At 38.9% G+C, this 57671-nt stretch carries 38 protein-coding genes and 1 tRNA gene (2 of these 39 cut by a window edge); 16 read left to right on the top strand and 23 right to left on the bottom strand.

Going from position 1 to position 57671, the window contains the following annotated elements; translation table 11 throughout:
• Together K2X50_03730 and K2X50_03725 are read left to right on the top strand one after the other, a co-directional pair.
• Positions 1 to 63 carry the 3' end of a helix-turn-helix transcriptional regulator gene (locus K2X50_03730; protein MBX9586347.1) on the top strand. It extends 666 nt beyond the left edge of the window, so the window shows 63 of its 729 coding nt (coding positions 667-729); its start codon lies beyond the left edge, outside the window; the stop codon is at positions 61 to 63.
• Positions 64 to 161: 98 nt separating this feature from the next.
• On the top strand, positions 162 to 2582 hold the full coding sequence (locus K2X50_03725; protein MBX9586346.1) for a hypothetical protein: 2421 nt from the start codon (positions 162 to 164) through the stop codon (positions 2580 to 2582).
• 86 nt (positions 2583 to 2668) lie between these two features.
• On the opposite strand, the gene K2X50_03720 is transcribed toward K2X50_03725, so the two are convergent.
• The 6 genes from K2X50_03720 to folA form a co-directional block, all read right to left on the bottom strand.
• Positions 2669 to 5353 carry an F-box protein gene (locus K2X50_03720; GenBank protein MBX9586345.1) on the bottom strand — a complete coding sequence of 895 codons (2685 nt, stop codon included), beginning with the start codon at positions 5351 to 5353 and terminating at the stop codon, positions 2669 to 2671.
• A 711-nt stretch (positions 5354 to 6064) separates the two neighbouring features.
• A complete protein-coding gene (locus K2X50_03715) occupies positions 6065 to 6313 on the bottom strand; it encodes an RMD1 family protein (GenBank protein MBX9586344.1) in 249 nt (82 codons plus the stop codon).
• Between the two features lies 1 nt (position 6314).
• A complete protein-coding gene (locus K2X50_03710; protein MBX9586343.1) occupies positions 6315 to 7100 on the bottom strand; it encodes an RMD1 family protein in 786 nt (261 codons plus the stop codon).
• Between the two features lie 2 nt (positions 7101 to 7102).
• On the bottom strand, positions 7103 to 8263 hold the full coding sequence (locus K2X50_03705; protein ID MBX9586342.1) for a cystathionine gamma-synthase: 1161 nt from the start codon (positions 8261 to 8263) through the stop codon (positions 7103 to 7105).
• A 10-nt stretch (positions 8264 to 8273) separates the two neighbouring features.
• Positions 8274 to 9224, bottom strand: a complete 951-nt coding sequence (locus K2X50_03700) for a pyridoxal-phosphate dependent enzyme (GenBank protein ID MBX9586341.1) — start codon at positions 9222 to 9224, stop codon at positions 8274 to 8276.
• A 30-nt stretch (positions 9225 to 9254) separates the two neighbouring features.
• Positions 9255 to 9743, bottom strand: coding sequence for a type 3 dihydrofolate reductase (gene folA, locus K2X50_03695; GenBank protein MBX9586340.1), 489 nt, complete (start codon positions 9741 to 9743; stop codon positions 9255 to 9257).
• Positions 9744 to 9863: 120 nt separating this feature from the next.
• Between folA and K2X50_03690 the strand changes: the two genes are divergently transcribed.
• The 4 genes from K2X50_03690 to K2X50_03675 all read left to right on the top strand — a co-directional run bounded on the left by K2X50_03690 (position 9864) and on the right by K2X50_03675 (position 16709).
• Positions 9864 to 10751, top strand: coding sequence for a tRNA-dihydrouridine synthase family protein (locus K2X50_03690; protein ID MBX9586339.1), 888 nt, complete (start codon positions 9864 to 9866; stop codon positions 10749 to 10751).
• An 11-nt stretch (positions 10752 to 10762) separates the two neighbouring features.
• Positions 10763 to 11221, top strand: coding sequence for a hotdog fold thioesterase (locus K2X50_03685; GenBank protein MBX9586338.1), 459 nt, complete (start codon positions 10763 to 10765; stop codon positions 11219 to 11221).
• Positions 11222 to 11380: 159 nt separating this feature from the next.
• Complete coding sequence (locus K2X50_03680; GenBank protein ID MBX9586337.1) at positions 11381 to 15463, top strand: hypothetical protein; 4083 nt, start codon at positions 11381 to 11383, stop codon at positions 15461 to 15463.
• Positions 15464 to 15617: 154 nt separating this feature from the next.
• The gene (locus K2X50_03675) at positions 15618 to 16709 is read left to right on the top strand and encodes a hypothetical protein (protein MBX9586336.1); all 1092 of its coding nucleotides are present in this window, start codon (positions 15618 to 15620) and stop codon (positions 16707 to 16709) included.
• Here the strand turns inward: K2X50_03675 and K2X50_03670 are convergent.
• The 5 genes from K2X50_03670 to K2X50_03650 all read right to left on the bottom strand — a co-directional run bounded on the left by K2X50_03670 (position 16706) and on the right by K2X50_03650 (position 22508).
• A complete protein-coding gene (locus K2X50_03670) occupies positions 16706 to 19036 on the bottom strand; it encodes a hypothetical protein (protein MBX9586335.1) in 2331 nt (776 codons plus the stop codon). The genes K2X50_03675 and K2X50_03670 overlap by 4 nt on opposite strands.
• A gap of 119 nt (positions 19037 to 19155) precedes the next feature.
• On the bottom strand, positions 19156 to 19734 hold the full coding sequence (locus K2X50_03665) for an NUDIX hydrolase (protein MBX9586334.1): 579 nt from the start codon (positions 19732 to 19734) through the stop codon (positions 19156 to 19158).
• Positions 19735 to 19783: 49 nt separating this feature from the next.
• Positions 19784 to 21571 (bottom strand): aspartate--tRNA ligase, encoded by a 1788-nt coding sequence (aspS, locus tag K2X50_03660; protein ID MBX9586333.1) that lies wholly within the window; start codon positions 21569 to 21571, stop codon positions 19784 to 19786.
• A gap of 20 nt (positions 21572 to 21591) precedes the next feature.
• Positions 21592 to 22128 (bottom strand): DUF502 domain-containing protein, encoded by a 537-nt coding sequence (locus tag K2X50_03655; GenBank protein MBX9586332.1) that lies wholly within the window; start codon positions 22126 to 22128, stop codon positions 21592 to 21594.
• 89 nt (positions 22129 to 22217) lie between these two features.
• On the bottom strand, positions 22218 to 22508 hold the full coding sequence (locus K2X50_03650) for a zinc ribbon domain-containing protein (protein ID MBX9586331.1): 291 nt from the start codon (positions 22506 to 22508) through the stop codon (positions 22218 to 22220).
• Between the two features lie 292 nt (positions 22509 to 22800).
• Between K2X50_03650 and K2X50_03645 the strand changes: the two genes are divergently transcribed.
• A complete protein-coding gene (locus K2X50_03645) occupies positions 22801 to 24972 on the top strand; it encodes a hypothetical protein (protein MBX9586330.1) in 2172 nt (723 codons plus the stop codon).
• A 152-nt stretch (positions 24973 to 25124) separates the two neighbouring features.
• On the opposite strand, the gene K2X50_03640 is transcribed toward K2X50_03645, so the two are convergent.
• Positions 25125 to 25634, bottom strand: coding sequence for a helix-turn-helix transcriptional regulator (locus K2X50_03640; GenBank protein ID MBX9586329.1), 510 nt, complete (start codon positions 25632 to 25634; stop codon positions 25125 to 25127).
• A gap of 310 nt (positions 25635 to 25944) precedes the next feature.
• Here K2X50_03640 and K2X50_03635 point away from each other — a divergent pair, with 310 nt between their 5' ends.
• Together K2X50_03635 and K2X50_03630 are read left to right on the top strand one after the other, a co-directional pair.
• The gene (locus tag K2X50_03635; GenBank protein MBX9586328.1) at positions 25945 to 27696 is read left to right on the top strand and encodes a DUF2235 domain-containing protein; all 1752 of its coding nucleotides are present in this window, start codon (positions 25945 to 25947) and stop codon (positions 27694 to 27696) included.
• 118 nt (positions 27697 to 27814) lie between these two features.
• Positions 27815 to 29530: a proline--tRNA ligase gene (locus K2X50_03630; protein ID MBX9586327.1), complete on the top strand. Its 1716-nt coding sequence runs from the start codon at positions 27815 to 27817 to the stop codon at positions 29528 to 29530.
• On the opposite strand, the gene K2X50_03625 is transcribed toward K2X50_03630, so the two are convergent.
• The 3 genes from K2X50_03625 to K2X50_03615 are packed head-to-tail and all read right to left on the bottom strand — an operon-like array spanning position 29509 to position 31826.
• Positions 29509 to 29982, bottom strand: a complete 474-nt coding sequence (locus K2X50_03625; GenBank protein MBX9586326.1) for a thioesterase family protein — start codon at positions 29980 to 29982, stop codon at positions 29509 to 29511. The two genes, K2X50_03630 and K2X50_03625, sit on opposite strands and share 22 nt — an antisense overlap.
• Positions 29975 to 30991 carry a L,D-transpeptidase family protein gene (locus tag K2X50_03620; protein ID MBX9586325.1) on the bottom strand — a complete coding sequence of 339 codons (1017 nt, stop codon included), beginning with the start codon at positions 30989 to 30991 and terminating at the stop codon, positions 29975 to 29977. Before K2X50_03620 ends, K2X50_03625 begins: the two co-directional genes overlap by 8 nt.
• A 1-nt stretch (position 30992) precedes the next feature.
• A complete protein-coding gene (locus tag K2X50_03615; protein MBX9586324.1) occupies positions 30993 to 31826 on the bottom strand; it encodes a YihY family inner membrane protein in 834 nt (277 codons plus the stop codon).
• A gap of 136 nt (positions 31827 to 31962) precedes the next feature.
• On the opposite strand from K2X50_03615, the gene wrbA reads away from it, so the two are divergent.
• Entirely contained in the window at positions 31963 to 32568 is a 606-nt protein-coding gene (wrbA, locus tag K2X50_03610; GenBank protein ID MBX9586323.1) for an NAD(P)H:quinone oxidoreductase, read from the top strand.
• Here the strand turns inward: wrbA and hemH are convergent.
• Positions 32534 to 33553 carry a ferrochelatase gene (hemH, locus tag K2X50_03605; GenBank protein ID MBX9586322.1) on the bottom strand — a complete coding sequence of 340 codons (1020 nt, stop codon included), beginning with the start codon at positions 33551 to 33553 and terminating at the stop codon, positions 32534 to 32536. The genes wrbA and hemH overlap by 35 nt on opposite strands.
• 298 nt (positions 33554 to 33851) lie before the next feature.
• On the opposite strand from hemH, the gene K2X50_03600 reads away from it, so the two are divergent.
• Positions 33852 to 35972 (top strand): hypothetical protein, encoded by a 2121-nt coding sequence (locus K2X50_03600; protein MBX9586321.1) that lies wholly within the window; start codon positions 33852 to 33854, stop codon positions 35970 to 35972.
• Positions 35973 to 36023: 51 nt separating this feature from the next.
• On the opposite strand, the gene K2X50_03595 is transcribed toward K2X50_03600, so the two are convergent.
• A tRNA-Thr gene (locus K2X50_03595) sits at positions 36024 to 36099 on the bottom strand.
• A gap of 167 nt (positions 36100 to 36266) precedes the next feature.
• Here K2X50_03595 and K2X50_03590 point away from each other — a divergent pair.
• A complete protein-coding gene (locus K2X50_03590; protein MBX9586320.1) occupies positions 36267 to 37346 on the top strand; it encodes an undecaprenyldiphospho-muramoylpentapeptide beta-N-acetylglucosaminyltransferase in 1080 nt (359 codons plus the stop codon).
• A gap of 69 nt (positions 37347 to 37415) precedes the next feature.
• On the opposite strand, the gene K2X50_03585 is transcribed toward K2X50_03590, so the two are convergent.
• From K2X50_03585 to K2X50_03575, 3 genes are all read right to left on the bottom strand, one after another.
• Entirely contained in the window at positions 37416 to 38969 is a 1554-nt protein-coding gene (locus K2X50_03585) for a PAS domain-containing protein (GenBank protein ID MBX9586319.1), read from the bottom strand.
• 13 nt (positions 38970 to 38982) lie between these two features.
• Positions 38983 to 39561 (bottom strand): DsbA family protein, encoded by a 579-nt coding sequence (locus tag K2X50_03580; protein ID MBX9586318.1) that lies wholly within the window; start codon positions 39559 to 39561, stop codon positions 38983 to 38985.
• A gap of 195 nt (positions 39562 to 39756) precedes the next feature.
• A complete protein-coding gene (locus K2X50_03575; protein ID MBX9586317.1) occupies positions 39757 to 41226 on the bottom strand; it encodes a glycosyltransferase family 39 protein in 1470 nt (489 codons plus the stop codon).
• Positions 41227 to 41370: 144 nt separating this feature from the next.
• Here K2X50_03575 and K2X50_03570 point away from each other — a divergent pair, with 144 nt between their 5' ends.
• From K2X50_03570 to K2X50_03555, 4 genes are all read left to right on the top strand, one after another.
• Entirely contained in the window at positions 41371 to 42882 is a 1512-nt protein-coding gene (locus tag K2X50_03570; GenBank protein ID MBX9586316.1) for an efflux transporter outer membrane subunit, read from the top strand.
• Positions 42879 to 44006, top strand: coding sequence for an efflux RND transporter periplasmic adaptor subunit (locus K2X50_03565; GenBank protein ID MBX9586315.1), 1128 nt, complete (start codon positions 42879 to 42881; stop codon positions 44004 to 44006). Before K2X50_03570 ends, K2X50_03565 begins: the two co-directional genes overlap by 4 nt.
• A 13-nt stretch (positions 44007 to 44019) precedes the next feature.
• Positions 44020 to 47079 carry an efflux RND transporter permease subunit gene (locus tag K2X50_03560; protein ID MBX9586314.1) on the top strand — a complete coding sequence of 1020 codons (3060 nt, stop codon included), beginning with the start codon at positions 44020 to 44022 and terminating at the stop codon, positions 47077 to 47079.
• A gap of 114 nt (positions 47080 to 47193) precedes the next feature.
• Complete coding sequence (locus K2X50_03555) at positions 47194 to 49056, top strand: hypothetical protein (protein ID MBX9586313.1); 1863 nt, start codon at positions 47194 to 47196, stop codon at positions 49054 to 49056.
• A gap of 3 nt (positions 49057 to 49059) precedes the next feature.
• Here the strand turns inward: K2X50_03555 and K2X50_03550 are convergent, their stop codons facing one another.
• From K2X50_03550 to K2X50_03540, 3 genes are all read right to left on the bottom strand, one after another.
• Positions 49060 to 54564, bottom strand: coding sequence for an ankyrin repeat domain-containing protein (locus K2X50_03550; protein MBX9586312.1), 5505 nt, complete (start codon positions 54562 to 54564; stop codon positions 49060 to 49062).
• A 120-nt stretch (positions 54565 to 54684) separates the two neighbouring features.
• Positions 54685 to 55764 (bottom strand): hypothetical protein, encoded by a 1080-nt coding sequence (locus K2X50_03545; protein MBX9586311.1) that lies wholly within the window; start codon positions 55762 to 55764, stop codon positions 54685 to 54687.
• A gap of 182 nt (positions 55765 to 55946) precedes the next feature.
• Positions 55947 to 57671 carry the 3' portion of a hypothetical protein gene (locus K2X50_03540; protein ID MBX9586310.1) on the bottom strand. The gene runs 42 nt beyond the window's last position, so only the last 1725 of its 1767 coding nucleotides appear in the window; its start codon lies beyond the right edge, outside the window; its stop codon occupies positions 55947 to 55949.

Genomic DNA, 57671 nt, shown 5'->3' with positions numbered 1-57671 from the left:
GGCATGGGAAAGATTCTTCCAAAACAGTTATTGCTCAGCTCCTCAGATAGAATGAGAGAATAGCCCATCTGTGGAGGAGCATAGGGTATTTAGTCCTCTATGAAAATTCACCCACGCTCATCTAATATCCTTCCATCCAATAGTTATGACGGAGCTAGACTATGTCAAATCAACGTGATGAAAATGCAATAAAGAAATCATTTGATGGTGCATTTTACGCCAAAGAGTATGACTTTTTCACTCCAACAAGTGATTTAGTGAGCTTAGAGGTCATACATACAAAAATTACTGCTTGGCAGATGCAAATGAAGCTGCCCCTTAAAATACACCCGCTCACCAAAAAACCATTTCTCAGTTTCATAATACCAATCTGTATGGATCGTATTAGTAAGTCAGATATCTTTTCGCCTGATAAGTTTATTAATCTTCTTCAGAATTTAGACAGAGCGTTCCCTGAAATGACTCTAGTAATCGATATTGTCCCTACGGGTGAACTGAGTGCTTGGAATATATTACGAGATGACATGTTAATGGACATGGAATCGGAAAATACTAATAATCTTTTAGGTAAAATCAAATCAGGAGAAAACGATGTTAAGATCGATTCAGCAAGAGCAAAAGGGAGAAAAATTGCCGAAGAGTGGGTAGAGAGCATTTCTAGTGAATTAGTTAGAATACGATCAAACGGGCACGTCGTTGAAATTATACATTGGGCTGAATTTATCAGACTTGATCATGTAGATAAAATAAAAAATTACTATCTCGGTCGTTACAGAAACAAAACGAGCTATCTGAAGGAATTTAAGTCCATTGTATTCGCTATAATGGTTAAAGTAAAATCACAATTAATTAAGTCGAAAACAGTATTGCCACCTAGGATCGCCAATCCATGCATTGTTCAATACATTACTGAAGAACTTGCCGTTCAATGTTACATTGTTAATTTTCTAAAGTGTAAATATGATTACCATCTCTACGAAAAAGACGACTATTCTCCACTCTTAACCAATGCTGCTTTGAGACATGCTAGACGTTGCTGCAGAGAGCTTGGGTATGAGTTTAATAGTGAATCAACACTACAATTTCTGGAGTTCAAAAGAATCACAGAGAAATTTGACCTTGAAGAAGAATATAATAATTCAATGATGTATCATTATTTTCGACTTAGGGGGGACACTCGCAAAGGTAAAAAACTTTCAGACTGTGAAAAAGAATTTCAAAAGTCTATGTCTGAGTGTGAGCGAGTCGCATCATTTCCAAAATTTCACGGAGCACGTACATTATTTAAAGCGATTGATGAAAAGCAATGGGCGATTTATCATTATAATCAGCAGCGTCATTCCGTGCTTGACTCTTTGAGATTTCCTGAGGTCATTACGGAAGATCAAAAGAATAAGATCAATGAATATTTGCTACCTAGATCTAGATCTTCCCGATTCTCGTTCTTTAGGCCAGAAGTAAATGTTGACATTCAGAAAATAAGAAAAAAAAATTCTATACCTTCGCGAGCTTTCTTACCAAGCAGTTTCAAAGAATTGCACTTTATTCTTCCGATTTGGATAGATAGAGCAATTGATATTGATTATTCATTGCTTCACTGGGTTGAAACTTTTCTTGAGTGTTTATGTGGGACTTATGAAGGTAAAGTACTCATACTAGATCTAGTATTGGTAAAAGAAATTTATACTTGGGACACCGTACGTGATATGCTGTTATCGAAAGCAAGGCGTAATAAAATGTCTGAAGTTGACGTGAAAAACTTCAAACATAACGAAAATTTATCATCAATTCCCGCTAGAGAGTTTGTTATGGATTACGTAGAAAAACAGTTTAAAAAGATACGAGTTGCAATCAGTCAAATAATTAATGGTTTAAATCAACTTGGACATAGAATTTCCATAAAATATTTCTCGGATATTGTTGATCAAGAAAAACTAATGATTATTAAAAATAATTTGCATAATCAATATCAAAGTAACAGAGAATATAGAAATAAATTTAAGACCGTTAGCCATAAAATGATCCTTAGAGTCAATTGGCAACTTCTTAAAAGGGGTAGAGTTCAACCAGAAATCGCAAATCACTATAATTATCATTATATAACAGAAAAACTGGCCACTATCATATACATGACAAAATATTGTACTGAGCAATATGACTACGGTCTGAGTGATGTTTTAGATCAAGATATATTGTTATTGCGCGCTTTCATTATGGAATATGAAAAGGATTTTTTTAGACAATTAACACCACTGGATAAAAATTTAGAATGGATAGAATGCAATTTGCCAGAAGATGAAACTATCTACAGGAATAAGGTGGCGGTAGAAGAATATAGACGTGTACCTGAGTGGTTAAATTTAGAATCAAATATAAAAATTCTGCGACTTGACGAGTCGGCCTGTGGTCAATATTTTTATGCCGGATTTTTGAGTGTGCTAATGCAAACTAGAATCGCCTTTTGGAATTTAGTCGAAGAGATGGCACAATTACACAATGAGGATTATTCCTCAGAAGATTTAGCAGATCCAGCTCCTGTGGAATTGATTAATGTAGGTATGGGACAGTACCCAACAGTATAATGAAGAATGATCTGGTGCAGCATTTGCTATAGGATCACAGTTAAAAGGAGAATTTGCAGGGCTCCTAGAACAGCTCCACTTCTCCGTTAATAGTTAAAAAACAGGGTGCACTCATCAGCTAGTTCCACTTTTGGCTTTTCTTTCTCAAAAAGCGCTTCGAGATCATTAATCAAAGAATCTTCTGACATCGGTTGATCATCATTTTCGTCTGATATAAGCATTAGGGGTTTTTCCTCTTCTAGTTCATTTTCAAATGAGTGACTCAATTCATCTTTATAAAAAATCAAACCCACCTCTAAATCTTTTTGTTCCGAAAGTTTATGTGATAGACTATCTATAACTAATTTACGAAGATAATTCCTACCCTCCATGAAAGAGATAAGTCTTTTAATTTTGTGTTTCCAATTAGGATTGTTTGGATCTAGTACTGTGCTATCAAGTAATTCGCCCGCATTAACATCATTACATATTGTTGCAACTAGATAAATGTCAAAGCAAGTGTCATTCAACTCCTTCGGAGCCTCGTGATAAAACTTAAATATTGAAGTTGATTGAGTTAAAAATGCGTGTAAATTCCTAGTTGGATTAGATGTAGCAGAGGGATTCTGCATTTCTTTAATTAACTTTGATTGTTTCGTGAATTGACATCTATTGCATCTTTCAAAAAGTGATATTGCTCTTTTAGCCCAAATTTGTATGGTCCTATTTAATTTTTGGTGATGTTTGGCTTTAATTATTGTCAAGGTCGGATCGATAATCTCATGTGAGACTGGAGTTACTTCATTATTCTCAATCATTCTAGGATCTATTTGACGGTGATTGGTGGAAATATCAGATCTCTTCACTTGTTTATTACGCTTCATCGCCTGTAGATATTCTTGAGAATGATAGAGAACAAAGTAGTTTAAAAACGGTTTTTTATAATGAACACGTTCACAGTAACCTAAAATTCGGCCGTCAGGTAACTGAATTACTATTTTATATGGTAAATTTTCTTTTGGAAAATCAATCACTTCACCATCGCGTGAAAAAGAACTCAGTTTGTTTGTTGGGTCAAAAATATTTACATGAATGCATTTTGTCTGACCATCATCCCATGTAATTCTTAGCTTCTTTATCTGTGCTAACCAACCAATAGTCAGCATATGATGATGTTTCGACTTAGTTTGTAGATATTTAAGGCCGCAAGGATCATCAAAAAAAAGGCAATCCGAATATTTTCTATGAACTTTACCATTGTATGAACTGGTAAAACCATAGACAATAAAACGATATCTTTTGTATTCTTCACTTCTTATCAGCTCAGAGACGATTAATATATCACTGTTAGGTAATATTATAGCATGGAGAAACTTTATGTTCTTTTTGGGTTTAATGAGATTTATTAAAAGATATGTCTTGGCTGACCATATGTAAAATTGATCATCATCAGCCCCGATAATGTCACCACTATTGCAAATCCCCAATGATTCCAATCTGAATTGTTGACACGAGTCGAAGCTTCTCCAGGTATGATGTGCACCTATACTCATGATGGTAATGGGTCGAAGCATTTTTCGATACATTAGCTCGTCACGGAATAAAAATAAGCTTTTACAAGTTAAGGTTAATCTTCGCAGATCCGTGTCAGACTGTGGATTATGCAGCGCACTAAAAATCTGCATCAATATATCATTACAAAGACCATCAAAAGCTGAGTTACTAGCTAAATTGGATAATTTTACTGGGCAGATGGGATTGCTCTGTTGAGCCGATCTTAAATCATCTAGAAAAGGATTTTTAACGACTGACCCTAAAAAATTATATCCATTTGATTTAAGAATCTTATTAATGTTCAAAAACAATTCTATATCATCGTATACTGTAATTGACCTCAATTCATGCGTTATAGACATTGATGTTAGGAGAGCTAGGTCTAATACAGATAATCCTGTTCGAGGATATTTTAATCGATAGTATACAGATTTAAATTCAACTCCTGGAACAGTAAATTTGTGAAAAACGCTGAGAAAAGCCTCACTCCATTTGTTGAAAATTAGTGTCACTCTTCGATGATAGTCCGATTGTTTGCCTAAATTTTCTTTGATCAGGTCAATTCCTGCTGCAAGAAAGTAGGAATCGCTCATTAAACAGCGAGTAAACAAATCGAGGTTTAAGCTAAGACGATGAGAGTCAACATCATCTTGAAGTTTCTGCAAATCATCTAGAAGATCATTATGATTATTATTAAATACTGTGCGCTCAAAATTCTCAAGAATCAAATTCACAGCGCTGTGCAAACTCACGTCATCATAAAATACTTCTAGCCCTTGATTTATGCTGAATGGGTCTAAATCGTTTGTTAAGATGTCAAGCGCCCAAGGACGATTTTTTCCATCTGAAAGGATCTTTTGATTCCATTGGTTAACGATATGTTCTACCTGTACTCGGTATGTGGATTTACTGTCGAGGAATTTTCCGTAGGTTCTTAAAAATTGCAGATAATAGTTACTCCATTCATCAACAGAAACTGACATCATAAGCAAGTGTATGAATCGGTGGGTATGACAGTTATGCTCTGAATGATGAAGGGATAGATTTAACTCTGAGGATATCAGTACATCCAAAATTTCTAGAGCCTCTAAGCCGTTGGCTAAAAGCGCTGGTACAAGATTATAAAATTCAACCAAATATCTGCTTCTATTTTTACTCGGTTGAACTTCCTCACGCATTGGTAACATTACCGCTTCCTGGCCTAAGAATGAGCTGTCATCATTTATCGATTTGAGCATTGCTTTAACCCCTCTGTAAAAAATAATTTTCAATCGTTACAGGAATGATACGTAAAAATTTTTACATGGATATCTGGACAAAATACCCGGGTACTTTTTCCTAAAATGAAAAGTTCTTTGATTACATTCGCTTTAGGGTGCGGGTAATACTGAAAGCGGTTAAAGGTCTGGAATAATTTTGCTTCTGCCCATATTAGAAAAGGCGATAGAAAAAATAGCTGGCTTAGAGTGCTAAGGGCCTAGGACGAGCTAAATATCAGTATTTCAGACAATATAGTAAATTCATGTGTCTTTTTTTCTAAACTGAAGGCTTTTCCTTTAATCATCGTCGCTGTGCCCGAATACCTCTCCAATGTATTCCGTCATAATCAGAATTTCTGTCAGTGTTAATTTTTCACCCGAAAATACCGGTCTGGCACAATAATGAGAAGGGGACGGCGCTAAAAGAATAGGGTTGTAAATTAGCACTCTGCACATCGGGTAACTTTACTGCGCCCTACGCGCCAAGCCCCAATTCGGATATTGCAAAAAAAAGTGTTGAGCCCCTAAAAACAATGGAAAAAATCTCTTCCCAAAGCAATTATTACCTCAAAACTGATTAAAAAGATGATGATCCACTCGAGTGATGCAGAATGCTGATAATTGAGCTCCTCAGCTAACATATTGAACAACTCATGCATGACTTCTAATCGATGATTCAGATTATCGACCCTATTTCAGGTCCACATAGGTTATTGTCATCTGGTAGAGTGGCTTTAAATCAGAATTTCGCCAGGAAAATTTTGGTGTGTACAACAACTCTAAGTGTAAATTAATGGAATTTCGATCCATTAATATTTTCCCCATCATATACGATCTTGTCGTCGTATCTTTAATTGTTAGCACTCGCAGTGTGTATGCGTAAGGGGCCTGGTCTAACATTGAAACTTGGTTCAATGTTAGACCAAGCCCCATTTTCATGCTAAAACCAATGGAAATAATCCCTACATAAGGTAATTATTACCTCAAAAGTAATCAAAAAGATGATAATCCACTCGAGTGAGGCAGAATGCTGATAATTAAGCTCTTCAGCTAACATATTGAACAACTCATGCATGACTTCTAATCGATGATTCAGATTATCGACCCGATCTGTTAGGTCAACATAGGTTGTTGTCATTTGGTAGAGTGGTTCTAAATCAGAATTTCGCCAGAAAAATTTTGGTGTGTACAACAACTCTAAGTGTAAATTAATGGAATTTCGATCCAATAATATTTTCCCCATCAAATGACGAATTTCTTTGCGTGATTTCGAAATTTTGCCTTCAGCAGATAAGGTTTTCAAAATATCTCGTGTTGTATGTGTTGTTTTTTGAATAATGGTTTCAAAGCCTGCTAATTTTATAGATTGAGCCAGTGCGTGTGCGCACGATAATTTAGTCACTACTTCATTGTCAGGAAGAATCATATAATCATCTTTAATGCTCGCATATTTTCCATACTCATACTCAAAACTATCTCGAGATGATGCACCTAATGCCTCGTACTCTGCTTTTTTTACTACAGATTGCAATAGGTCTTCACCTTCTTTTTCTAATCCCCAACACACAAACACACCATAGGGAAAGAAAAAAACATCCGCTGGATTAGCCGAATAAACCAGATGAATAACATCACTGTATTTAGTAACTACTCCATGACTTTCTAATAGTTTGAACAAAACATCCATATCAAAACTAAAAGCCAAACCTACTGATACACATTTCATGATTAGATCCCTGTTAACGCCGTATTTAAATCATCTTTCAAATCTTCCACAGCTTCAATCCCTACTGAAAGCCGAATAAAATTATCGAATATTCCCAGTTCTTGTCGTTGAGCAGCGGGAATAGAAGCATGCGTCATAATCGCGGGATGTTCAATCAAACTTTCAACACCCCCTAGACTTTCTGCTAATGCAAATATTTTGCAACGCTCTAACATCTTTTTTGTCCCATCAAGATTTGTTTTTAACGTGATGGATATCATACCACCATAACCTGACATTTGTTGAGTGGCAAGTGCATGTTGTGGATGACTAGCAAGCCCTGGATAGATGACCCGCTCAACCGCCGGGTGTTTTTCTAACCAACGCGCTATTTCTATTGCATTCTCGCAATGACGTTTCATACGTAGTGACAAGGTTTTTAATCCACGCAACGCCAAGTAGCTATCAAACGGAGAGGCTATGGCTCCTATCGCATTTTGTAAATATCGCATTTTATCGATTAATTCTGCGTTATCTCCAATCACTACGATTCCACCTATCACATCGGAATGTCCGTTAATGTATTTGCTTGCCGAATGTAGAACAATATCACAACCGTGTTCTAAAGGACGCTGCAAGATAGGTGTAGCGAAAGTATTATCTACTACTGTTATACAATTATGTTGCTTAGCTAATTTTGCAATAGCAGCCAAATCGGTTAACTTTAATAAGGGATTCGTCGGTGTTTCAATCCAAATTAATTTTGTTTTTGAATTAATCGCAGCTCGCACTGCATCAAGATCGCACATATCGACAAAGCTAAATTCCAGTCCACTCGAGCGATTTCTAACATTGGCAAATAATCGATAAGTTCCGCCATAAAGATCATTACACGCAACAACATGATCGCCACTGTTTAATAGTTCGAGCACTGTTGAAATGGCAGCCATTCCTGATGCGAACGCAAAACCTGCAGCACCCGATTCGCAATTTGCTACAGCGCGTTCGTAAGCAAAACGCGTTGGATTTTGACTTCGTGAATATTCAAATCCTTTATGTTTTCCAGGACTTTCTTGCACGTAGGTTGATGAAGTGACGATTGGCATCATCACAGCGCCCGTTTCATGATCAGGTGCTTGACCTCCATGAATTACGCGTGTATCAAGATCCATTTTTTTTGTCATATCTTAGTTCCTAAAGAAATCCTTGAGCCTTCATCCATTCATCATCCGGAAATTTTGTTAAATAATTTCGTATAGAATCAGGTAATACAATAACACATTTGTGGCCTTTTTTTAACTCTTTTGCGGCTTGCAATGCTGCCCATACCGCTGATCCACTCGATCCCCCAACCAGTAAGCCTTCTTCTCGAATTATTCGTCGTGCCATGAGAAATGAATCTTTATCGTTCACTTTAACATAGTGATCGACTAATGAATTATTGAGTACGTCAGGAATAAAGTCGTAACCGATACCCTCCACTTTGTAAGGATACACTTCAGTTCCACCACCAAGAATAGATCCGTAAGGATCCACACCAATAATTTTTATTTCTGGATTTTTTTCTTTTAATTTTTTTGCCACGCCCGAGATGGTTCCACCGGTTCCCACTCCGATCACCGCCATTGCCAAATTATCGCCCGCATCATCCAGAATTTCTTGAGCAGTATAATGATAATGCGCACCTAAGTTGGCTTCATTACTGTATTGATCAAGAATAAAAGAACGGGGAATTTCTGCATTTAATTTTTTTGCAACTGAAATGTGACTTTCTGGAGAATCCCAAGCAGCTTCGGTGGGCGTGCGCACAATTTCCGCTCCCAGTGCCTGCAAAACCACTTGTTTTTCGTGGCTCATTTTTTCAGGCATGGTAATGATGACTTTATATCCTTTAACAACAGCCGCTAATGCAATTCCTATTCCCGTATTTCCCGAGCTGGGTTCAATGAGCGTGTCACCCGGGCGAATTTTACCTGCTTTTTCCGCAGCCTCTATCATATAATAACCAATTCGATCTTTGACCGAACCACCTGGATTTAAAAATTCGCATTTCCCATATAATTCACAATCTAATTCCTGAGCGATGCGATTTAAACGAACGAGTGGCGTTTTCCCAACAGCTTGTAAAATATTGTCAATTAACATTTAAAATGCCTTCCTTAGCAACAATCCAGCTTAACTCATGCGCTTCAAGGTAATAAATATCATATTATAGCTGTTTTTTTCATCCGCGGGGTGCTCATTACGCTCCACTTCTTGCCATTCATTGGCATTCCACTCGGGAAAGACTGCATCGCCTTCAATGTCGGAGTCGATCAGTGTCAAATAGAATGTAGAGGCCTTTGATAACGTTTGTTCGTACAGCTGAGCGCCTCCAATCACTATGAGTTCTTCCTCTGAACCACTCAGTGCAACCGCTTGTTCCCAGCTATGCACAACAATAACACCTTCCCTATTCCAATGCCTATCATGAGTCAACACGATATTTTTCCGGTTCGGGAGAGGCTTGCCTATCGCTTCGAAGGTTTTGCGACCCATGACAACCACCTTGCCCGTCGTGAGCGCTTTAAAATGCTTCAAATCCGCGGGCAAATGCCAGGGCAGTTGATTGTTCTTACCAATCACTCGATGGTGCGCCATTGCTGCAATTAACGAGATTTTCATGTACCATCCTTTTCAGGTAATGAATAAGTCGGAATGATGATTAAACCACTCATAATAGGCTCTCACACATTTTCTAGCAACCTAATACAAGGCCCTCTTGCTGGATATACATGTGCCCCCATGCGTGTGCAAACGTGGCGATTCAGCCAACCCGCTTATTGCAGCACTGAAATGGTCTCTGCAACACACCTTGTTCAGGCCAAAAAAACACCGAAACGTTATCTTGAACGTGACCCCAGCGAATCAGCGTTGTGTTTTCAATTAGCGGCGAGCGATCCTGATACGTTGGCCAAAGCCACACAAAAGGTCAGCTTACTTTCACCTGAAATCATCGAGCTGAATTGTGGTTGTCCTGTCAACAAAATTCGTCGCAAAGGAGCGGGTTCTAAATTACTCCAAGAAACAGATCAATTAAAACGATTAATAGAGGCTTTACGCACAAATACCAATGCCGCTGTATCAGTAAAAATACGCGTAGCGGGAAATGAAAATGATCAAGATGATTTTCACATCGCTGAAATAATCGAACAACAAGGCGCTGATGCGCTCGTTGTACACGGACGTCATTGGACTGAAAATTATGATCAAACTTGTCACATTACACAAATTCAACGACTAGTGTCCGCGGTAAAAATTCCTGTGATTGGAAATGGTGATGTGAAAGATTTTTTGTCTCTGAAAAAAATGTTCGAAGCAACAGGTTGTGCAGGTGTTATGATAGCGCGTGCCAGCATGGGACAACCTTGGGTATTCTCTCAATTAGAATCAGAATTCTCTCAAAAACCCTTTCAAAAACCTTCGGCAACAATTATCGGAGAAACGTTAATTGATCATATCGAACGATTAGCTTCACTCGATTCTGATTTTCGGGCACTGTTACAATCACGAAAAATCGGAAAATATTATGCACGTCACGCCATCAACGCACATCATGAATTCACACTACAAACTACTCGCTGTAAAACTTTACCTGAATTTATTTCGTTGGTTCGCCAACATTTTCAATAAGGAGAGCAATAATGGCTATTTGGAAATATGATTTTACTCTAGAACAACTTAATGATTTAAACAAAGGCACAATAGCCGACTTTCTTGACATACGCTTTACTGAAATCGGTGATAATTTTTTAAAGGCCACAATGCCAGCTAATGATAGAACCTTTCAACCTGCTCGTATTGTGCATGGTGGCGCCAATGTCGTTTTAGCAGAATCTGTCGCAAGTTTAGGCGCCAATTTACTCATCGATCGAGAAAAATTTAGAGCAGTAGGTCAAGAAATTAATGCGAATCATCTTCGACCTGTAAAAGAAGGAATTATTACCGCAATAGGAAGGCCGTTGTATATTGGCGCTACATCTCAAGTGTGGCATGTTGAATTAATGAATGACGACGGAAAACTCACCTGCGTTTCTCGCATGACAGCTGCGATTATTAAATGGCCAGCCTCTACTGCACATAACACAGTACTATCTGTATAACGTGATTGGGTGGGATCCTACACTTAAAAAATAATGGCACTGAAAAGTAATTACTGGGGATTGGGACTCATATTCTTGCTCTGCCCGTCATTGTCTTTCATATCTAAATATGGTAAATTATTCGATATTAATAACTATTGAATAGAGATGGGGTTAGAAGTGCGTAGATTAAGCAGTGAAGAGCAGAGTTTCAAAGAAGAACTTAATAAGAATCGTGGTAACATAAACTGGGAGCTGTTGATTAGTCTTTGGCCTAAAATACCTGCCCCTAACTCTACTGACCTTTCAAGTCGCGATGCGACTGAACCCACTGCTCTGTTTCTACTTGCAGAGAGAGCAGATGATTCAGAACGGTGCAAAGAATTCATTAATTTGGTATTGAATGATCCTCGAATAGATTTTACAGTTCGTTCTCCTATGTTCAGAAATACTGCTTTTTTATGGGCTATTTCTCGCTACCAAGAAACTCTTGCATCTGACCTCCCACAAAACCACAACGTTTATTTCGGCAGTACTTCCGATCTTTATAGTGGAATTCATGATTGTCCTGTTTTTATAGACGCCTTATTTAAAAAAATCTGTGAAAATAAGAATCTACATCCGTTATTAACACAACAAAGCACCGCTGAAAATGTTTGCAACACACCATTATTAATGGCTGTAAAAAATTATAATCTTAATTTTGCAATGCAACTGGTACCGTTCTATGATGCGGATAGTTTATTAATTAAAACCATCGCGGGTAATACAGTACTACATTTACTCGCATTATTTAGACAAAATAAACTTATTGAAGCAATTATTAATCACGTAAATCAACATCAAGGAGAGCGGGCCGTAACTCAACTTCTCTCGGAAATAAATACAGCAGGAAAAACGCCAGCTCAATGTTATCAAGCTGAAAAATTACCATTGGAGGCATTTAAAGATCGCGCGCTTGCTGCCCAGGTTTTTAAAATTGGGGGAATGCACTTACATCGAGGATATTACGATCCACAAGAAAATTGGGATAATTTAGCTGCGCTAATAATGGAACTTGCCTTCGTTCGATTAAACGGAGCTCAAGAAGGTGCACATCGCTATTCTACAATCGGTCGGAATGAAAAATCAGAAAGCACTGTTCAGCTACTTAAGGCTCAAGATATTGATGCATCATATACTAATCTCGATGCACTTCTGAATGCAATGTTTCTTAGTGCTGAAAAATCAGATGCAGTTGAAGGTCAAAGTTTAGAGAAAAAAATTACGTTTTCATTTATTAACTCAAATTACCAAGTTAAAGATGCTGATAAACGATATCATCTTATGCAAGCTTTAACCAAGGTGCATGGCCACAAAGAAAATACTCACATATTAATTTATGATTTTTCAACCACAAATGAACCACTCATCCAGCGACATCCTAATGCTGCTTTTTTCGTCACATGCTATATAAACCCATGCATTGGTAACAATTCTACCGTGGTTTATTCTGTAACAGAAGATTTTGCACTTAAAATATTGTACAATCCATCGGGAGACTTAACTCAAACAGAGCTCGATAAGTACAATAGCTTGCCTAAGATAGAGCTCACTGTGCTTGAGGAAGAAAGTTATAGTAGCAACGATGATCTAGATGAGGTATCCAGCGTTGAAGCAGATCTTCCCATAACTACACTAACAAATGCATCAGAAGAAGCAGAAAATAACACTGATTACATCATTATTGGTGGCGGCCCTATTGGATTGGCACACGCTTGTGCGATTAAAAAACTAAATCCCCAATTAGAAGTGATTGTTTTTGAGCGTCACGAAGTTTATCAACGTGCCCATACGCTTCGAATGGAACACAAACATTTAACGGCGTTAATCAATGCTGCAGATGCGAGAAGTGACGAAGATCTCGTCAAACTTGAAAAACGTCTCATTCAAGATCAGCATATCCGCACAACCGAATTAGAAAATACTCTTAAAGCCATTGCTCAAAAGGACGGCGTAAAAATTATCATTGAAAAAATTAACGGAGAATCTCTGAACGCCCAAATCGCCAGACAAACCAAGGGAAAATCACCGCGGTTGATTATTGGTGCTGATGGTACTCGCAGCGTCACCAGCAATACTTTATTTCCAAAAGGCAATCAAGTTAAACATGAATTCGATTTTGCTCTTCAGTTAAGATTCGAAATCGAAGGCGATCAAAAAGCGACCGCTATTCCGCAACACATTTTTGTACAAGAAATGATTAGACAATGTCGAATAGCCAACGAGAATGTTGGGCATTTTGAAAATGGCAAAACACCCGTCACTCTACTAACAATTATTACCAAAGAAGAATTCGAATTATTAAAACATTTAACATCAAGAACCCCATCAAAGCCATTTGTATCTAAAGACCAAGTGGATGATTTGGAAGAAATTGAATTTCAATACCAAGCATTACCCGATAAACTCGGCGCCTTTATCAACGGTTATTTAAATAAGGAGAGAATGGCCTGTCAAAAAAAGGGGCTGACTATCGATGAGAACTCTATACGTATTAGCGTAAATGAAACTCCTGCAACTCACGCACAAGCAGTATATACCACTCGACAAGACGATCATGCCCCTGTTCTTCTTGTAGGAGATGCTGCATTAGGATTATCGTATTTCAAAGGTTTAAATGCAGGCATAGAGGCCACAGCGATATTCATCTCTCAAATTGCTGAAGCTATTAAAGAAAATGACCCCAAAAAAATAGCTCTTACCTTAGCAGCTTATCAAGAATGGTTTTTAAATAATTTTGCACCACGAAAAGTACATGAAGTTGCGGAGTATAGTAGAAAGCGTATCAGAAGAGCTCAAAAAGCGGTCGAATCTGCACAATGGATCAAAAATGCATCCTTTAGGGAACATCCAGAAGACAATGAGTTAGCGCTTAAAGGTTTATTTGATAGTCTTAGAGAGAACACAAGAGATAGTATACAAAAGCGTAAACACTCAAAAATGTATCCTCATCGCGCATACGATCCCGTTAAATTTGGGCAATTTTCTACTGTTCCTTTACGACATACTTTTAAAAAAGTGCGTAAATTATTTGTAGATTTTATCAAGCCTTATCATGGTGAATACCAAATTTCACAAGATTTCAAACTACCATTGGTCGGGGTTGCTCATGCTTTTGTTGGTCCAGGCAAGCTTATCGTAGGTTTTTTTACACTGAGCCCTACTCGATTCGCAGACGGACTCCTCACTTCGATTCGAAGTCTTCTAGAAATAGCCTTAACGCCATTTTCATTCACCATTAAACCTATATTTAGAACCTTTTTAACATTTATCCTTCCACCCGTTGCTATAGAAAACAGTCCAAGCATGAAAAAATTGGCTGAGTTAGGTTTAAGTAAATTAGAGGAAGACCAGCCGCTTGAAACATTAGAAAAAGTTCACCATTTATTGGCTATAGCTAACGATTTACATCGAAAATACCGTAAAGGTGTGGGACGTCATCGAGAAACTCGTATTAATTTGCGTGAACGCGCCATTTACAATGAACTTAATACGAATGCACATTTAGGTGAAGCAGCAAAACAACAGCTCACTCAATCACTCAAAGAGTTTTTTAAAATTTTCATTTCAGAATCTTCAGATCAAGTACTCAATGAATTGAACGAGGAAACTTCTTCTTTAAGTCAATTGTCTCAATCTTTGAATGAGAGTAAAAATAATTTTTCTCAAAATTCTGTAGATCAACAAAAAGCATTAAACGATTTGAGAAATCAACATCGAGAGCTTGGAAATTTAATTACTATTCTTTCACCTCTTTCATCTCAATATTTAGAAATGAAACACTTTATTACCAAAGCAAATGAACTGCACTCTCAAATTTCAATTATCGTCGATTCAGAAAATCAAAACTCTGAATCTATAAAAGAAGCTCATAATAATTTAACTCTGCTATTAGCAGAGTATAATCGTGTCAATCAAGCGCTGCACTTAAATCACTCTGTAAAAGATTCGCCTGCTTGGAAAGCATTAAACTTAATATTAACAGGTTTGGGTATCGCTTTGATGGCACTCAGTGTTTTGACTATTGCAGTTAGTGCAGGCGCTCTAACCACAGGCGTGTTTGCTCCGTTAGGAACAATAGGTCTATCTGCTGGAGCTGGTTTAGGCGTAGCAGGTTGGACTTCTTTTTCTATTGGTTTTTGGTCTACAAAGGATGACGAGTACCAACCTGAAGAATTAACTTCATCTGTTGAAAATGATCAAGTTCCAACACTTCATTAAAAGAATCAAGAGGTCAAATCTTGATAAATAGACAAATCGGTATAGTTTTGACCCCCTAGCCTCTGAGAACTCATCAAACTTAGATCGGCCCCCTCGCATCCTCTTTCTTAGTGAGCTACTATTCAGCTGTTAATACAACCAAGGAAGGAACAGTATGCATAAGGTTGCGCGAGTTTATTATAAACGATGCCAGGAATATGGTTTAGACCCGGTTCTCGTTCCTGAGATCCCTGGTTTTTTTGTCAAATTTGGCCAGCAGCAGGTGTATTTCCAACAGGGAGATGTTCCCCTGAACAACATCGTAGCTGTGGAAATAGCATCCAATAAGCACATCGCTAATCAGCTCTTGTCCAAAGAAGGAATACCAGTACCTAAGGCTAAAGCTTATTCAAAAGAAGACTTTTATGATGGGAATATATTTGTCGATGATTTGAGGTTTCCAGTCGTTATCAAACCAACCTGGGGTACCGGGTATGGCACTGGAGTCATCTGCAAAATTCCCAATGTAACAGAATTATATACTCTGTTGCGCAAATCGTATGAAAAATATCCTTGCATCAGTATTGAAGAATACCACGGTAATTTAAGATCTTTTCGAGTTTTAGTGTTTAATGGTGAAGTCATAGCGCTAATGGAACGCATACCTGCACATGTGGTAGGAGATGGTAAAAGCAGCATTCACGAGCTCATCGAAATTGAAAATAAAAAAAGGGAAGAACCAAATTTAAAAATGCCATTCGGAAAAATCATTATGACGGAAGAAACCGACTTAATTTTTCGTGAGATGAAAATTAGCCCAACAGATATTCCTGCGTTGAATCAGGAAATCCCAATTCGATTGACGTGCAACGCAGCGGTAGGTGGAACTGTCGTAGGTCTACATAGAACAGCGATTTGCAAAGAAAATGCAGATTTTGCTATCCATGCTTCAAAAGTGCTCAATTTGAAATTGGTAGGGCTTGATTATCTTTGTGAAGATCTTGAAATCCCGATTGAAAAATCAGGGGGCTGTATTATTGAAGCAAATCATTGTCCCGATATTACGGCACACGAATATTCACCCTTAGGTGTTCCGTCTTTTCCCAGCAAGTATGTTATTAAATATCTGATTCGACAACATCGTTGGTCATATTATTGGCAGAAGCTCCGACAAAAAAAATCACGGAAAAAAGCGATAAAAGCAGCAATCCCAATCGGGTTTTTAATATGGTTTTTAATTGATACGTTTATTCACTCAGCCCACTAAAGCTTCTGTTCAAGTTGATCAAAATCAAATTCTATTTTCAAGGGAGAAAGCGGCCTATTTCCCTTCATATGGTTTTCTCCTTGCTGAGCTCTTAGAGCAGCCCTATCCACTCCGTTTGCAGCATAATACGCACTTCCCTCTATCTGACGTTTAATTTTTACTTTTTCTTCAGTAGCGGCGGAATGTCCGCTAAAAAACCTTGCCACTGCGGTCAATTTGGATTCAATGAATCTACTATAAAAGCTACTGTCTTTTTTGTCATCGTCGATTGAATAACTATAATCTCGTTCCTCAAAATCCGCATCGGTCAAAATAATTTCATCGTGTGCAGATTTTGCTGTTGTATCCACAATTGCATTAGTCTCATGCCAATCTGCCCACACATTGCACAGCTTGTTCGTAACGATTGCAAGAGGAACAACCACTGCAACCAATAGTATTCCCAAAATCGCAAGCGATGTAATATCGATGCCTACAAACGTTGAAACACTTGTTAATGCAAATCCAAATATTGACATAAAAATTGGTTTTACTGTAAAGAAAATTCCTTGTACCCAACTCAACGAAGAAGTCACCACAGGGAATTGTAAAACCAAATTCACTTTTTGTAAGACTACAAGCGGCGTGAACGAAACGACTGCACCATAAACAAGTGGGAATACGAGTGCCCAAATACTAATTGATACACTGATGCTCAGAATTGCACATAATCCACCAACGAAATAACTGATCATTGTTTCAACAACAGGCCCAAAACGAGAAATGGTAAGCGACTTTCCATTTGCAAAGGCCATTAGCATCGTCTGTGCTGGCGAAGTTGCTGCTCTACCAATGAAAAAAGCGATATTAAAAACGGTATAAATAGAAAAAACAGCTAAGGACAAAACTCCCGCCAGAAGCATTGGAAACATCGCCAAAACCATTCCAATCTTACTGAGCCAATATTTCGGCCATCCTAGTAAATTATCGAGAATTTCTTCTTTAGGAGCTTCGACCTTATATAAATGAACTCCGAACTGATAAAATTCATGGGCAGCAAAAAGCGTTCTTAACAACCCACTGAAAATAACTATGGTTGTAATCCAAGGAAGCAATTCACTAACCATCCTCACACAATTGAGGAGAATTTTAATTGGCCAAGTAATGAGATTGAATACAACAACCAGCGGAAATCTAATAAAAAATATGCCTTGTAGCATTTTCTTTTCTTCAGGTGTTTTTTCGTTCCAATCGATCCCACCCACAAAATTACTTAACAATTGCAAGCGCGTTAAATCAGGAACCACTGCTCCAGAGGCTGCAGGATACGCAGTAGGACGAGAAGGTAATCCAAAAAATGCCGCTTTCAAGAGGCTTTTGTTAATATAACGACCTAAATATCGTTTATCCTCATTGTCTTTTCTCGTATCGTCTGCATAAACGACTTGGCCCGTTGTACAATCATACCCATCAAATCCCACTATCACTAAAAATGCGGTAGTTAACGCAGATTTAAATCCATCATAATTCCATGTCTTCCACCAGGAAGGAAAGAAAAAATTACGCAATATCCACTGAGAAAAAGTAGCCGGAACCGGTTTTGCTTCTTCAAGTATAGGCACTCTGGGATCGACTTTATAATCACCCAGTTTGTTAATAAAATTTTGCCAAGCACGAGACAACCACGTTGTATTTTTATTTTCTTCAACTTCTGCAACAGTGAAATCATCAACGGCTGTGTTTATTTGAGAATTTGTCTTTATCTTACGCAGGCCAAAATGCTGTTGCACAGATCCCAAACCAAAAAATAACTCTTCTTTGTTTTTAACATTTCCATTCAATGAATTGCACGTCGCTAGAATCCCCGTTAAATATAATTCTTTGTTAGCCATCATGTCTCTCCTTTGATGACCAAGGAAAACTAAACGACCAATATACTCCTGATGATTTTTCTTCTCTGGGACAAACGTGGAACGACAGGCTTGTAACAGTGATTTTTTATTATCGTAATGGTAAGAATATAATAAGAATTGAAAATAGTGTGAAATTCTTTCTTGCTTTAATAACTCGAGACCGGCATTGGCTATCTTTTTGTCACCATAATAGATGAGACAAATCTGAACGTTATTTTGATGAAGGTTTTTTAATATCTTACGAGTCGTTTCACCCCCTATAAGATACCATTTTCCATAATAATCTGAGGCAAACAATGCTTGAAAATCTAAAATCAGTACTCCCCCCTTAATTGGAAGGCAGCCATCATTTTTTTGATTAGCGGATACAGCTTTTACAGTTGCTCTTAATTCTTTGATAGTAAAACTGTCTAATTCTTTCTTGATTTGCGACATGTTAACAACCTGCTAATAACCCGAGCTATTTTGAGCTGTACATTAGACCATGCAGAGGCACAAATGTCAAGTCATGAGCCAAAAACAGGCCATAATCATGAAAAATTAGCAGGTGTGCGCTAGCCTGGAATATCCTGGATATTGCTATGTTCTTGCCATTTCTTGCACAGGCGATAAACTGATGCATCGGTATCCAAACGGTGGATTTCGTCAGCGGTATGCCAGGCTAAATCGAGGGATTCATCACTGATCACCAATGGCTGGTGTTCTTGCAATTGTAAAAAAAATCGAATGTCAAAATGATAATGCGAAGGCTCTTGCCCTATTGCAGGAATGCGATGCACATCCACATCAAAAATACCCGGGATGACTAGCTTTAGATTCGTGAGACCCGATTCTTCTTGGACTTCTCGTAAGGCCACAGCCAGTAAATCTGGATTGTCATCAGTATGCCCACCCAACTGCAACCACAAACCAATTTTTCTATGCAGCGTCAGCAAGGCTTTTTCACCGGCAGGATCGATGACCCATGCAGACGGCGTTATATGTCCATAAAAATTATTTCGCGATAAATAATCAGGATGGTCTTGAATAAAACGAATAATCAATTCGCGATAATGCTCTTGTTCCTGACTCTCAGGTTGATAATCATGCAACAACTGCAGCAAACTTTCTTTACTATTCAGAGTCGTTTTCATTGAATTTTCCCTCAAGGTTGATGAGGTTGGCCCTGGTTCTACCGCTGCACTACTCTGTTTTTTGCGGAATTGGTTTATTGATTCGTATGCCCAAATCAACTAACTGCTGCGTGTCTACCTCACTTGGTGCTTGAGTCAATGGACATTGCGCTGATTGTGTTTTTGGAAATGCAATCACATCACGAATCGATGTCGCACCTGTCATCATCATGACAACACGATCTAATCCAAATGCAAATCCGCCATGAGGAGGCGCACCCATCCGCAATCCTGTAATTAAATGCCCAAATTGCGCATGCGCTTGTTCTTCAGTAAAACCGAGCAATTTAAAGACTGTATTTTGTAGCGCAATATTATTAATACGAATAGATCCACCACCTATTTCAGATCCATTCAACACTAAATCGTATGCGCGTGATAAAGCTTGCGCGGGATCTTTTAATAATTCTTCTGGATCGTCGATTGAAGGCGCCGTAAAAGGATGATGCGTTGATTGCCAACGTCCCGTTAAACTTTCTCGCTCAAACATGGGGAAATCTACAACCCACAATGGTCGCCATCCACCTTCAACAATGCCCAAATCTTCGCCCACTTTTAATCGCAACGCACCTAAAGCCTCATTAACAACTTTAATTGTATCCGCACCAAAGAAAATAACATCACCTGTTTTTGCATTGCATCGCACTAAAATATTTTCTACAACATCATCAGGTAAAAATTTCAAAATAGGGGATTGCAAGCCTTCTTTTCCAGCGCTTCGATCATTCACTTTAATATACGCTAAACCTTTAGCGCCATAAATGGCGACAAATGTTCCGTAATCATCAATCATTTTTCGACTGAGTTTATCTCCACTCGGCACTGGTAACGCTGCCACTCGACATCGCTGATCTTTTGCAGCATCTGAAAATACTTTAAATTCGACATCTTGAACTAAATCGCCGATATCCACTAATTCGAGAGGATTTCGTAAATCGGGTTTATCCACACCAAATCGTTGCATGGCTTCAGCATACGTCATGTGTGGAAAAGGTTCAGGCAAGGTTACATCCAATAACTCTGCAAATAGTTTTCGCGTCAAACCTTCGACAATCTGTTGAATATCTTTTTCTTGAATAAATGACATCTCTAAGTCGAGCTGAGTGAATTCAGGTTGACGATCGGCGCGTAAATCTTCGTCACGAAAACATCGTGCCAATTGATAATATCGATCTATACCCGCGACCATTAATAATTGTTTAAAAATTTGTGGTGATTGAGGTAAGGCATAAAATTCACCTGGATGAACACGAGAAGGCACTAAATAATCACGCGCTCCTTCTGGAGTTGATTTCGTTAGTATAGGTGTTTCTACGTCGTAAAATCCGTGTTCTTCTAAATAATGCCGCATTGTACGCGTGACTTTCGCACGAAAAGCAATTCGTTGAGCCATTTCAGGCCGACGCAAATCGATATAACGATAACGCAATCGTACATCTTCGCTCACTTCTTGATGTTCATCAATTCGAAAAGGAACGGGATCCGCACGATTTAATAATTCTACTTCTTGTACTAAAACTTCAACAGCACCGGTAAATAAATCAGGATTCACTGTTCCTTCAGGGCGATGTCGAACCACACCAACAATTTTAATCACAAATTCATTTCTTAAACTTTCCCCTACTGCAAAAGTAGCCACATTTTCGGGATCAAAAACAATCTGAACGCGTCCTTCGCGATCACGAAGATCAACGAATATCACACCACCGTGATCACGTCGTCGGTGAACCCAACCACATAATTCAACGCGCTGACTAATTAAAGATTCTGTGACTTGACCACAATAATGAGTACGCATAGCTTTTTATCCAATTACAATTAATCGTTAATCTTCTCTATATCATGAGGCATTACTACGCCCAAGGATATAACCATTTTCAGTGCCTCATCAACACCTAAATTGACTTTTACGGTATCTTTACGTGGTACAATCAATAGAAATCCTGAGGTAGGGTTGGGCGTTGTGGGAATGAAAACCGTCATCATTTCTTCACCATTCATTCCATCCGCATAATGAAATCCAGAACCTGTTTGAAAGGCGACGCTCCACAGTCCTTTTCTCGGATATTCTATTAACACCACATTTCGAAATGATTCTTCTGAAGAAGAAAAAACGGTTGTTAATACTTGCTTTACCGCCTGATAAATTGATCGAACCAAAGGGATGCGAGACAAAAGATATTCCCAGTACTCCACCAGACGATTACCCAAAATATTCGTTATCGACATCCCCGTAATCACCACAATAATCACAGCAAAAATTAATCCTAAACCGGGTATATGAAATCCCAGGAAATTATCGGGTTGTAATTGATGAGGAAAAAATTCCAAGATGGTGTCGAATAAGTCAACCATAAAACGAAGCACTAAGAGGGTTACCCAAATAGGTACCCACACTAAAACACCGGCAACAACATAACGGCGTAAAGCCGCGCGATTTTTCACTACTTATCCTTATTTGATTTTGGGACTGGCTTCTCAACACTGCTCGACGGAGCACTTGATTCAGCAGCCGTAGATTTTGAAGCACTTTCAGTACCAGCACCAGCACTTTTTTCAGTCGTTGGCGCTTTATACCAACCACTGCCTTTCAATTGAAAATGGGTCGCTGAAATTAGTTTTTCGAGCGAATCCTTGCCACAAGCTTCACAATGCTGCAATGGTTCATCGCTAATTTTTTGAATAACTTCGGTTTTTTGGCCACAATTGGCACATTGATACTCGTATATTGGCATACCACCTCCCAAACGTCCCAACCTAACGTATTCAGGCTTTTTGGTCAAGATGGGGTCTATTTCAATGGCGAAGTGAAAACGCGAGAATAGCCGTTAGTAGTTATCTTTAAAGAGCCATTGATTTCCCAGAATCTGCTATAATGTAGAGTATGGGAGCTAAAAAAAGCACCCCTGAGCAAAAGGAGTCACGACTGGTTGACGAAGATCAAATGGTATGAATAGCGCCAACTTTTGAGAGGCTTTTCGCCTCGGGAAGTCTTGGCAAACGAGTTAGTTTAGAGCGGAGGTTAGTATGAACAAGCATCATTTATCCATGTTTAAGTCTTTCACCTTGTCTCTTCTCCTGGTATCCCTGAGCTGGTCTATCAATGCGTACGCTTTAGGGCTTTTTGATCCAACCAGCCTGGGAGCCTACAAAGTAGGACATACTACTTTGTTGGTCAAAGATCCTTCTAGGAATCCCAACGGCTCAACCACTGGAACTCCCGTAGGGCGGGAATTGTTTTTACATATCTGGTACCCCACTACCAGTCAATCGGGACCTTTAACACAATATACCCTTAATAACCCCATCTATGATGGCACACACTCTGGCTATTCGTTACTTCATTTTAGCGCAGTATATCCTAGCAACAATAGCACGCGTGAAGGCGTGCCTGTGGCAAATGGGCCCTTTCCGTTGCTCATTTATTCGCATGGTTCTGCAAGCAGCTCCATCACAGGTAATCGTGATTTGAGTGAAACACTGGCCAGCCATGGGTATATCGTCGTTGGAATTGAGCACACCGGTAGTAATTTTAATTTAGCAATAAATCGAATGCTAGGTTTGCCAGATACTCCCTTGTCCAGTGGCGTAGGGAGAACAATCGGACGTTCTAAAGATGTTCGTTTCGTTATTACAGCAATGCAAAATCCTGCGATAGCACCTCAATTTGCTTCTCGAATCAATCCAAATCAAATTGGGCTTTTCGGATATTCGCTGGGTGGTTTCACCACCATGGTGACTGTGGCCGGTCAGCAAAGCGCCTCACCAGCCCTATTACCTGATAGTAGAATAAAAGCAGCCGTTGCAATGGACGGTTCAGATCCTGGCAGCTTTACAGCGGCAGATTTTGCCAATGTAACAGTGCCTGTTATGCTCTATCAAGATGCGGATGTTAATGCTAATTTAAATAATAATGTTAGTATTTTTCCGCAACTCATCAATAGCAACCCAAAATATTATGTTGATATTGCTGGGCTGCTTCATCCCTCAGGCTCAGGTGATAATCTTTGCGAAAGAATTCATACGAATCTTTTAGCAGCTGATCAAAATCCTGGGAATTTGAATGATTACGCATCCGTCTATTTTTCATTCGGTATAGCAAGCGTGGATATCTTTGCGGACTGTGATCAGACTATATTTAATGGGGTCTCCCAACAGCTGCAAAACAACATTGTGAATGATTTGTTAGTAGGTACTTTTGAGAATAGTCTTGCAAGTACAACTAACGCCGGCACCTTAATTAACATCGGTGATATGAAGCAACTAATGCCCTTGAGACCGGCTGTCCCTTATACCGAAATCTCTCGAATGCAAAAATGGTACATCGTTTCTTTTTTCAATAAAATATTAAAAGGTCAGCAAATTTATTCACTCTATCTGACGGATTCACCCCTTGCTCAAGTATTTAATCCACTGGCCAAAGTTGCTGCTAATTGTCAGGCACAACCTGATCATTTAGTGGATATTCAAAACGGTAATAAATTGAGCTTTAATCCCACGAAAGACGGCCATTTTTATCAAATCAGTTTTAGCAAAGGGAATACGCTTTTAGATAAAGGAACCGATCGTCTCAATTGGGATGACGTGAGTTCCGATGATACAATGCAGTCGATTACGCTACCCTTTTCATTTCCAGTACCCAATGTCGGGTTGATTAATAATATCACCCTCTTTGCTAATGGCGTGATAATGGCTACACCCCCAGGCGCGCTTGATTTAACAGGGGCCACTACTCTAACGCCATTCTACTCAACTGGAGCGTACTCTCCCTGGGCAATGAGTGGTGAAATTCTCTTGAATGGTCTTCCCACAATAGCAGGCCTGTGGGCTGATTTAAGCCCTCAAAATGCTCCAGCTGGACATGGCGTGTTTAAGAAAGTGCTAGCTGATCGGATCGTTATTACCTTCGATCAAGTACCTATGTGTTGCAGCATTGGAATTCCACCTAATACTTTCCAAGTAGTCATTTATAAAACTGGCAAAATTGAAATTATTTATGGCGATATGAGTGGCGTGGGTACTGAATACGATCCTAATTGGTTAGGAGGAATCGGAGTCGCAACCGGTCAATCCAGTGCCTATGAATTGAGAATCGATAATGTTGATTTCACGAAGCTGACAAAACCGGTGATTTTGCCATCAGCTTATGAAATCTTTTATCTGGGTAATGGCGTATCTTCTTGTAGCACTAACAATTAGCTCAGATGTCGACTTAAGGGCTCATGAGGCGCTTCTTGCAAGAGAAGCGCCTCTTTTTTGCGACAAATAAACTGAACAGGCCATAGGGAGTTTAAGGCGTTGCAGTTTTCGGATACTCCTTGAATAATCGATGCACCAATTTCAAATTGATTTTAATCTATAAATTTATCAATCAAATCGGACTTAAATTTACTATTGGTTTTAAATTTTAATGACTCAATATGATGCTCAACCGTGCGTCGTGAAATTCCTAAACGATTTCCAATTTCTTTTGCCGTTTTTCCACGCACCAACAACGATAAAACTTGTTTCTCTCGTTCCGTTAATTGCGCTAATTGTAATTGATAATTTGATGACATCGTCATGGGTAACGAATGAGCAGAACCTAACAACCCCGTCGTTATCAATTGAGAAAAAGCATACGCTAATTCACCAACCCCAAGACCGTTCATTTTAATTGAACAACCAAAAATTCCAATAACTGTATCTTCATAATACCAAGGAAATTTAAAGGATAATGCTTGTATACTGACAGAATTTGAAATATCACCCGTCTCTTCTGTTACTCTCATCATTTTCGTGTGCAAGACTTCTTTGTCAGTGGCCAACACTTTTTCAACTGAAGCTCGCTTTGCAAAACATTCCACAGATTTTCCAACCATATCTTTGTAAGAACTCGCACCAACCAATTGAGCTGTTGCATCATTTGAATTAACTATTCGACTATCGGCATCTAAAAAATAGGCCGTGATTGGGAGATTATAAATAGAAGAAATTCGATTAATAATATTTTCATCGTGTAAAGGTGGTTTGACAAGTGCAACGCCTTGCTTATATCGCTGAACAAGCAAGTCTCCATGCGCATCAAAAACTTTCTCTCGTCTAGTCATTTGATTTCATCCCTTTGGTCCATTTTCCAACCATTGACCGACCGTGTCAACCATCTCCCCGATTTTGGACTATAATTTCAGTGTGAGTACTTTAACATTCTTTCTACATGGAACACGGTATCATGAAGAAGGTCGAATCAAAACCGTGATATCTGCGCTTTCCGAGCAATGCTCGTCCGGAGGGTACGTCGTTAACGGTCCTGGGGGCAAAGCCCGCTCTGGAATGGCACCGACGATACCTGGCACCTACAAAATTGATCGAGTGACAGGCAAAAAAGTCCCTCAAAGGACAGTTGTTCCGCAAAAAGTGACTGAATTAGCCGCCGCCGCAACAGGTTGGGGCGTCGAACAGAATCTCGTTGAAATGCTGATGCATGTCGAAAAACAACATCCACTCCCAGACACCATTAACATGGTCGGATTTAGTCGTGGAGCCGATGCGTGTTTACGATTTGCCAATTTGATGTATCAATTTTATCCTCAAATAAAAATTAATATTATTGCCATCGAACCTGTTCCTGGCCCAGGAAGACAAGGCGCAGAAACGGCACAAATTATTCCGCCTAATGTGAAACATTATGTTTCTACCATTGCGCTTCATGAAAATCGCGCTGTCTTTAGACCCCAAGATTATAGTACGTTAAAACCTCAAGACTTCGAAAGCACTCAAGTGGAATGTTTGCCAATGCCAGGACACCATGGCATTCACAGTCGATTATCAGATAAAAACCCTGGGACAGATGATGCAACCGAATTAGTACAGGATATAGCTATCGATCGTCTTAAAGAATGGGGCACAACATTTAGAGAAGATCCACAATATCCGATGAAAATTGTTAAAGAAAAGCGTTCTGAATATGAGCCAAGAACCGATACCGATCCTGTAGGATTATTACGAAAATATTCAACCATGATTTGCCTCCTGGATAATTACGGCCCATTTTCAAAAGTTCGCTATGCAGCTCGTCATCGCGAAGATTATACCCCCATTCTCTCTCACTGTTTTATGAACCAGCAACATTTAAAATTATTTGCACAACAGTTTCCTGTTACATTTCAATATATGTGTGATCCTGATGATAAGAGAAAAAAAGAAAATTCAAACACTGAATTAAGTGAACATCCGAGCGTTAAAGATTGGTTAGAAAAAACGTTTGAAGCACATCCTGAAAAAAAGTCTCAAGTTTTCTTTAATCCATCAAAAGATCGTCTCGATGGTAACTACCTTCGAGTGGTAATGGCCATCCATGCATTTAGACAAAATCCACTAATCGGCAGCGAGGAAAAAATAGCTGCTAAAAAACTGCTTCAAGATTGTAAAAATATATTAAACCGATCGTTTGTTAATAAAGAAGATGAGATCAAAGGTAAAGTTGATGCATTCATATTGAAATACCCGAATAGTAAATTAACCACTCAACTCAAAGTTCGATTTGAAGCAAAAGAACCGTCTTTACAAGAAAGAATGATTCATGAATTAAAAGCGGCTCGCAATCAAAGTTTATTACAAAGAATTATTGAGGGTATTGAAAGTATAGTATCCTCAAAAAGAGAAAAATATTACACTACGGTAAGGAGTTCACTAACCGATGCGATAAACAAAATATCAGCTGATCCACCAAAAACGCAGCAAGAAATCGTTACAATATTACGAGAAACGTATAAAGCCATACACGATGAAAGACTAGAGTCTGGAATTTCCAAAGAATCAAGGTCTGAAGACATTCTTGGTAAGATGATCACCCATGCTATACGCGCCCCAACTCCCAAGAGCGAACCTAAGGCGTCACCTGAACAGGTATCCGAACCTCGCACTAGCCAACAAAAGAAATAAAGTATCTTGCTCTCATCACCTTAGATTAGTATGATCATTATCCTTGCACCACCTTGGCTAGAATGGCTAAAACGTTCAGATTTTGTCCAGGTTGGGTGAATAATTAAATAGGATTTTTATGCGCACCTCACAATTTTTACTAGTCACACAAAAAGAAACGCCGGCCGATGCGGAAATTGTCAGCCACAAGCTGATGCTTCGAACTGGAATGATTTCAAAACTGGCGTCGGGCATTTACACATGGCTACCGCTGGGTTTACGCGTACTCAAAAAGGTTGAGGCTGTGGTCCGCGAAGAAATGAATAAAATCGGAGCTAGTGAATTATTAATGCCCGCCATACAACCGGCTGAACTTTGGACTGAGTCAGGACGATGGGAACAATACGGTCCTGATATGTTGCGCATTAACGACCGACACAAACGAGAGTTTTGCTTTGGCCCTACTCATGAAGAAGTGATCACCGATATCGCTAGAAATAAAATTCGCAGCTATAAACAATTACCGCTTTCATTTTTTCAAATTCAAATGAAATTCCGCGATGAAATTCGTCCACGTTTTGGTGTGATGCGTTCGCGTGAATTCTTGATGAAAGATGCGTATTCTTTTCATCTTGATGCTGAATCGTTGGAAAAAACTTATCAGACAATGTTTGAAGCCTATACTAAAATTTTTACTCGATTAGGTTTAGATTTTCGCCCCGTTCTTGCAGACACTGGTAGCATTGGTGGTAATTTATCACATGAATTTCAAGTCTTGGCCAATACCGGCGAAGATTTACTGGCCTTCAGTGATGAGAGTGATTACGCGGCGAACGTAGAACGCGCTGAAGCATTGGCTCCAAACTCTACAGCCTCAAAATCAAATGAACCCCTAACATTAATTGATACCAATAGTCACTACACAGTAGATCAAGTGTGTCAATTTTTAGATATTAAACCTCAGCAATTAGTCAAAACATTGTTGGTCAAAGGTTCTGAAACTGAAATCGTTGCTCTTGCTTTGCGAGGTGATCACGAACTCAACGCTATTAAAGCGGCAAAACATCCCAAAGTGGCAAGTCCGTTGCAATTTGTCAAAGATGATATTATTCAAAAAAATCTAGGATGCAAAGCGGGTTGCATCGGCCCTGTGAAATTAAAGATTCCTTTAATTGTCGATCGTGATGCCGCAGTGCTCGGCGATTTTGTTTGTGGTGCAAACCAAGACAATAAACATTATCAAAATGCAGACTGGCAACGCGATGTGGGCGAGATTGAAGTTGCTGACTTACGAAATGTCGTACCGGGTGATATAAGCCCCGATGGCAAAGGCAAATTAAAATTCGCGCGCGGAATTGAGGTAGGCCATATTTTTCAACTCGGTGATAAGTACAGCAAAGCCATGAACGCCAATGTGTGCGATGAATCAGGAAAAGCACGATCCATGCTCATGGGTTGCTATGGCATTGGAATATCGCGCATTGTCGCTGCAGCGATAGAACAAAATCACGATGAACAGGGCATTCTGTGGCCAGAACCCTTAGCGCCGTTTCAAATCGCTTTTATCCCTGTTAATTTACACAAATCTGATCGACTCAAAAAAGTGTGCGAAAAAATTTACAGTGAATTAGTTGCTGCAGGCTACGATGTGCTTTACGACGATAGACAAGAAAGACCTGGTGTATTATTTGCTGATTGCGATCTTATCGGAATTCCTCATCGATTGGTTCTAGGCGATAAAGGACTCGATGCCAATATCATCGAATATAAAGCACGAAACAGTAGTGAGACGAAAGAATTACCGTTGGATACTTATCTTGATGAATTAAAAACTCAGCTTTCTCGATTATCTTGACTGTTATCAAGCCAAACGAATTCTTTGCCTCGAGGAAATTTATTGATGAACTCCATATAATCAGCAGGAGGCGTCACGACCTTTCTTTTATCTAAATCCATCCAAGCACCTTCAACGGTGATTTCCGCTGCTAGATCATTATTAACGTTATAAAAATGATGGTGCATAGACCAAATTTTTCCGTTGCGTCTCATCGAAATTATTTCGCAATCAACTGTAAATTTTTCATTGAGTCGCAATTCTTTGTAAAATCGCGTTTCTTCACGGAATAAAACAGGCCCCATTCGTTCATGCATTAATTTTTCAATGGGTAATCCGAACTCGCTGAACATTGACACTCGAATATGCGCCCCATAGTCATTGAATGCGGAATGACGCATATGACCATTAAAGTCGCAATCTGCCCATCGCACGTGAAATTCCTTTGTATAGGATGAGATAGCATCACTCATTGACTTTTCCTGCACCGCTTTTGTGCTGTTTGCTTTCATCCGGAGTAGTAGCTTCCGCCAAACTTTGTGCGATAGAATTTCCTAGACTAGTCATCTCTTTCAAATGTGATACACGCTGCGGTAGTCCCTGCTGCTCAGAGGCAATTCTCAGCGCTTTTTTCATATCCACAGCTTGTTGAATTTGAGTACCGCCCATTTCAAACAAATTTTTCTCTAGGACTTTATCAAGATTAGCGTATTTTCCTTGCACTTCTTGCAATGGCAGATGGCCTTCAACATAAACATCTCCATCGTGTCGTCCAATTTTATAAGGAGCATTAATAACTTTAACAGTCTCCCCTTTTTTTACTGCATGATATAATTTCTCGATATCTTCTGGATACATTCTCAAACATCCCGAACTACTCCGACGCCCTACCCCGGTATTATCGTTGGTGCCATGAATTAAATAAGTTTGCATTGATAATCGTAGTGCATATTCACCTAAAGGATTGTCGGGCCCTGGAGGAACCATTTTAGGAATTTCAATGCCTTCTTTTGCTCTTTCAGCACGCACTGATTCTGGAGCGTGCCATGTTGGATGATCCATATGTTCAATCACCGTCATAACTCCATCGGGCGTTTGAGAACCTTGTCGCCCGATTCCAACAGGAAATGTCCACACTTCTTTTGAATTTTTTGGAAAATAATACATCCGCATTTCTGCTAAATTAATGATGATTCCTTGACGCAGCGTATTCGGTAAAATATAGCGCGACGGAATAATTATTACAGTGCCTGGAATGGGTTTATCTGGATTCACGCCTTGGTTGGCTTCAATTAATTCCATATAGCCCAAATCAAGACGATGAGCGATGGTAAAAAAATTATCACCTTCTTGAACGATGGTATTACTCACGTTTCCAATAAGATCATCACCCTCGCGGCCTAAAGGAAAAACAGCCGCGCAAACTGACGAATGAATACCTACAATAAGTAATAGTACTGATAATGCTTTGATCATTTTCATTTTAAATTTCCGTTTCATTTCCATTAGCGATAACATAAGCGACAACCGCACCAAATAAAATAATTAACCAGGTCATATACAACCACAATAAAAATATTGGTATCGTTGCCAATGCACCATAAAGTAATTCGTAGGATGGAAAATTAATTAAATACCAACTAAATCCAAATTTAGCCCAACTAAATAATATCATAGCGACTAAACCACCCCAAATAGCATGTCTTATTTTTACTACACAATTTGGCAATGTGACATACAATATTGTGAATGACATCCATGTTATCAAATTGGGCAGACATCGCAAGAGCATCGTTTTTATGTCGAGAAACTCACCCATTTCAACAACTAGAGGTAATGCTGCTAAATTTGTACTCACTGCTATTCCAACACCCACTGAAATAGGCAGCAAAGTCAACACTCCCCAATAAATTAAAAATGCTGAAACACCATGACGTCGCTGCTTTACTCGCCAAATGGCATTTAAATCCGACTCCATATTGAATATCATCATAATGGCTGTAACAACCAAAAAAAATAAACCGGTGGGAGACAAATGTCGTGCAGAATCTACAAAGCTCTGAAGATGTTGTTGAATAATATCAGCTGAACCAGCAACAAAATTTGAAAACACAAAATCCTGAATCTTTTGTGCGCCGTCTTGAAACACTGGAAATGCCGATAATAACGCTAAACTCACCGTCATCAGGGGCACTAAGGCCAATAAGGTCGTATAGGCTAACGCTGCTGCCCGTGTAAAACAGGCATCATTTACAAATTTCCATATCATTCGGTCAATATACCGATATAGTGTATTCACCGATGAAAAAATTATCATACAGGGGTCCTCTATGTGAGCGCTCCAGGATTTCATCATAAAACGCATTCATAGTCACTAATCAGCATCACTATGATTTCCAACTTGTTTATCATATCATGAGCTCAGTCGAATGAAATGATATGGAGCATTTTTTATGGCAACAGTGTTAATTTTATATTACAGCCGCAATGGCTCAACAGCACAAATGGCTCATCATATCGCTCGTGGCGTCGAAATGGTCGACAACGTTGAAGCCCTCATCAGAACTGTACCCAGTGTTTCCCCAACTATTGAAGCCACTGAACCCTCAGTGCCTGACCAAGGCGCGCCCTACGCCACACTGGATGAACTCGCGCAATGTGATGGATTAGCCTTAGGCAGCCCCGCTCGTTTCGGTAACATGGCTGCTCCGTTAAAATATTTTTTGGAACAAACTACAGCGCTCTGGTTTTCAGGAAAATTATCCGGCAAACCGGCTGCAACATTCACATCAAGCTCCTCAATGCATGGCGGGCAAGAAACAACGCTTCTCAATATGATGTTACCGCTCATGCATCAGGGCATGCTCATGGTTGGCCTTCCTTACTCAGAACCCGACTTAAATACCACTCAAAGCGGCGGTACACCTTATGGCGCCAGTCATGTTGCTGGGATTGATAGCAATTTTCCTCTCAACGAAGAAGAAGCACGGCTTTGTAGAGCATTAGGAAAAAGATTGGCGGAAATCACCCTGAAATTGACCCCCAACCATGCTTGTTAATTAATTCCAAGAATGCTTGTATATGTAACGGCTGATCATTTAACGCCGGAATATACTTATAATTTTCACCCCCTGCTTTTGTAAAAATTTCTTGGTTTGTCATACTAATTTCTTCCAAGGTCTCTAAACAATCCGCTGAAAATCCGGGACATATTATATCAACATTTTTTTTACCTGTTAGTGGCAACTCTTGCAAAGTTTTATCACAATACGGTTGCAACCAAGGCTCTCGTCCAAAACGCGATTGAAATACTAATCGCCATTGTTCATCCGATAGCCCTAATTTTTCTGCAATCAAACGTGCCGTTTTATGGCAATAACAATAATAAGGATCACCTTTTTGAAAATAGCGCTCAGGCAATCCATGAAAAGAAATTAACAAAATATCACCGCGTTGATGCTGAGCCCAATGTCTTTGAATACTGTTAACTAAAGCCTCAATGTAGAGTGGCTCATCTGCGTAATGATTCACAAAACGCAATTCTGGCATCCAAGACAACTTTGCCATTTCACGACTCACTGCATCAAAAACTGCAGCAGTCGTCGTCGCTGAATATTGAGGAAATAAAGGCAAAATTAGAATTTTACGAACGCCTTGTTCTCGAAGCCTCTGCATTCCACTCGCTATCGAAGGCTGCCCGTAAGTCATTCCTAATTCTATAATGGGTGAGTTAACACCCTGCTGATTTATTAACGCTTGCAATTTTTCTTTTTGTCGCAGGCTGTTCACCAACAAAGGGGATCCTTCCGATAACCAAATTTTGCGATAATTACACGCAACCCTCTTACTTCGTAGGGGTATAATGATCCCATTCAAAATAAACCACCACAAAAAAGGATTGACATCTATCACGCGCGGATCTGACAAAAATTCGCGTAAATAACGTGCAATAGCCAGCGTTGTTGGCTCTGCGGGCGTTCCTAAGTTCACTAGCAATACCCCAAACTGCGAATCAGGCTGAACGGGATGAATAGGTTTGTTCATAAAATTTTCTCAAAAGGGCCATTAAAAATCAAAATACTATATCAAAGATTTGCCAAACGCCATTATTATGCCATCTGAAAATTTAGCCTAGCGATGACACAAAATGCAAAACTATGAGGAATAGACAAAATCTTACACGCATTATACCAGTTTTCCTCACAATAACTATTGACTTTTTGGCAGCTCCCACTTAGTCTAAGTGTTCATGTTAGATATCTAAAAAAATTTCCTAAATAACATATCAATGGATATTCCATGGCTATGTATTTGACAATTAATTTTTGTCTGAGGTTAGATTATGAAGAAAGTATTGAAGAGCTTTAGAGACAAGAAAGCCCAAAAATCGGGCGGTTCTCCACGAAATTCAACTACAAATAGAACTTCAATTTCAGATGTAGCCCTCGATGATGACCCAAAAAATGCTGCTGAAACGATAGAATTAAAACCCTTGCGCCAACCAATAACAGTCGGGACGCATAATGCTCCATTTTCAGCCAAATTGAATCCAGTGATTGCTATGCAGTCTAATGATTATGAATATCGTTATTTACTCCAAAATTATACTCCACAAAAAAAATCCGATTCTTTTCCGGTATCCATAAATCATATGGACGATTACTTCAAAATTAGCACCGAAATGAGTGAATTATTAATCTATTTGCCAATTTGCATCCATGAAGATATCTATTCTCAGCCCGATCAATTACGAGATTTCTTAAAAGCAGTCGTTACAGCATTTAAACCGAGACCCGTGCATATCGTTCTTACGATATCCGATGAATTAAATCGTCACCAAATCTATAAAGAAAAATTCATGCATGATGAATTCTTTAAACCTATGCGTAATACCTCAAGTCTTCACCTTGATAAGTCAGATGATTGCAGAAATGATGCAAAAAAGCTCGGAGATGATTTGATTGAATCGCTTGCACTTGAAAATATTGCACAGGAAATAGGTTGCAAAATTACACATTTTCGCTGGGGCGAACTTACTCATCCCGAGATGACATCTGCTACGCTGAGAACCTGTTTTTTAGAAAGAATGCGAATTAGCGACAAAACCACAGAGGTTAGTTCTGATATTAGCATTACTAGTCTTTCTGAATTTGTTAGCGCCCAATTTAGCTCAGGCGTAGGATTTGCAGCAGCAGTACAACCCAAGCTGAACGAAGTCAGTAATAATGATTTATCCACATTCACAGATAAAACCAATGTGAATGTTAGCATTCGTTCAAATAAAAAATATATATTTGAAGAAGTTGCTCATATGATGCAAGTTTATTCAACTGGTTTATTTGATGTTACTATACACGCACACGACTTCAAATGGCGAAAATTTTCACGCAAAGTTGGAACATCACTCTTTGGCGAAGTTTTACATCACTGGACGTGTGAATTATTGAACTCCTATTTAGCAGAGCATAACAAAAGAAAACTACTATCTGAAAAACCTGCCGCTCTTAATTTGCCACATTATATCACTGTGGGACGTTATCCTAAATCACGCGCCGATTATATCGTTGTAAAATCCAACAAGAAAAAAAAGGCTAGTGAAGCCTCAACAATACTGGGTGATAACAACGAGCGTTCACTTCACCAAATCGTCATCGAGGAAGTTGAAACCCGCAGAGGCTTACAAACTTTATCTTCATCAGAAATATTGTATTATGAACAGGCACTTGTAGCTACTGGCAGAAGAAGTTCAGATAAAACGCCAAAAGCTGATGATAAAAAGGCCAAGAAATCTTTGGGCCAAAGCAAAAGCTTGGCTACATTGTCAACAGTTTCTAAGGATAAAGAAAGAACTAGTTCTTTGCCTCAAAGTATACGTTTTGTCACTCAACACAAAGGTAGTGGTGAAGTTAAAGCACAATCCTCGTCTACTCAAACTAAAAATTCCGACGTTTCACCTGTTGCTCTTGATGATGCTATAGTATTAGCATCTACATTTCAAAATGAAAGCTTAAGAGCAGGACCAGGATTTTTTGATAATGCTCAAGTAATTGCCCCAGCTCAAGTTAGAAATAAATCGCAACCTCCCAGTGTATTCGACCGCGTTGAGGTCTCAGGAGCGGCACCTCACAATGATAAATTGAACACAAGCATACAACATAATAAATCCGCAGGAGACGTGACTCAAGCTATGAGTTTGAGGGCAGTCCAAAGTGTTCCTAACGATAAAAACACACCTATATTAATACCCCCGAGAAAAAATACTAGCGCTCCGCCGACAGTTCCAGATAATAGTAACAGTCAACATTTATTGCGTCGAACAGACGGCATGGGTCTACCGCGAAAAGTGTCGAGCGACGATGGCGTACAAGTTTTTGCCAATCGAAGAAGAAGTTTTACTATGCTAATACGAGTATCTGATGATGAAGAGTCACTTTCTTCGTCTCAAGAATTATTGGTTATGTGATCAAGGTGAGAATTTGACAATCCTAGATTCAGCAGTAGAAACCTAGGATAATGGAGCTGGTGATAGGATTCGAACCTACGACCCGCTGATTACAAATCAGCTGCTCTACCAACTGAGCTACACCAGCAACAAGCCGAGTATTCTATGACAGACGAACTCAAAAAGAAAGAAAAAAAAGGGTCAGGCATGCATATTTTCATCTAGCAAAGCCAGGTAAAAATATGCATGCCTGCCCCCTATTCCGCTAGTATATCCGCTGATACAATCTACTCTAGCAATTGATTAAGGTTAATGATGAAAAAAATTCTATTCACAGGTGGTGGTTCAGCTGGCCATGTTGTACCCAATATAGCCCTTATTAATTATTTGAAGGGCTTTGGATGGGAAAGTCATTATATCGGTAGCTATGACGGCATTGAAAAAACGCTCATCTCACCTCTTAATATCCCCTATTACGGCATCAGCACCGGAAAGCTGCGTCGCTTTAAATCTTGGCGAAATTTATTAACACCCTTCCAAGTCTTAACAGGCATAGGGCAAGCCTGGCGATTGCTCGGCCGCATTAAACCAACGGTGGTTTTCTCTAAAGGAGGCTTTGTTGCATTCCCTGTTGTTTTTGCAGCTTGGCTACGAAGAATTCCTGTCATCATCCATGAAGCCGATCTGACACCTGGACTCGCTAATCGTTTAAGCCTACCCTTTGCACAACAAGTCTGCGTTAATTTTCCCGGCGCTGAAAAATATTTTAAAAATCCAAATAAAGTCATTGTTACAGGCATTCCCTTGCGTCAAGTGCTCACCTCAGGATCTCGCGAAAGAGGTCTAAATTTTCTACATTTTTCTGCATCTAAACCTGTTCTATTGATTTATGGCGGTAGTCTTGGCGCTCAAAACCTAAATGATATCACGCGGCAAATCTTACCCAAACTTACTCAACAATTTCAAATCGTACATGTTTGCGGCACCAACAAAACTGATAATCGTTTTGATAATATAAAAGATTACCAACAATACCCTTATATCAATGATGAATTTGGCGACGTCATTGCATGCGCTGATTTAGTGATATCTCGCGCGGGAGCTAATACAGTTTACGAATTAATCGCTCTGAGAAAAAACCACATTTTGATTCCGTTATCAAAAAAAGCGAGTCGTGGTGATCAAATCGAAAATGCAGAGTATTCTTCGAAAAAAGGATTTAGTACGGTTATTGATGATGAAGATCTTACTGCGACTTCATTACTACAAACAATCGACACTTGCTGGGCACAAAAAGAGACAATACAGCAAAAACTCTCACAAATCTCAATACCAGACAGTTTTACTATTATATCTAATCTGCTTGAATCAGTGAAGAAAAAAGGTCAGGTCTAACATTGAAACTAGCACATCTGAGCTGGTTTCAATGTTAGACCTGCCCCCTTTTATTGAGCTGTCTATTTTTCAAGATTTTACCCGTTCTTCTTCTTTCAATTTAAGCGGGATCTGACATGTAAAAACGCTGCCTTTGCCAACTTCACTTTTCACAGTGACCAACCCACCCAGTCGATTTGCAATTTGACTCACATTGTATAATCCCAATCCACTGCCCGGGTACTTTCCTGAGTAACTGGATGTCAGCCGGCTGAATTTTTTGAAAATATCAACATACTTATCTTCTGGAATTCCAATTCCTGTATCACTAATAATAAATTGTAATTCTACACTATTCTCCGATTTACCGATTAATTTCGTCTCAATAGTAACACCACCATTCTCAGTGAATTTCACAGCATTACCTACTAGATTTAACAATATTCTACGTATTCCGCCTAAATCCCCAAACAAGTGTTGAGGAATTTTGGGATCGATAATTGATTTCCAATCTAAATTTTTGTATTTTATTCTCGCGCGCATCAATTCCGTGAGATCTTCCATTAGATAATTTATGTAGATAGGTTGACTATCATGGACGCCCTCATCACTACTTGCTACAACATCAATAATTTCATTCATCCAACTTAATAATCGTTGTGCTGATTGTCGTATATAACCTAACGTTTCTTTTTTAAACGGATCTTCCTCTTGTGATTCTAATATCTCCGAAAATCCTAAAATTCCCATAAAGGGGGTTCTAATATCGTGGCTGATATTAAGAATAAATTCTGATTTGGCACAATCTGCTGCCTCTGCTTTTTCTTTGGCATCACGCAATTCCTGCTCAATTTGTTTTTGTTTAGTAATATCCAATGATATTCCTATTAATCCGATGACATCACCCTTGTCATTTCTCACAGGTGCTTTATTGCTTAAGTAAATTGCTGGATCACCATTGACATCAAATCCTAACTCTTCTAGCGTTATTGCTTTTCCTTGTGCTAACACCTTATTATCAATTTTAATAAGATTATCTGCATCTTTTTTATTAAAAAGATCATATGTGGTCTTACCAACAATTGAATCTTGACGCAAAGATAAAATTTGCGCCAAAGCTGAATTACATCCTAAGTAGACCCCTTTAGAATCTTTCCAATAAATATTGGCCGGCATATTTGATGCCATCTGATTAAACATCGTTGCAATTTGATTGAAGTAAGACATATTATCGATGAATGAAGACTTTGCTTTTGTCTCAGATATTAGCTCTGACTCTTTTTTATTCACTTCAGTCACATCAATTGCCAACGTTGTTAAACCAAACAATTTATGATCCTTATCATACAATGGTGTTTTATAACTTAAATAAACTTTATTATTCCCTTCACTATCGATAATATACTCATGGAAGCATCGCGTATCTTGAATTTTAAAAACCTCTCGATCATTCTCAATGATTTTTTCAGCCAGGTCATGTGTAGTTAAATCATAATCTGTTTTTCCATTAAGCGTTTCAGGAGTGAGATTAAGTAAATTCAAAAAATGATGGTTGGCTCCGATATAGCGACTATTCAGATCTTTCCAAACAATATTAACTTCAAGAGAGTCAACAAGTTGTGCAAAGTCGATCGAATAACTCATAGAGCCTCCGCTCTTATAAATTCATTATAGATGCTTGCAAATCACTATAAGACTTGTCACCAACAAACCGCAATTCACCCGATTGTCTACCTACGCGGTGCGCAAATATAGCTGGAATAACATCAACTCCACGAGCACGAGAATCACGTATGTTTACTTTCAATTCATTTAAAATAATTTTAGAATTCATATCTCGTTTTAAGAGTATAATATTGATTTGTGCACTTCTGGCTAAACTCATCAATCGATCTTCAGTGATATAAGAACGCTCCTGCATCAACATATGATGAAATGCCGGATATTTTCCTTGTTTACGTGCGGCCAAAACGGCTCGAGCAATTGTCCATGAATTTTTGTCTAATAATGGAACGACACGAGTAACTAATTTCACATCATTATTATTACGCGCAAGAAGTTCGGTCACTGACAACATAGTTCGACAATGCGGGCACTGATAATCAAAAAATTCTTCTACAACAATATTTCCATTGATATTACCCGTCACAACCGATGCCAATGACTCCATTCCAAAAAATAATGACACGCTAAAAAACAATATACTGACTAGTCTTGGAAGAAAAATTGACCTCATAATATCCTCGCTTAATTAATGATCATGAATTGGCCGATCTTATCTCAATTTGACTTGATTGTCCAAAGAATATAGAGCGCAGAAACATAATTACACGCATTTATTGTTATTTATCGGTGATTATTTCGCCATTTCATCGCGATTAAACATAGATTTAGCGCATTAGAGTCTCGTAGTAGACTCCAACTGCAGTATCTAGGTTGAAGGGGGCAATACTGCAATGCCCACACGCACAGGTTTTATTGAGGCTTTAGTATGCCAAGACAATTCAAAAATTGATGCACCTAGAAGTGAGGGAAAAGCCTGAAGAACATGGCTAGGAACTTGCTCGCCAAAGGCTTCTGCATCCCAAACAAACACAGCCCCTTCATGCTGCATTTTAACCAAATCAACCCATGGGCTCGCCTCATAGTCCCAGTCAAAAAAAGGTACCGGATGATCTTTTCCATATACCGCCACTCGCGCAGCCAATTGACGAGTGCCGGCTACAAAAGGCACAGGTTTTTGAAACTCTTTATGCCAAACTTCACCAACCACATTCGCAAGTTCTTGCGATGGATAAGAAACAATTTTTGCATTACCGATCCAATACGGAGGCAAAATAACAGTGCCTAGATAAATTAGCAAAGAAGAAAAAAAACAAACCAAAGAGCCAATTGTTAACCGACGTAATTCAAGAGTTTCGAGGGTTGGCCAAAATGAATAAACCAGCCACAACCCCACTAAACTAAAGAGTGGCATTCCCCACATTGAACGCATGTGAGTACCCGAAATTGCAGCATACCCCAATGTCGTCAAAAAAGGTCCCCACGTCATGCTGAATAAGAAAAACCGATCAAAACGGTTTTTGGTATTTGATCGTTTAAAGTGCCTGACACTCCATGCGTACAGCAGAAAACAAGGCAAAATAACCAGTAATTGCGTCATTAAAAATAAGAGCGGATTAGAAAAGTGCCTGGCCCAAGAGGGTGCGACTGTAGCGCGACTCAGTGCATAGCCAACATACTGAAAGTCATGCTGATATTGCCAGTAAAGATTGGGGGAAATAATTAACAAACCCAGAGCAATTGCCAAATAAAGTCCTGGCTTCTTAAAACTGTTTCGACCTTGAGATGTTCCAAGAATAACCACAAATATGGGGACAAATAACATCACTGTGTAATACTTCGCCATCAAAGCTAATCCAGCACACAACCCTGTGAGAATCCAATCGCGTGAACGTTGAGCCGAAATTGCCGTATAAAGAAAAGAAATCGTTAATGCCCATAAAGGTAGTTGCAAAACATTGTCATTAAATTCAGGGGTTGCAAAATTATAATAGAAAATTGCCTCTAATAATAAAATCGAGGCCAACGCTTGCAGTGAGGATAATTTTAATTGCATGGCCAATCGCGTGGTTGCCCAAAAGGTCGTGATAATGCAGATTTGACTTAATAAATAGGTTGCCCAAACACTATGACCCGTTAACCAACTGACACTATACGCCAACCAACCTACTAAATAAGGATCTCGGTCATAGCCCCACTGCCATTGCTGCCCCCAAGCAATCGCTTCGGCTACATCGAGCGGGGCATTGTGGTGCAATAGCGCGGGCATCAAAGTCCAAAAAACAACATGCAATAGTGCCAAGACCACGAACCATTTTTGACAGAGTTTTTCATTCATTTCTGAGCGCACCTTGAACACCTCGGGTAGAATAATTTGTAAGAGCATATCGCAAAGATGGGTATAGGTCTAACCCAATCTAGCACTGGCTTACCAGCCACATCTGGTGTAATCTTCGTCTATCACATCGTAAGGATTACGAAAATGCGGATGTTAATCATTCCATTCTGTTGTATTGCCATGGCTGGCTGTATGGTGGGGCCTAATTTTCACAGGCCATCTGCCCCACATGCGAAACATTATACTGAATCTCGACTTCCTGCAAAAACAGTGAACTCACCTTCTCTAAAAAACATAGGGAAAACGCAATATTTTCTCAATGGCCGCGATGTTCCTGCTGAATGGTGGAAATTATTTCATTGCAAAGAACTAAACGATCTTATCTGTGCTGGTTTAGCAAATAATCCAAATTTGCATGCAGCGAAAGCAGCATTACGTCAAGCTCAAGAGAATTGGAATGTGACATTCGGCTCACAATTTTTTCCGAGTATTGACGGACAAATTAATGGGGTGCGTCGACGTCAAACCAACTCATTGGGGGGCACTATTAATCCCGTATTGGGTTCAAATATTTTTACATTATATAACGCCTCAATTAATATTTCCTATATGTTGGATTTATTTGGAGGAAATCGAAGACAACTCGAAATTTATTCTGCTGAAATAGATTATCAAAAATTTCAACTCGAAGCGGCTAAACTCACACTAACATCGAATATAGTAACTACTGCAATTACTATGGCTTCACTCGAAGCTCAAATTTCTGCTACAGAGAATATTCTTCATGCACAAGAAGCACAATTGAATATTGTAAAAAAACAACTTAAATTAGGTGCAGCATCGGGCATCGATGTACTTACACAACAAACTCAAGTTGCTCAAACACGTACATTATTACCACCACTCTATCAAAGTCTTGCTGTATCACGTGATGCTTTAGCAACACTGATTGGAAAAATTCCAAGCGAAAGTTATCTTCCTCATTTTTCTTTAGAGCAGTTTGTATTACCCGAGCATATACCCCTCAGCTTACCCTCTTCACTCGTTAATCAGCGTCCTGATATTCGAGCACAAGAAGCTTTAGTACATGCAGCCAGCGCACAAATAGGTGTTGCTACAGCAGATTTATTACCGAAGGTAACACTGACAGGAAGCCGTGGTTGGAACAATAATAATCTTGCAAAATTATTTTCTCCAACAGACATCATTTGGAATTATGGTGCTGCCATTTTACAGCCCATTTTTCACGGGGGCGCACTATTTGCACAACGTCGAGCAGCAATTGCAGCATTCCAACAAGCCGCTGCATACTATCGCCTCACTGTTTTACAAGCTTTTCAAAATGTTGCTGATAGTTTAGAGGCGTTAAAAAACGATGCAATTGCATTAGATGCTCAACGTAAAGCTGAAATTGCCGCGAAAAAAACTCTGCTGATTACTGAAAAACAATTTAAACTCGGTGGAATCAGTTATCTTATATTGCTGAATGCACAACAACAGTATCAAAAATCGACAATAAATCGTATTCAAGCTCAAGCCGCTCGATTAGCGGATACCGTGGCACTCTATCAAGCATTGGGAGGCGGTTGGTGGAATCGTGATTCTTACAACGCTAAAAAAACAGTCACAATCTCATACAGGAGATTTTCTCGATGAACAAAAGAATGATGATTATGCTTATCGGTGTGGGCATATTATTTGGTGGTATCGTTGGATACAAAACATTTTCGAATATTATGCTTAAACGATTTTTGGCATCCAGAGAAAATATTGCTACTGTTTCGGCTATGAAAGCCGAAACTTCTCCGTGGCATTCTCAACAAAAATATTATGGCAGTTTAAAACCTTATCAAGGAGTCAATCTTACCGTTGAGGCTCCGGGCATGGTAGAAAAAGTGTATTTTAAATCAGGCGCACTCGTTAAAAAAGGCGAAATTATTGTTCAGCAAAGTGTGACTGGCGACACGGCATTGCTTCGCTCATTCGAAGCCAATACGGCTCTCGCTAAAATTACTTTGCAACGAGATACTGCGCAATATGCGATTCAAGCCGTGAGCAAAGCCACACTGGATGCTGACAGAGCCAATTTCAAAAGTTTGGAAGCCCAAACTGCACAGCAAGCTGCCATCGTAAGAAAAAGATCAATCAAAGCACCATTTACAGGAAAGCTTGGAATCGTTGAAGTTAATGAAGGGCAATTTTTAACGCCCGGCGATCCTATTGCACCTCTTCAAGATCTTTCAAGTATTTATGCTGATTTTTATGTGCCTCAACAACAAGTGACTACAATGCGACTCGATCAACCTGTTCGTTTGACAATAGACACATTTCCAAATCGCACTTTTGAAGGAAAAATAACAACGATCAACCCTATAGTCGATAACAATACACGAAACGTAAAAGTAGAAGCGACAATACCTAATCCCAATAGCGAACTTCTTCCAGGCATGTTTGCAAGCATCGTGATTGAAACTGGCGAACCTCAGCGTTTTATTACATTACCCCAAACTGCTGTCAGTTATAATCCATACGGTGATGTCATTTTCACAATTCAAGATAAAGGAAAAGACAAGACAGGCAAACCTATTTATATCGTCACACAACAATTTGTTACTACCGGAGAAACTCGCGGTGATCAAGTGACTATTTTAAAAGGCATTCAAGTTGGAGACCGAGTAGTCACGAGTGGGCAATTAAAACTTAAAAATGGTGCTCGTGTAACGATTAATAATTCTGTTGTACCAACCAATAATCCGTCACCAAACACCAAGGAAGAATAATAAGGGATTAATGATGAAATTTACCGATCTCTACATCAAACGCCCTGTATTAGCGACTGTTGTATCATTGCTGATTCTTGTGCTGGGTCTTCGATCAATGTTTTCTCTTCCTATCTTGCAGTTTCCTCGCACTGAAAATGCTGTGGTTACTGTAACTACAACGTATGTTGGTGCGGATACAGACGTCATTGCAGGCTTTATCACAACACCATTAGAAAATTCTATCGCACAAGCCAACGGTATAGATTATTTAACATCAACTAGCCAACTAGGAAGAAGTACTATTCAAGCCTATTTGAATCTCAATTATGATTCCAATAAAGCACTCAGTGAAATTAATACCAAAGTCAATGCGGTTCTCAATCAATTACCGAATAATTCTCAAGTACCTGTAATATCAGTCGATATAGGACAAACGATTGACGCGATGTATATGAGTTTTTACAGCGATTTTCTACCACGTAATAAAGTCACCGATTATTTAGTTCGAGTCGTTCAACCCAAACTGCAAGCCGTTAATGGTGTTCAGGTTGCAGAAATTTTAGGTGGACGACAAATTGCTTTACGTGTGTGGCTTGACCCTGCAAAACTCTCTGCTTATCAAATAACAGCCGCTGACATTTCTACTGCACTCGCAACCAATGATATTGTTTCTGCTATCGGTCGCACTCATGGCCAAATGATGACGGTCAATCTCAGCGCTAAAACCGATCTGAATTCCGTAGAAGAATTTCAAAATCTGATTGTGAAAAGTCAAAATGGTGCTATTGTAAGATTACGTGACGTGGGAGAAGTTTCTCTAGGTGCTCAAAATTATGATACGAATGTACAATTTAATAATACCTCATCCGTTTATATTGGAATCAAAGTGGCCCCCTCTGCCAATTTATTAAATGTGATTGCGGACATAAGAGAAATTTTTCCTGATATCGTTCGTAATCTTCCCAGTGGTATAGAAGGGAAAATTGTATATGACTCCACTAAATTCATTAACAGCTCTATTCATGAGGTTGTGAAATCCTTGCTCGAAGCATTAATCATCGTGACGATTGTGATTTTTTTATTTTTAGGCTCCGTGCGCTCAGTGATTATTCCTGTGCTTGCCATTCCGCTTTCATTGATTGGTGCTTTTTTGATTATGGAAATTCTCCATTATTCAACTAATTTACTGACATTACTTTCATTAGTTTTAGCTATTGGCCTTGTTGTAGACGATGCCATTATTGTCGTGGAAAATGTACAACGCCATATGGAAAATGGTTTATCGCGGATGGAAGCTGCAATATTAGGTGCTCGTGAACTAGCAAATCCTATCATTGCAATCTCTATTGTACTGATCGCCGTATTTATTCCCATAGGGTTTATGGGTGGATTAACAGGGGCTTTATTTACAGAGTTTGCTTTTACTTTAGCCGGCGCTGTAGCGATATCAGCCATAGTGGCTCTTACACTCTCACCCATGATGTGCTCTCGCTTTCTTTCACAAATTAATCACAATAGTCGCTTTCATGACTCTATTAATCGTCATTTTGATAATCTACATAATAGCTACAAAAAACATTTGCATCATTCTCTAAATTATTTACCCGTCACTGCTGTATTTGCAGCGATAATTTTTCTTAGCATAGGTTATTTATATTCCACATCAAAAAGTGAACTTGCACCGCAAGAAGATCAAGGTGTAGTGATTTCACAATTAACGACTTCACCGAATGCCACAATCGATCAAACTCAACTTTACGCTGATCAAATATATAAAATATATCGCAGCTTCCCTGAAACGGATGCAGTATTCGCACTGATTGGCGCATCTGGCTTAAATTCTGCAATTAATGGGATGATTTTAAAGCCCTGGGATGAGCGTGATCGAACATCGAATCAAATACAACCACTCGTTCAAGAACAATTAGATAAAATTTCCGGAGGCAAAGCCGCTGCTTTTCAATTACCTTCATTACCGGGCGCACGTGGATTACCCATTCAATTTGTTCTTCAAACAACAGAATCCTTTGATCAATTGAATGAAGTAGCGCACGATGTTATGAATCAAGCTATGGCAACAGGGCTGTTTATGTTTATGGACAGTGACCTGAAAATTGATAAAGCTCAATCTAATCTACTGATTGATCGAGATAAAGCCTCTCAGCTTGGATTTACAATGCAAGATATTGCAACAGCTTTAGGGTCTGCACTCGGTGGCAATTACATTAATTATTTTAATTTTAGCGGTCGCTCGTATCAAGTCATTCCACAAGTATCACGAAATGATCGACTGAATGATTCACAATTACTGAATTATTATCTCACCAGCGCCAATGGCACATCCATTCCATTATCGACAATTGCACAGGTAAAAACTGTTGTGGTTCCTGAATCGCTCAATCATTTTCAACAAATAAATTCAGCCACTATTAGTGCTGTTGCTGCACCTGGTGTTGCGATGGGAACTGCTTTAGACGCATTGAAAAATTCTGCTGAGCCACTCTTACCACAAGGCTATACTTACGATTATGCCGCTCAATCGCGACAATTTAAGCAAGAAGGAACAGCATTTTTAATCACTTTCTTCTTTGCCATGATTATTATTTTCCTCTCATTAGCCGCACTTTTTGAAAGCTTCCGTGATCCGCTCACGGTACTCATCAGCGTTCCCATGTCCATCTGCGGAGCACTGGTTTTCGTCAGTTTAGGGATCGGTGGCGCGACGCTCAATATTTATACCCAGGTAGGACTTGTCACACTCATCGGACTTATTAGTAAACACGGGATATTGATCGTTCAATTCGCCAACGATCTCCAAAAAACTGGCAAAACTAAACGTGAAGCTATCGAAATGGCTGCTAGCATTCGATTGCGCCCCATCCTCATGACCACTACTGCAATGGTGGTCGGCGTTTTCCCCCTCATTTTTGCCAGTGGTGCCGGAGCTCTCAGCCGATTCAGTATAGGCCTCGTCATCGCCTCGGGGATCTCAATAGGTACCCTGTTTACCCTATTCGTCGTCCCTGCGATGTACATGTTCCTTGCTGAGAAGCATACCCCTGAGACAGCCGCAGAGCCCCAGAAGGCCTGAATCGGGCGAAATAAGCAAAATACGAGTTGAACTCTTCTTAAGACTATCTTAATCTAACAGACCTATTATGGCATATTGACCTTTTCACCTTATGTAATATGAAGCAGAGACACCATGCAACAAAATACTCCACTACGCTACGCACTCACCGCCCTTTTCTCCCTTGGTGCCATCGCATTACTCGGTATACTGAGCTACTCAGGCATGCTCTATCTTACTGGCAACGTCATCGCCAGCATCGTATCAGCTGGACTTGCCGTACTTATTGAAGGCGAAATATACAAACGAAATATTTTAAGTGGCATAGACAAATTTTTAAAATTTGGCCACTTTATTGAACATAATAGTTATGTCAATAAGCTTAAAGAATTATCAGAGGATTTTCATGACTCTGAAAGTATATTAAAAGATTATCATAACCTCCGACGTTACAAAAAAAAATTAGAGCATGCAAAAGTTCGCAGTGAAGAACAAGAAAAAGAGTTAGAACGATGCGAAACACGAATCACAGAAATAGAAGAATTTTTCATACGCTATATCAATAACGAACTTGATCCCGACAATTCCGTTGAGCAAAGACTAGCTGCAGGCCTAAATCGCTATTTAATAAATGATAAAGATAAAACAGAAATTCGGAAAACTTTACAATCCAAAATTAGTTGGGAACAAATGTGGCTATGGTTAAGCTCACCCCTCACTATCGGTGGTGGAATAATGGCTATGTTGGTGGCCGTTGCGCAATTGCCAGAAGCTTTAGTTGCGTTTAACGTTGCAATCACCCCTACTCTTACCATGTTAGCGGTTTGGCCACTCGCCTTTCTTGGTGGCATTGGATTAATGTTAATCACCTACAACACTTTTGTAGAAGTGATTCACAACAAAAAATGGATAAAACATTGGGAATCATTTAAACAAACATTAAAAGAAGCCAGTATACTGGGAATCGTATTACACGTGTTCAGCATAACTTTTATAACGGGCCTAGCCATCTTCGCAACCATTGCAACTGCGAGTACCTGGTGGATTGCTGCACAAACAGGGGTAACCTTATTCCCCGTATTATCGACCTTAACGGTTCGATTACAAACGATCTTAATAAGTGTAGGAGCGACTCTCTTCGCACTAGGACAAATCGTATTTGAATACGTCAATAGTTTAGAATCTCATGCTACAATGACCCGTGCTCAATCACGCAAAGGCCTGACACCCGATCAAGATAAATATATCAATTCATTATCAACATTTCGTCAGTTTTTTGCTGTCCCTGCGCTCTTAGCGCTAAACGATTATGACTCCTGGCTTGAAAAACCTTTGAGCGAGAGAATAAATCCTTTCACCTGGGCCATCAAAATCATCGAATATCCTTTTAGACTTGTGATATTCATCGGACATTTAATTAGTATTGGCGTCACCGGTGATAGGCTAGGGAATATCCATCCCGCCATCACATCAACTGCAGGTGCATTGCAAGAAGGCATGACCGATCTACACTATGTCTGGAGTGGAAAATGTGGTCATCATCATTACGATTTTGCAGGTTTATTTCTTGATATTTTACTTTCACCCCTCAAGCTTTTAGCCGCCGGATGGAATTGGTCAGCGGGTAATAAAGATTTTTCTGAACAACTCAGAAAAACCTTCGGCCGTGGAAAAATCAAAGAAATTAAAAAATATGAACCTTCTGTTGAATTGCGACATTATGAAGTGGATAAAATAATCGCTCAAGAAGTTGAACGACTCGATGAAGCAACTGTTTATGATGATTCAGCGGAAGAAAAGCTCGAGTTATGGAAAAAAGCGCGAACCCGCTCTCAAAAGGGGACTCCAGAAAAAAGATCTTTATTATTTTCACATGAAGATGTCGCTGTTCTTGAAAAACATCGGTCATCGTGGTTTGGACCATCTACAACTAGATCAAAGCAAACACTTGAGAAAATAGAGCAAGAGTTTCCGTATCTGCAACTAATTTCGGCGTAATCTTTATACTATACCTGGAATTGACTTCAGTTCCGTAATAATCACATTCGGCGCAGACTCGTCCTGCTGCAATGTTCTTTTATGCGCCAACAACTGATCCACACGATTAATATAGGCTCTCAGACAGGCAACAAATTCATTTTTATTGTCAACAGGCTTGAAAAAAGGAATATTAGTGCTGGATACAACATGTTTTACAGATGATGCTATTTGTTCAAGTTCTGATCGAACTGCTTGATAGGTTTGTAGAATAATTTTTTCGTCCGGCAATTTACTCAGCACATTTTCTTGACCTGAGAAATATCCATGTATAATTGATGATAAGTTTTCAAAAAAATTTGATGGGTCAACAATACTACATTTAATAGTGTTACAATCCCTAATACTTCTGTCGCACAATAATACAAACAAATGTTCTGATCTTGGATGTCTATCTCTGAACGAAGCCACTAACTGGAGATACCTTTTATCATCAAAGGATAATTCAAATATTGCAAAAATATGCATCAACGTATAATGAATTACCCACTCAGAGATAAGTAACGTGGACAACTTAGCTTGTACTCTAGGCCTAGAAAAGCCCGAGCACCATAATGCATAGACCTCTGCCTGATATTCTGATGAATTAATGGCAGTATCGTCTACCCAATCTAAAATAGGGAGAATAAATTCTTCTTCATGACTAGACACTAATTTCACAATTTCAGGCGTTAATTGAGCACCCTCATCTAATAATAACGTAGGAATACGCGTTATCCAGCCAGTTTTAGCTGCGCTATGGAGAGCTTTGGTTTTTAATTCTTGGCTAAAATTAAAATGACTCAATAAATACTCAACCACTTTTTCATTGCCATCAAAGGCGGCGATTTCAAGTGAAGACTCTCCTTTAAGATTATCAGAATGATTATCAATAGGCAGAGCACCTAGACGTACCAAACAATAAGCTAATGAATGTTTAGAAGATTTTATTGCGGCATAAAATTGCTCATCCAGAGTTTTCTGCCATTCTTTTCTACGACTTTCATCGCTGGCAATGATTTTACTCAACTCTAGTATGCTATTAAAATAATCTTCATTTAATCGAGAGAGTAAAACACGGTAGAAAATAGCACTTCCGAATAATTTCGGCATACTATCGGATTCATATAATGGATAAAAGATGTGGAGACCATTATATTCCATGAGAATATTAAGAATTAGAGCGATAATATTAAATCTTGTTTTATCCAAATGAATATCTGGAAGCTCGTGACAAGGAGGGTCAATAAACTTCAAAATCTGTGAAATAGCTTTTACAGGATCACGATCATCTTTATCAAGAAGTTTGCATTCGGACAAATAACGGACTAATCGATACATAGCGAGATCAGGATTTTCCAAATAGAGAGCTTGCATAAATAACCTAGCAATGCTCTGAAGACTATTTTGAGAATCAACAGCCGGCATATGGCCGATAAATTTATTGAACAAAGCAGCGGCTTGAGTATTATGGGTAGTATACGCCAGGTCACGAGCTAACAGACACCGAGAATAAAATGCAGGAGAGTGCTCTCCTTGTGATTCAAAATTGATTAGCCTTGGAAGGAGGTCGTTTAAACCTAGCTCAACCGCATAATATAATGTTGACTCCAATCCCCACTTAAACTCCCTACAAAATGGCTTAGCACCAGCATCTAGTAGCTTTAGAGCAATATCAACCTCCTTATTACGAACGGCTTGTAAGAGAGCAAACCCATACTCAGCGTTATCTTGTTCATCAGTAGGAAATTGTGTAAATACAGCCACTGTTTTCCAATCTTTTGTCTGCACTGCGCCTACTATCGCTCCATTACAGAGATTCCTGAGCGAAGCATCAGCTCCGTGTAGAAGCAGAAATTTTACTTCTTCAGATGCGCTTTGTTTGGTCGCCTCCTCCAATAACTTTGAAAGTAACGCCCTATCCATATCAGGATATTCATAGATAGTTTGTCTTACAAGTCTCCAATTTTTATTAAATGACACGAGTGTTAGGATATTTTCAAAACCCATGAAGTTCAATTGGCTTGGAGTACCATAAGCTATTAGATAATCAAAGAATCTAGTATTTTTATAATATGATAATTTGATTTGTTGTATTGTAATGCTAGATCTATCAAGCAGCATTCGAGCAATCTTAAATTCGTCATTTAGGATTAGCTCACAGATAATAAACGTAAGATCATGTTTACCAACACTCAAAAGCTTCTCAACAATGTCTTCATAAAGATTTTGTTTTGTTTTTTGCAAAAACCGAGATAAAATCCAAGTAAATCCATTTTTAATCATACAGATTACTAAGGGCACATTATCCACTTTGTCAAACAAAGTATAGGAAGTGATCTCATCCAATCCTAATAAAAATCCGTAGTGCCGATTTACGTAACGTTGCTGCCTAGAATTGACATCCTCATAGATATTTCTGGCAGAACGTTGGTCATATTGATAATACTCTTTTGAGTAAAAAAGAGTGTCATGCGCTACAGAATTCACTTCTTTTTTGCGTGAAAAAATAGTACTTAACATTGGCCTGTAGAAAAAAATAGGGATTTTATATTCAGGATTAAGCTTTCTATGATCTCCCTCTGCTACTTCAGAATATTTCGCCAATAAAGCTTCTGCAAAGGCATAGGCAGAAAACTTTGCCTCAAAAGAATCATCACCAATAACAACTATGGTACGATAAGGATTGAATCGAAATCTAGCATTAACTTGCTTAAAACCATCTTTAGAATCGGCTATCAGAGAATCTTCAACGTGAGTCAAAAGACCAAAAGAAAATATCGCAGAATCTGGTATCCTATCGACAGAAGATGGAAGAGGCTTGCGATCGACAAGGTCAGCTTTATACTGTTTTGAAAAATTCTGTTTATCGCACCCCTTTACACTGGGGAGAATATCAGAAATAAAATTATTGACTTCAGAGAGGTCACTCATTTTAAAAGTTTTAAGAACATACTGATTACGGAGACGTTCTTCATCTAGATGCTTCGTCTCTCTCATTGCATAGAGATGACAAAAATAATATTGATCCGGGGTCATACTAACGACTGATTTTTCTATTTTTGGATACAGATCATCTTGACCAGGTAAAACTCGCGTGATCAACTGATTAAAGAATTTAGCAGATGATTCATCTTTAAATGAGAAAAGTACAAGGCCTTCTTTCTCACGCTTTCTAACTCTAGCTATTTTATGAGATGTCTTCCAAAGACCCCCAAAAAACTCCTCACTAAACTTTTGTATAAGTGGATCTTCAAAATCTCCGAAAAGCTTTTGGAAATAAGGTATTAACTTCTCAAGTGCTTTTGCACTATATTTTCTTAAACGATACTCAGCAAACTCTTTGCCATGATGTGCAAATGTTTCGATAAACAATTGGCCTATATCAAACAAGCTTGAGGAGCTAGACGTTGTTGATACAAAAGGATAAGTGAACTCTAGCCATTGAATTGCATCCTGATTACGAGAAAAATCCGCAAAATCATGCGCTAAACGAATCAGCGTTTCAAATGATCCCGACTCTTTCTTAATTTCTTTTAATATAGCGATGATCTTTTGTAACATGTCAATTTTTGCTAGCTCCAATGCTACTTGTATTGACGAAGCGATCGCGTCATTAAATTTGGATTTATCATAACGAATGCCAATATTTATTAATTTCTCTACAAGATCCTCAGCTTTGCCTATAATACAGTTTTTCAGTACCCTGCTAAAATTATCAATATCAAGATTAGGGTTAACACTGAGAAGATATGAAGCCAAACTCCACTGTTGATCAGCAATGAGCTGTTCAAATGCATCTTTACCATGCACTGATTTCACAGCACCCATTTGCATCAATAAATGCGCCTCATTATAACGTTTTGCATGGCATGCTCTTACTAACAACAATCCTAAACAGGTGATATCGATTTTTGGATATTCCTTCAGACACAGCATGATAATGACCCATTTAGCTTGATGCGAAGCTTTGAGCAACATTTCTTTCATGCCCATGAAATTCATGTGACGAGGATTTCCAAATTGAATTATCCAATCATCTAGAGAGAGATCACCGTACTGTAAACGACGTTTATCAGTGTTTGTTTCTTTGATAATAAATTCAGCAATATCGAAAGCTTCTAGTTTAATCAACTCTGAAATTATTTCATCATTTTCCTCAATTCGACCTTCTTGTAACAATTTTGTAAATACTTGTTGAGTCACTTCGGCTGTTTTTGTATTTCTTGATTCCAATAGACGCAACAACAACCTTCCACGCTTCTGTCTTAGAAGTTGCTCTGCTAAAGAACATCCGAAAAAAATTTCATCGAGTAAATCTTGACTAATAATTTGATCAAGACCTAACAAGAATTCACAATCGAGATTTGCATATTTCGTATTTTTTAGGGGAGGTGTATTTAAGATTGCCAGCGCTTCTTCTTGATCTTTTTTCTGCATCGTTTCAGTATAAACTTTAATATTGTGTTTATATTTACCATGAGTAGTGCAAAAATCAGTTTTGCAAGACTGATGATTTTTTTGAAAATAAGGCAAGTAAAAAATAATGGGGATTCTATAATTTGGATTTATTACTATATTATGCCGTGAGGCATATTCTTTGACCTCTTTTAATAGCTCTTGTGCAAAATGATAGGCCAATAATCGAGCCTCTAAGGTATCAGTACAAATAGCCACTACAGATCGATACGGATTAAAATGCAATCTCGCTAAGAACTCATTGGTTCGACGTTCTTTTGATCTTACCTCAAGATTGGCGCGTTTAAATTTTTCAAATTCCTCTTGAGAATATAAAATCTTCTCGCCTTTACTCTCTCTGTGAAAATGACTCGCTTTTGCAGATTGCTCACTTTCATGCTCAAATACCCGACCCACGGTTCCCGAATCTCTGATTAGGCCTCTATGAATCAACACATCGTCCACATGAGTCATTAAACCGTACAAACGAATTTCTCTCACTTGAGAAAATCCAAACGCGCGGCTCTGCGTTTCGTTGTCAATAAACGTACATGACTGAATTTGTGAATACTGAGCTTTTTTTGAAGGATCATGCCTAGGTCTTCGGTTTGCTCTTTGAACAACCTCACCTTCAGGTGTAATGATGTAAGGCTTTCTTTCAACAGGTCGCAAATTTTGACGTCTTAAGCCATGCTCACCCGGAAACAGTCCTTTAATAAAAGCCTGGCTGTAATCAAATTCATCTGCACGCAGTGTCTTTAAAAAATAATGATCAGGAATGAGATCGGATAATAAATTTTCTCTTGACTGGCTAATAGTTAATCTATAAAAATGATATTGATCCTTCGTCATAATCACAATATCATTTTCAATTTTTGGGTAGTCGTCATCAAGTATAGGTAAAAATGAAGATAAAAATAGTCGCATGGTCTGCGCTTTTTCTTTTTCTGAAAAATGAAACTGAACAAGACCCACAGACTTAAATTCCGATACGATGTACTGTGAATTTTCGTTTTCAAATTCTTGATTCATGGGCTTACCTATAGATTTTATGCAGTACCCAAGCCATTAGAGATTAAATTGAGGAGTGAAAACATGTTTGTTTCCACTCCACAACATCAAATTAAAAGATTTTCCAGTCCAACAATGACTTTAGAAGATCACACATTGTTCGTCATCAGCAGCATTATTAACACGTGGAGGTGTAGCTACTTCACTTCGACCTTTTTTCTTATCTGACGCTGGTGTTGTCACGAGTAACTTTTCTGTTTCCTGAGCCTTCGCATCCAATCCTTCTCCGGCCTTAGCTGCATTTATCTCTTCTTTATCTTTTCGTTGTGACTGTACTTGAGCTCCCGAAGAAGGAGTCATATTAACTCTCACATCAGCATTAGAACGATGTTCACTATCTGAATCTGGTCCAGATCCGCTACTTCCTTGGTTATCCTCAGCCAGTGTGAGTAAGTCATAGAGATCTTCTTCATCGTCATCTGGCATCGTCGATTTAACTAAGGGGACATTTGTGCCACTACTACCAGCCCCACGTTCGTTTGGTCGTTGTTGAGCCGCTCTTGAGGCACCTGTTTTACTATGTGGAGGTTGTTGGCCATTAGCTTTGGCGAGTGAATTTTCTAAATTCATTCGGCTCATAGTAGGACGAGCCTCATTACCAAATACTTGAAAATAGGTTGTTGGAAATACTGTTACACGAAACAACTTTAATTGAGCAAACAGTGGAAATACTTTTGGCTTGAGACTACATGCAAATACGCGATTATCCTGTCCCTTCTTGTTAATGGCTAATTTTTGATTTAAAAAAGTAGCTGCTTGTTTAGCTTCATTCTCTGTTGCATAAAGAAATTGTACGAATTGATGACCACTAGCATCACCTTCACCCATACACACATAACGTGGAGCATAAATTCCCATCTTGGTTTTAACAGCTTCGGGAATAGCAAATTGATCTACAACCTCTTCCATTACTAAGGCCGGTGCTTCTGAACTCTTTTTAACGGGAGCCGAAGTCTTGCTCGGGGTTGTAGCTGTGGTTACTGCTGGTGATTTTGGTGCTTGTGCTGGTGACCCAACTTCTTCCATTTCTATTACGACACCGTTTCCATCCGTATGAACCGAATGAACTTCGTCAGATTCATAGTCGTCTAGAAGCCCCCTCTTTGCATCAGGATTTCGGGTACGATCTTTGGCTTTACCCACTTTGATAGTTTTCTTCATAATCAATACTCATCTCTTTGTTGTGACTGGTTCTCATTTTATACCATAATTAAGCACAAGACTCAAGCGCTTTGCATGAAAATACGATTCAAAACCGCTACTATGATGATTAAACGTACCGACCCGGGCTATATTTTTATTGAATTTACGTTAATTTAATGATAAACACATGAATAAGATGCTTACTTAATTCCAAAGCCAAACCCCGCCTCATCAACGACATCATCAGCAGTATCACCTGGAATGGAAGACTCAAAGGCCTCAATAGCCGGTGTTCGATTAGCCTCCCTCTTCAACAAGAAATCGAACTCCGCATGTTTCTCTTGCCGGCGGGCAGCAGACAACAATTCGCCCAACAGTGATTGACTGATTGAGGACAACTCTTTAACACACAGCCTTATTGCCACCCACCTTTTATGCTCAATGGCTTTGCGCAGCATTCTTTCAAGCCCCATAAACTCTATTTGCCTTGGGTTGCCTTTTAATAATAAATACTCTTCTAAAGATCTAAGAATATAGGCATCTTCTTTTTCATTATATTCTCTATATACTAATTTCTCTTTATCGGATTGTGTGGCAGCGATGATTTTTTCAGCCAGCACAAATTCTTCGATCATGATTAGATCCCCAATGATAAAATCATTATTTTTGATAAGACCTCTTCTAAGCAATTGATGAAATAGTTCATTACAAAAAATATTATCGGCTGAATTTTGTAAGGGCCTTAGCAAACGAAATAATATCCTCGCATATCCGTTCGTTAGCATTTCAAGCGCTAAAAGGTTACCTTTTCGAGTTCTATCTAGGAAAATATCGGTCGTGATTTTTGGTAATCCAAGCAAGAATTCATAGTCCTTGGCAATAATTTTTTGATGCCTAGAATCTGGATTTTTATGTATTTTACAGCACTGAGCACAATCAACTACTCTCATTTTCTGAGTATAAAACGATAATTTTGGCCTCCTACCAAAAAGATTCCCTGGAAGATAAAAAATAATAGGGACTTTATAATCGGGATTTACTTTCAAATGATTTTTCTGAGCGTACTCACTAAACTCTTGAAGTAATTCTTGCGCAAACTGATAAGCCAATAGTCGTGATTCCAACGAATCGGAGCAAATCACAACAAGCGTTCGATACGGATTAAAGCGTAATCGCGCCAACACCTCGTTAGTGCCACCTTCTTTATTCCTCAGCTGAGCATTTTGCTCAACAAATAGCCCAAATTTTCCACGAGAATAAAATACTTTGGGACTTGCAGTTGCTTCTTCTCGATTATTAAAATCAAAAGGTCTGGCTACAGTGCCACAATCTCTCACCAATAAACGACTTAACAACGCATCATTTTTATGAGTTAATAAGCCATACAACTTTCCTTCTCGAACTTTGGAAAATCCAAAGGCATCTACCAACAATTGAGCGTCTATATAAGTACACGATTGAATCTGAGAATACTCTTTTTTCTCTTCTACTGAGTGACTAGGTTTTTTCTCGAGTCGAGATGACATCTCTCCTTGCGGAGAAATTGTATAATCACCACGCTCCTTAGGTCGTAAATTATGATACCGCTTTCCATTTTCGCCAGGAATAAGTCCTGATTTGAAAGCGTGGCTAAAGTCGAAACGATCAGCCCTGAGGGTTTTCAACAAATACTGATCTCCCATAAACGAGGGATGAAGCTCTCCTTTTTCTTGCATCCAAGAGATCTGAAAACAATAAAATTGATCGTTAGACAAAATTACGGCGACCTTATCTCGTTTTGGATAGTCAGCATCGATAATGGGTAGAATTTTTGTTAAGTACTCGAAAAATTTACTGGCTAGTTGAGGGGTAGAAAAATCGATCCGAATCAAATAGGTTTCACTAGTTTTCTGTGCACGAAAATTAAGAAAGCCATCCCATGAAGA

Source organism: Gammaproteobacteria bacterium (assembly GCA_019748175.1).
In the GTDB taxonomy this organism is placed as follows: Bacteria; Pseudomonadota; Gammaproteobacteria; order JAIEPX01; family JAIEPX01; genus JAIEPX01.
The sequence above is the reverse complement of the archived record's forward strand: the minus strand, read 5'-3'. Positions and strand labels throughout refer to the sequence as shown.

What these genes read in the sequence shown, in the direction of transcription:
- K2X50_03725 (MBX9586346.1), top strand. Translation starts at nt 162, where the DNA reads ATGTCAAATCAACGTGATGAAAATGCAATAAAGAAATCATTTGATGGT.
- K2X50_03720 (MBX9586345.1), bottom strand. Translation starts at nt 5,353, where the DNA reads ATGCTCAAATCGATAAATGATGACAGCTCATTCTTAGGCCAGGAAGCG.
- K2X50_03715 (MBX9586344.1), bottom strand. Translation starts at nt 6,313, where the DNA reads ATGAAAATGGGGCTTGGTCTAACATTGAACCAAGTTTCAATGTTAGAC.
- K2X50_03710 (MBX9586343.1), bottom strand. Translation starts at nt 7,100, where the DNA reads ATGAAATGTGTATCAGTAGGTTTGGCTTTTAGTTTTGATATGGATGTT.
- K2X50_03705 (MBX9586342.1), bottom strand. Translation starts at nt 8,263, where the DNA reads ATGACAAAAAAAATGGATCTTGATACACGCGTAATTCATGGAGGTCAA.
- K2X50_03700 (MBX9586341.1), bottom strand. Translation starts at nt 9,224, where the DNA reads ATGTTAATTGACAATATTTTACAAGCTGTTGGGAAAACGCCACTCGTT.
- folA (MBX9586340.1), bottom strand. Translation starts at nt 9,743, where the DNA reads ATGAAAATCTCGTTAATTGCAGCAATGGCGCACCATCGAGTGATTGGT.
- K2X50_03690 (MBX9586339.1), top strand. Translation starts at nt 9,864, where the DNA reads ATGCGTGTGCAAACGTGGCGATTCAGCCAACCCGCTTATTGCAGCACT.
- K2X50_03685 (MBX9586338.1), top strand. Translation starts at nt 10,763, where the DNA reads ATGGCTATTTGGAAATATGATTTTACTCTAGAACAACTTAATGATTTA.
- K2X50_03675 (MBX9586336.1), top strand. Translation starts at nt 15,618, where the DNA reads ATGCATAAGGTTGCGCGAGTTTATTATAAACGATGCCAGGAATATGGT.
- K2X50_03670 (MBX9586335.1), bottom strand. Translation starts at nt 19,036, where the DNA reads ATGTCGCAAATCAAGAAAGAATTAGACAGTTTTACTATCAAAGAATTA.
- K2X50_03665 (MBX9586334.1), bottom strand. Translation starts at nt 19,734, where the DNA reads ATGAAAACGACTCTGAATAGTAAAGAAAGTTTGCTGCAGTTGTTGCAT.
- aspS (MBX9586333.1), bottom strand. Translation starts at nt 21,571, where the DNA reads ATGCGTACTCATTATTGTGGTCAAGTCACAGAATCTTTAATTAGTCAG.
- K2X50_03655 (MBX9586332.1), bottom strand. Translation starts at nt 22,128, where the DNA reads ATGGTTGACTTATTCGACACCATCTTGGAATTTTTTCCTCATCAATTA.
- K2X50_03650 (MBX9586331.1), bottom strand. Translation starts at nt 22,508, where the DNA reads ATGCCAATATACGAGTATCAATGTGCCAATTGTGGCCAAAAAACCGAA.
- K2X50_03645 (MBX9586330.1), top strand. Translation starts at nt 22,801, where the DNA reads ATGAACAAGCATCATTTATCCATGTTTAAGTCTTTCACCTTGTCTCTT.
- K2X50_03640 (MBX9586329.1), bottom strand. Translation starts at nt 25,634, where the DNA reads ATGGTTGGAAAATCTGTGGAATGTTTTGCAAAGCGAGCTTCAGTTGAA.
- K2X50_03630 (MBX9586327.1), top strand. Translation starts at nt 27,815, where the DNA reads ATGCGCACCTCACAATTTTTACTAGTCACACAAAAAGAAACGCCGGCC.
- K2X50_03625 (MBX9586326.1), bottom strand. Translation starts at nt 29,982, where the DNA reads ATGAGTGATGCTATCTCATCCTATACAAAGGAATTTCACGTGCGATGG.
- K2X50_03620 (MBX9586325.1), bottom strand. Translation starts at nt 30,991, where the DNA reads ATGAAAATGATCAAAGCATTATCAGTACTATTACTTATTGTAGGTATT.
- K2X50_03615 (MBX9586324.1), bottom strand. Translation starts at nt 31,826, where the DNA reads ATGATAATTTTTTCATCGGTGAATACACTATATCGGTATATTGACCGA.
- wrbA (MBX9586323.1), top strand. Translation starts at nt 31,963, where the DNA reads ATGGCAACAGTGTTAATTTTATATTACAGCCGCAATGGCTCAACAGCA.
- hemH (MBX9586322.1), bottom strand. Translation starts at nt 33,553, where the DNA reads ATGAACAAACCTATTCATCCCGTTCAGCCTGATTCGCAGTTTGGGGTA.
- K2X50_03600 (MBX9586321.1), top strand. Translation starts at nt 33,852, where the DNA reads ATGAAGAAAGTATTGAAGAGCTTTAGAGACAAGAAAGCCCAAAAATCG.
- K2X50_03590 (MBX9586320.1), top strand. Translation starts at nt 36,267, where the DNA reads ATGAAAAAAATTCTATTCACAGGTGGTGGTTCAGCTGGCCATGTTGTA.
- K2X50_03585 (MBX9586319.1), bottom strand. Translation starts at nt 38,969, where the DNA reads ATGAGTTATTCGATCGACTTTGCACAACTTGTTGACTCTCTTGAAGTT.
- K2X50_03580 (MBX9586318.1), bottom strand. Translation starts at nt 39,561, where the DNA reads ATGAGGTCAATTTTTCTTCCAAGACTAGTCAGTATATTGTTTTTTAGC.
- K2X50_03575 (MBX9586317.1), bottom strand. Translation starts at nt 41,226, where the DNA reads ATGAATGAAAAACTCTGTCAAAAATGGTTCGTGGTCTTGGCACTATTG.
- K2X50_03570 (MBX9586316.1), top strand. Translation starts at nt 41,371, where the DNA reads ATGCGGATGTTAATCATTCCATTCTGTTGTATTGCCATGGCTGGCTGT.
- K2X50_03565 (MBX9586315.1), top strand. Translation starts at nt 42,879, where the DNA reads ATGAACAAAAGAATGATGATTATGCTTATCGGTGTGGGCATATTATTT.
- K2X50_03560 (MBX9586314.1), top strand. Translation starts at nt 44,020, where the DNA reads ATGAAATTTACCGATCTCTACATCAAACGCCCTGTATTAGCGACTGTT.
- K2X50_03555 (MBX9586313.1), top strand. Translation starts at nt 47,194, where the DNA reads ATGCAACAAAATACTCCACTACGCTACGCACTCACCGCCCTTTTCTCC.
- K2X50_03550 (MBX9586312.1), bottom strand. Translation starts at nt 54,564, where the DNA reads ATGAATCAAGAATTTGAAAACGAAAATTCACAGTACATCGTATCGGAA.
- K2X50_03545 (MBX9586311.1), bottom strand. Translation starts at nt 55,764, where the DNA reads ATGAAGAAAACTATCAAAGTGGGTAAAGCCAAAGATCGTACCCGAAAT.